Genomic DNA, 57,671 nt, shown 5'->3' with positions numbered 1-57,671 from the left:
TCAGTCAATCCGTCAAAGATCAATGCTTACACGCCGCTACGAAGATATCTCATGCTTTACAAGTGAAAGGCTTAATCAATATTCAATTTATTGTAAGTGATGATCATGTGTATGTACTTGAAGTAAATCCAAGAGCAAGTCGTACGATCCCATTTTTAAGTAAAATTACCGGTGTAACCATGGCGAATTTGGCGACAAAATGTATTCTCGGTGAAAGACTATCTGATTTGGGTTACCAAACAGGCATTTTGCCAGAAACGGACCAAGTAGCTGTGAAAGTACCTGTCTTTTCCTTTGAGAAACTGCGTAGTGTAGATACTACCTTAGGCCCTGAAATGAAATCAACCGGTGAAGCAATCGGCTATGATAAAACATTGGAAAAGGCATTATATAAGGGATTGATTGCTTCTGGAATTAAACTACCGCAACAAGGTAGTGTGTTATTAACCGTAGCAGATAAAGATAAAGACGAAATGCTTGATATTGCTCAGCGCTTTTATCAATTAGGCTATCAACTGTATGCAACTGAAGGAACTGCAGAATATATCCACCAGGCACAGATACCAGTGACGAAAGTTGGGAAGATCGGTTCTGAACAGCCAAATGTCCTTTCTGTTATTAAAAATGGTGAAGTACAATATGTCATCAATACATTAACATCAGGAAAACAACCACGTTCCGATGGATTTCGGATGCGTAGAGAATCTGTTGAACATGGTATTGCTTGTTTAACCAATTTAGATACAGCAAATGCAATCTTGCACATTATAGATTCCATGACATTTCAAGCAAAACCAATTGAACGAACAAAGGCGCAGAGCGCCCGTTCAGCAACATAGCGACTGGAACGAAGCAACTAAAGTTTTAGGAACCATGCTCCTGCAACAGGAGTATGCCGACGTCGGGCGGCAAGCCCGTTTTTAGTCGGCCTTCCTCTTAACCACGAACCAATGATAACTTATCGTAGGGCGATTCGTGAAGTCGCTTTGTTGCTGGGCGCTTGCGCCAGACGTGGCTATTCCGTTTATTCTCACATCCCAAAGCAACAAATTTTATACGTTTCTATCTTTCAAAAAAGGCGGTGATCTAATGCAGCAAGAATTAAGGATCATATCAAAACAAAAAATTGCCCGTGATACAGTCGAAATGGTACTCGAAAATAAAAGTATTAGTCAGGTAACAGTTCCTGGACAATTTTTACATATACATGTCCAAGGGCATATGCTGAGACGACCGATTTCGATTGCGAATGTCGATGCTTCTAACTATACGGTAACCATTATATTTAAAATTCTCGGAGAAGGAACTAGAAAACTATCGACGTATGACGTTGGCAATAAAATTGATGTGCTAGGACCAAACGGAAATGGATTTCCACTTGATAATACTACACAGGCATCGACTTTACTTGTAGGGGGAGGCATTGGAGTGCCTCCACTCTACTACCTAGCAAAAAAATTAACCGAGCAAGGTACAGTCGTAACAACTATTCTAGGATTTCAATCCAAGGAACATATATTTTATGAGGAGAAATTTCGTGAGCTTGGAAACACAATCGTCGTAACGAATGATGGTTCATATGGCGAAAAAGGATTTGTAACCAATGTACCTGATGAGGTGCTTCCAACCATTGATCGGTATTATTCCTGTGGACCACTTCCAATGTTAAAGGCAGTAAAAGAACGGTGGATAACAGTACCAGGTTATTTATCCTTAGAAGAACGGATGGGCTGTGGTATAGGTGCTTGTTTTGCGTGCGCCGTTCCTACAGATGATCGTGGTGGATACAAAAAAATATGTCAGGATGGTCCTGTCTTTACAGCAGAGGAGGTGTATTTAGGATGAATATAGCGGTAGAACTACCTGGGTTAGCATTAAAAAATCCAATTATGCCAGCTTCGGGCTGCTTCGGATTTGGCAGGGAGTACAGCAAATTTTATGACCTTCATGTACTAGGAGCAGTAATTATGAAAGCAGCGACGCTACAAGCTCGGTTTGGAAACCCTACTCCTCGTGTGGCGGAAACAAGTGCGGGCATGCTCAATGCCATTGGTTTACAAAATCCAGGTGTGGAAAAAATAATTAAGACAGAGGTACCGTTTCTAGCTTCATTTTCAGTTCCAGTTATTGCTAATATTGCTGGAAGCACAATTGAAGAATATCGGCAGGTCGCAAAAGCGTTTGAGCAAACAAATCAAGTCGCTGCACTAGAATTAAATATATCATGCCCGAATGTAAAAGAAGGTGGTATACAATTTGGCACTCATCCGCAAATGGCTCAAAAGGTAACTGAGGCTGTAAAAGAAGCTACGAATCTCCCTGTCTATGTTAAGTTATCGCCAAATGTTTCAGATATTGTTGAGATGGCAAAAGCAGTGGAGAAAGCAGGCGCGGATGGTTTGTCTATGATCAATACGTTAACAGGTATGCAAATTCATCTTGCTTCAAGAAAGCCGGTAATCGCGAATCGAACAGGAGGTCTATCTGGTCCAGCTATTAAACCGATAGCTATCCGAATGATATATGAAGTAAAACAACATGTCTCGATTCCAATTATTGGAATGGGGGGCGTTATGCAAGCAGAGGATGTACTCGAGTTCTTGTTAGCAGGAGCAAGTGCGGTTGCTGTCGGTACAGCTAATTTTCAAAATCCATACGTGTGTAAAGAAATTATTGAGCAATTACCATATACATTAAAGCAGTACGGGTTTAATTCTGTTAAAGAGGCAATTGGAAAGGGGATTGTTTAATGGGAGCACCAATTTATCTCGCTTTGGATTTCCCTGATTGGAACACAACGAATCAGTTTTTAGGGAAGCATAATCTAACTGGTATTCCAGTGAAGATTGGAATGGAGTTATTTTACAGGGAAGGTCCTGCATTGATAGAAAAGCTAAAAAAAAATGACCACTCCATCTTTCTAGATTTAAAACTACATGATATTCCTACAACCGTAAAACATGCGATGAGAAATTTAGCGCAATTAGAAGTAGATATGGTCAATGTACATGCATTAGGTGGAGGTGCGATGATTCAAGCGGCAAAACAAGGCTTAATGGAAGGGAATGTTCATCATCATACTAAATTGCTGGCGGTTACAATTTTAACGTCTATGGATCAAGCAAATATGAGACGGGATTTAAGATTACCAGGTTCATTAGCTAGTAATGTCATTCATTTAGCCAAGGTTGCGCATCAAAATGGGGCCGATGGGGTAGTGTGTTCGGTTTATGAAGCGAATGCTGTGAAAGATGCATGTGGCTCCTCATTCCTAACGGTCACACCTGGTATTCGATTGGCAAATGCGCAAGGAGACGATCAAAAACGAATTGCTACCCCGGAATATGCGAAACAACATGGATCTAGTGTAATTGTTGTAGGCAGAACGGTGACCCAAGCTGCTTCTCCAAAAGAAGCGTACGAACAAATTAAAGGAGAGTGGGAAAATGGCAACGACTGAAGATATTATTCGTGATTTACTACAAATTAAAGCAGTACAGCTAAAAACGAAAGGATATTTTATATGGACATCGGGAATTCAATCTCCCATCTACTGTGATAATCGTTTAACGATATCACACCCAAATGTACGTCAAAAAATAACCCAAGCATTTATACATCATATAAAAGAACAGCAACTAGAAGTTGACTGTATTGCGGGCTGTGCTACCGCAGGTATACCGCATGCGGCTTGGTTAGCAGATGCACTTAGTTTGCCAATGGTTTATGTTCGTTCCAAACCAAAAGCGCATGGTAAAGAGAACCAAATCGAGGGAGAAGTGAAACAAGGTCAAAAGGTCATCGTGATTGAGGACCTCATTTCGACAGGAGGCTCAGCGATTGAATCAGCTCAAGCTTTGCAAGAAGCTGGGGTGGAAGTATTAGGAGTCCTTGCCATCTTTACATACGGACTTCGTAAAGCAGAGAATGCTTTTCGTGAAGCAGGATTCCAGTATGCTGCCATTACTGGATTTGATAGTTTAATTCAAGTGTTAGAAACAGATGGAAAGATGAACCAAATAGATAGTAAGCAGCTATTGGCATGGAGAGACGAGCTTTAAAAAGGAATAACCAAGTATTTTATGTGCTTTTATAACAGAACTTTCCTTACCATCCTTTTTACATATGCTTCATAGGCGGTTAAGCCTCTGTTAGTAGCTCCTAATCTAATTGATTTGTTTAAAGCGGTATGTACAGATTGGGGCATCTTCATTTCAAAAGTTTGTTTCGCATATAAGGTACTGTAAGGCTCCCAGTAGAATAATCTTTACTGCAATAAGTCTAAGCGGGAAATAACAGCACCTAAATGCCCTATTACGTAAGCGGTCTTTAGGTCTTACTATTACGGTACTAACAGTCAGTAGGGGATGAATGAAAATCACTACTGCATGAAGGTTCACTTTATTATTAAATATTTAACAGATGCTTTTGTCTTTGATGAGACAAAAGCAGTTTTGTAGATGCTGTTTATTATTCATGCTCCACTAAAGCCATCCACTCATCGATAGAAAACTGCTGCGGTTTTTCAGCTTTTTTTTCAATTTGATAATAGGCGGTTAATTCTTCATTTGCCTGTAACAGAAAGCCAGCTACGCGATTTTTTTCAGCTTCGGTATCTAAGGTACGGTCTAACCACTCGACTACAGATAATATTTTTTTGTTCACTTGTTGCTGGCGTATGACTAACCCATATTCTTGTAGCAGACGTTGCCACTCGATGATTGATAGGTAGTTGATATGACTTTCATCGCGTATTTTCTCTACTTGGTTCATAAATGCTTCGTACGTTTTTATATTTGGGACGACGTTGTCGATAAATAGAAATTTCCCGTCAGGCTTCAATACTCGTTTCACTTCACGGATAAACTGCTCGGGTTGTGGGAAATGATGGGCAGCGATCCGGCATGTTACAAGGTCAAAGGAATCATCTAAAAACGGCAACTGTTCAGCATCTGCAAGGATATATACAAGATTAGTAAATGCTTGTAAATGGTGCTTTGTATTTGCAAGCATTTCTTTCGTTAAATCTGTTGCGTATACGGTACGTACATAAGGAGAAAGCTGTCTAGCAACGTGCCCTCCCCCAGTAGCTATATCCAATGTGACCATAGTTTTAGAGGGCTGTAGCCATTTTTCGATGATATGTGACTCTATGCCCTTAGCGTGCGTGCTGCTTGTCAAGTAGTTTTGCGGGTTTTTAGCAAACGTCTTTTTAACTAATTCTTTTTCCAACATAATGTTTCCTCCTGTAAGGGTTTATTTTCATTTTTGTAGAGATGAGACAAAACCTTGCTTTCGTTCCATTCATGACTTTTATTTAGCTTGCGGTTTAATCCTATACCATGTTATGTTATAAGTAAAATAGCAAATTACAATAACAAATGATAACTAATTCTTATCAATTATAGTTTTAACGCATTTTCTGTAAATCAAGAACAAGTGGAAATATAAGTAAGAGGATGTGAGTGGAATGAAAATAGACGATTATAAGTTACTACTAAAATTACAGGAGGTTGGGACAATTAGGGGCGCTGCAAAAGCGGTCTTAATATCGCAACCTGCTGTGACACAGCGGTTAAAATATATGGAAGAGTATTTTGGACATGGTGTATTTATTCGGACCCCGAAAAAACTCATCCCCACGCCTGAAGGGGAAATCATCTTAACGCATGCTGCTAGCGTAATAGAAAGAGAAAAAGAGCTAAAAAACCAATTAGCTATATCTAGTGATGAAGTGCAAGGAACGTTATCCATTGCTTGTTCTTCGTTAATTTCTCAACGCTTCCTACCAGCCCTCTTAGGAAACTTTACCGCAAAGTTTCCTAAGATTGCTATTGATCTAGTAACAGGAATTAGTGAGGATATAAAACGAAACCATAAAGATTACCACGTTTGTATCATTCGTGGGGAAAAGCTGAAAGAAACAACATGCATTCGTTTATTTGATGATCCATTGTATATTTTTGATACAGAGGAATTTCCAGCTAATTCAATCAAAGAGCGACCGCTCATTGCTTTTAGTTCTGATGACAGTATGCATGAACTAGTAGATAATTGGTTGTATGTACATCAGCATAAAATTAAACCTATCAAAACAATGACTGTTGATCAAATTGAGACGTGTAAACAACTGATGAAACAAGGTTTAGGCATGGCCGTTCTACCTAAAAGTGTTTCTGGCGCTATGCAGGAAGAATACCCAAATTTACCGCTGCGATTAAACGGAAAGGCTGTATCAAGACAAACTTGGGTTTGCTTTCAGGAAGGCGTTCGTGCACTGCCACAGGTCGATCATTTTATCAATGAATTGGTGGCGTTTTTAGCAACGCAATAATAGTGAGGTTTAAAAGCGAAACCAAGAAGGAATATTACTAATATGAGTTCAAAAAGTTTGGTTTGTTGCTATGTTTAACAGGGAAAACCGATTTGAGACTTGTCGATAGAAAAGACAGGCAACTTCAGTCAGACCATCAAACTACTTTTTGAGCAATTGAATAGCATTAGAAGGAGAGATGAACGATGGCAAACGTTATTTTCACATCAAAGGCTACAGCGAAAAATGGACGTGATGGGCATGTGAAATCAGAAGATGGCTTGATTGATGTAAAGCTTGTAAACCCTGCAACGAATAAGGAGGATAAAGGATCTAATCCCGAACAGCTTTTTGCAGCAGCCTATGCATCCTGCTTCGATGGAGCATTAAATTTAGTGGCTTCGAAAAATAAAAAAGAAATTGATTCGTTAACGACAGCTGCTGTAAGCTTCCTCAATGACCCTGAAGACAATGGCTTTAAAATTAGTGTAGAGCTTTTGGTAAAAATAAAGGGCGTTGACCAAAATGAAGCCGAGGATTTGGTTAAAAAAGCTCATCAAGTATGTCCTTATTCAAAGGCGACTAGAGGAAATGTTGAGGTGCAATTAAAGCCCCAAGCCGTATAATTAAAAGTACTGAAAAAGGTGTTCTTTACAAGAGTATGATTTTATCTGATGAAACATAGCGAAGAATTTGCTTAACCCTTCACTGTGTGAGTAGCATTTAAGTTTTTATCGTTTTTCAGTGGCCTTTAAAAGGTGTGGAGTGGATTGCTAGTATCCTATAGTGAAAAGGTTCAGTCCAAGTAAGATACTAATGCGTATCTTGCTTGGACTTTAATTTTTTAATCAATTGATCACTCGGGGTAACAAAAACCGTCTTTTGTTTGTCATACGTTACAAAACCAGGTTTAGCACCGTTTGGTTTTTTAACGTGACGGATTTTTGTGTAATCTACCGGTACAGAAGAAGACTGGCGTGATTTACTAAAATAGGCTGCTAATTGAGCTGCTTCTAATAGAGTATCTTCGGATGGTTCTTTCGAACGGATGACGACGTGTGATCCAGGAATATCTTTTGCGTGGAGCCAAATATCATCACGGGCAGCCAATTTCATCGTTACATATTCATTCTGTTTATTGTTTTTCCCCACCAACAATATCGTTCCATCAGAAGCAGTGTATTGTTCTAGCACAGGATTCGACGGTTTCGGTTTCTTTTTCTTAGTTGCTTTTTGTCTTTTCAAATAACCCTCTTCCCGAAGTTCTTCGCGAATCTCTTCAATATCCTGTGTACTTGCCGTATCGATTTGCTGCAACAACCGTTCCAAGTATTCCATTTCTTGCTTCGTTTTTTGAATTTCTTCTGTTACTTTTTGCTCCGATGTTTTTAATTTCTGATATGTTTTAAAATAAGCCTGCGCATTCTCACTGGGTGTTTTCAGCGGATCTAAATCAATTGTTATTTCACTTTGTTCTGGATCATAATAGTCCGTTACGGTTACTTGCTTGTCACCAGCTAATACTAAATGTAAATGCGCTGTTAGCAATTCACCGGCTTTCCGATAATGCTCTTTTTGTTGCGCTTTTTGCATGGTTTGCTCATGCTTTTTTAACTTCCGTTTATTTTTATCCCGTTCGTTTTTTAAAAAACGATATAAATCTTTTGCTTGCTGCTTCACCTGATCTCTTTCAGCTTTCCCAGCAAAAAATTGATCAATCATGTCATTCACAGAAGGAAATGAATATTTCTCTCCGTGTAAATGTGTCAGTTGGAGTACATGAAAATCTTCTCTTTTATTTTTATAAATCGTCGGAGTGAATTTTTTTTCCAGTAATTGCTTTTGTAATTCCGCAAATACATGCATGTATTTTTCAGGAGCACCTAGATTAGCGCGATAAACAATTTCCTTCGCAACTACAGGCGAAAAGCCTGTAACATGGTTTACAATTTGTGCGTCCAATTTCCCTGTATTAAAGTCTAGTTTTTTAATGAGATGTTCAGGATTAGTTGCTAAAGGATCCAATTTATCTTGTTTAGGTGGGAGTTGGTAAGCCTGTCCAGGTAAGATGGTACGGTGGCGATTTTGCCAGCTGGAAACATGCTTTAAACTATCGATAATATAACCTTGCTCGCTATCCACAAGTAGCAGATTACTATGTCTGCCCATAATCTCCATGATTAATTTTTTCTCTGTCACGTCCCCAATTTCATTTCTCGATTGAATCGTAAACTCTACCACACGTTCCATGCCTTTTTGCTCTATCTTCTTAATGACCGCCCCAGATAAATATTTGCGTAATACCATACAAAACATTGGTGGTTCTTTCGGATTTTGAAACGTTTCGTTTGTCAGGTGTATACGGGAATAGGTTGGATGAATCGAAAATAATAAAACCACATTCTTTCCGTGATTGCGAATCGTAAACAGTACTTCCGTTTCCGTTGGTTGATAAATCTTATTTAGTTTACCAGATGTTAATTCTGTTTTTAGTTCTTCTGTTACTGCATATGTTACTATACCGTCAAATGGCATCTCCATCACCTCATTGGCAATTATAGCATTTTTGTGTACAAGTCTGCATACATATCTTAAAGAGGTTGCTTAAAAGAGTGGTGAAAATGATACTTTCATTTTTATAGTTACATAATGTAGACTCTTTTTCGTACATGAGTTTTTAACAAGGTTGTGGCACAAAATTCTTTCTTAAAAATAACGCGGATCTTCCATTAATTAGGATTTTTCAAACATCCCCTTAGGGTGTTACTATCGTAATGGCGTGACTTAAAGGCAGCTTATGAAAAACATTTAGGTGCTGCTATATTCCACTGAGACTTGTTGTTAGTACATTTTTTCAACTCCTGAAGTGGAAAACTTCCAGCACTTTGTATGCGTGATAAGGGAAAGAAGGGAAAGGTTCTATTTGTCAGAATTATTAATTGTAATAAAGAAGGGTAGTTTTAAGACCTAAAACCGCTTAGAAAATCAAACAATAAACAAAGGTAAATCGTTATAAGGAGAGAATGTGGAGGAATGCACTATGAAATGGTATCAACTTGAAGTGGAAGATGTAGAGAGGCAGTTGCACGTTACGACCAATCGCGGATTGTCAGACAAGCAAGTTGAAAAAAGACGTAAGCAATATGGGGAAAATGCTTTACAGGCGCAAAAAAAAGCATCTAAGTGGTTGATTTTTCTAAAACAATTTCAAGATTTTATGGTGCTCGTTCTTTTAGCAGCTACCTTAGTTGCTGGTCTTTTAGGAGAGTATATAGATGCAATCGCAATTATGGTTATTGTAATCGTAAATGGGTGTATTGGCTTTTTTCAAGAGCAAAAAGCAGAAAAATCACTCGATAAGCTCAAAGAGCTATCTGCTCCAATGGCCTATGTACTACGTAATAAGAAATGGGAAAGAATTCCATCCAGGCAAGTGGTTGTTGGAGATATTGTCCGGATTTCAAGTGGTGACCGTATTCCAGCAGATATTCGAATTGTCCGTGCGGATAGTTTGGAAACAGAAGAATCGGCGTTAACCGGAGAATCGCTACCAGTTGCAAAACATGCACAAGCCATTCAGCGTGCTACACTCGATGCTCAGGATCAAGTCAATATGGGATTTATGGGAACATTGGTAACGCGGGGAACTGGAATGGGGATCGTTGTGGGTACTGGTATGCAAACGGTGATGGGGCAAATCGCTTCCTTGATGGCAAATACAAAAAAAGTGATGACGCCACTAGAACGCAAACTTGCTGAATTAGGCAAAATTTTAATTGTCATCGCCTTACTTTTAACGGCGCTTGTTGTTGTATTAGGTGTCGTACAAGGCCAACCTGTCTATACGATGTTTTTAGCAGGTGTATCACTTGCAGTTGCTGCTATTCCTGAAGGATTACCAGCTATTGTGACTGTTGCTTTATCTCTTGGTGTACAGCGGATGATAAGAAAGAAAGCAATTGTCCGCAAATTGTCAGCAGTCGAAACGTTAGGTTGTGCTTCCGTCATTTGTTCCGACAAGACAGGCACGATGACTGAAAATAAGATGACTGTAAAAGAATTGCTCATTAATGGAAACCAGCTTTACGTCACTGGTGATGGATATGAATTACAAGGGAATTTTTTTCTCCATGATCAAAAGGTAGAAAACAGCTATCCGCATTTAAGAACGATGCTTTTATATGGCTTGCTTTGTAATCACTCCTCGCTCGTTAAAAAGAAAGGGAAATATGTGATTGACGGTAACCCGACGGACGGAGCATTGCTAATTGCTGCAAGGAAGTTTGAACTTAGTGATGAAGAGAAAGAAGCATATAGAATTATCAAGGAATTTCCATTTGATTCAGATCGCAAACGGATGAGTGTTATTGTTGAAGATAAAGAGCAGCGCCGATTTTTAATTACGAAAGGTGCTCCAGATATATTATTACCTCGATCGACATATGTGTTAGAAGAGGATGGAAGACAGCTTTTAAAAGCAAAAAATCAAGCAGCCATCGAACAAAAAATCAATCAGATGGCAGCAAAGGCGTTACGAACACTAGCAATTGCGGTTAAACCACTAAATAAGGATGATCATCTAGAATCGTCTGTCTTGGAAAAAGATCTCACTTTTATCGGGGTTTATGGCATGATGGATCCACCGCGGAAGGAAGTGAAAAAAGCCGTTCAAGAATGTCGAAATGCTGGCATAAAAACAGTGATGATCACAGGGGATCATGCTAAGACAGCAAGGGCGATTGCACTAGATTTAGAGCTGATGCCTGAAGATGGTAATGTATTGGAAGGGTATCAAATGAATAGAATGTCCCAACAGGAATTGGAAGCTGTCATCGAGGATGTTTATGTTTTCGCACGCGTTACGCCGGAACACAAACTAAGAATCGTTCATGCTTTTCAAGAAAAGGGACATGTTGTAGCGATGACTGGAGATGGAGTAAATGATGCGCCAGCAATAAAAGCCAGTAATATTGGTATCAGTATGGGACAAAGTGGAACGGACGTAACCAAAGAAGCATCATCGCTTATATTGATGGACGATAATTTTGCGACAATAAAAGCAGCTATTGAAGAAGGGAGAAACATTTACGAGAATATCCGAAAATTTATTCGCTACTTGTTAGCTTCAAATGTTGGAGAAATTCTAGTTATGTTGTTTGCCATGCTGCTTTCATTACCATTGCCGCTTGTACCAGTGCAAATTTTATGGGTTAATCTTGTCACGGACGGTTTACCTGCTATGGCGTTAGGTATGGATAAAGCAGAGGGAGATGTAATGAAAAAGCGACCGAGGAGTATGCATGAGGGAGTCTTTGCTCGTGGACTTGGCTATAAAATCATTAGTAGAGGAATCGTAATAGGAATTGTCACTTTAATCGGGTTTATTATCACGTACCAAAATAACCCTGAACACTTGGTATATGCTCAAACTGTTGCTTTTACAACTTTAGTAATGGCACAGTTAATTCACGTATTTGATTGTCGGAGTGAACATTCTATATTTGCTAGAAACCCATTTGAAAATATTTATCTTGTTTTAGCTGTTCTCTCTTCTCTCCTATTGTTATTAGTTGTCATTTATTGGCAGCCATTGCAGCCGATTTTCCATACTGTATCGCTAAGTTTGCGAGACTGGATGTTAGTTTTGGCATTAAGTGCTATACCTACTGTTTTATTTGGCTTTACTAAAAAGTAATGGTTGGTTCAAAAGAGCGTGCCTTCTGATTAGAGGACACGCTCTTTTTGATGTGAGAAAGGCGGGGAAAGGACCGAAGAGACTTGTTGTTGATAAGCGAAAAGTGACGTGGATTTAAAATTCGGACCCCATTACACTAACAATTTAGCGAGTCTCCGTAAGTAGGAAAGAAGTTCCCTTTTTAAGCGTGAGAAGGCAAAGTCTAACGGTAAGGGGAGATGAATTTCGGGTGCTCTGTAGTTCATAATGGTAGGTTACAGAAAATTCTGGGCGCCTTTGGTGATTTATGAAGAACAATTATGAAATGCCCCCAACGAGGAACAGAGAAATTACTTAACATAGAAAATTGCTTTTTAGGGTTCTTATGTATGAATGAACATTTTTAAATTAAGTCGACATTAACCAAAATTTCATGGTGAGAGGAACACATGTAATTACCTGCTAGGCTCGTCCCTTTTGAACAATGTTTCATTTTAAAGTACGATAGTAATTCGTATCTCTTTTCAATAAAATGGAATACAGCGTATAATACATATAGATGGAGTGATTATATGGTAATAAGTATGACAGGCTATGGAAGCGCAAAGGTGACCACAAACCAGTTGCTTTTGACGGTTGAGGTTAAAACAGTAAATCACCGTTATCTTGACATTAGTATGAAACTACCAAACCAATTCGGATTCCTAGAAGAGAAGCTAAAAAAGATGTTGCAAAGTTACTTTCAAAGGGGGAGAGTGGAACTATATATTCAACTTCACGGTGAAGCGCTCATGCAAAAAACAGTTGAAACAAACTGGGACTTAGTAGAACAATATATGACTCAATTACAAGAAATGAAGGAACGTTATCAGCTTGCTGGTGAATTGCCAATAACGATTATCACTGGCTTCCCCGATGTGTTTTCTGTATCCGAGATAGAAAACGAATTAACAGATGCATGGACTACCAAATTGAAGGATGCTGTAAATGATGCTTGTCAACAAGCATTAGAGATGAGAAAACAGGAAGGTACATCCCTATCAAAGGATTTGCAAGTTCGTATACATAAATTGCAGCAATGTGTAGAGAAAATAAGTGCACGACAGGCTATCGCGTTGATCACATATCGTGAACGAATTCAACGCCGAGTTGCAGACCATTTTAATGAAGAACCATTAAAGGATCCAGCAAGATTATATCAGGAAATTGTTTTATTAGCCGAAAAAGGCGATATTACAGAAGAGATAACTCGCATGAACAGTCATCTAGCGCAGATGAAACAAACATTGTTGTTAAGTGGAACGATTGGACGAAAATTAGAATTTATCGCGCAGGAATTACTTCGCGAAGCAAATACAATTGGTTCCAAATCCGTAGATACGATTACAAGCGAGTATACAATCAATATCAAAAGCGAAATTGAAAAAATAAAAGAACAAGTGCAAAACGTGGAATAATAGTTGTGTTTTCGCCCCCTTTTTACGTATAATGTCAATAAAGGTTGTAAACATGTCCGTCAAATTGCAGTGAGGAATGCTCAAAGATATCATTGACTATAGCATCTACAAGTATAAGAAAATTTAAAAGCGCAGGAACGAAACTACTTGCATCTTGATCCAATATTTGGGAATACTACTAAATTAGGAACGATTTCTATACTGGAATTATTTATATATACTATTTGCTTCCAAAATGACCATGTGAATGGTCACCTAATCGTAATAGGAATTGAATTCCATTTATTGGTAATCTTTTCAGCTTTATCTAGCATGTAATGTGCCTGAAGTCTGCTGTTGCAAAGTTCTTGAGTTGATATAAAAGGGGCTAAGTGCGGGAATAGCCTTAATTGTTTGACTCGTTTGTGAAGCTCACAGAATCCTTGCGTGCTGCTAAATTCCGTAAGACAATGGGAGAAGCTCCTCAGCATTGAATTTCATTTGATCTCCTAGTACTAAAAGAACATAAACTAGTATTACAGAAATTTATTAAAATGCGTTTCAATTGTAGTTCATTTTATCGGAAAAGACTTTGTATAACGACCGCAGTTCGGTACTAGTCTCAGGGGAATACCTTTGCAGACGACATCAGCCAACATAAATCAATCAGGTGTTTTGTAGTATCATTCACTGCACTTCTTTATATACGCTAAAACAGAAGGTAGAAGTGTTACGAAGCTATAGAGGTGGATTAAATCTAGAGAGATAGAAGAATTATACGGAGGGTTTATATTGAGTTTACGTTTAATTAATATTGGCTTTGGGAATGTTGTTTCAGCAAATCGTGTAATTTCAATTGTTTCACCTGAATCAGCTCCAATCAAACGAATTATTACTGTTGCTCGGGAGAACAACAAGTTAGTAGATGCCACTTACGGCAGACGAACAAGAGCAGTTATTATTACGGACAGTGATCATGTAGTGTTGTCTGCAGTTCAGCCTGAAACAGTAGGCCAACGCGTATTAAGTCACGAAGAAATAACGGACGATAATTAGGAGGAAATAATTTGATCGAAGAAAAAGGCATTCTTTTTATTCTTTCGGGGCCTTCCGGGGTTGGAAAAGGAACTGTGCGTAAAGCACTGTTCAATCAAGATACTGATTTGAAGTATTCCATCTCGATGACAACCCGCGAAAAACGCCCTGGAGAACAAGAAGGAGTGGATTATTTTTACAAATCCAAGGAAGCTTTTGAAGCACTAATTCAAGAAAATCAACTGTTAGAATATGCGAAATATGTCAACAATTATTATGGTACACCGCGAGAGTATGTTGAAGAAATGCTTGAATTAGGTCACGATGTATTTCTGGAAATTGAAGTACAAGGTGCTTTACAAGTTAGAGAAAACTTTCCTGAGGGCGTGTTTATCTTTTTGTTCCCACCTAGTTTAGAAGAACTAAAAAACAGGATTATTCACCGTGGAACAGAATCGCAAGAGCTCGTTTTAAACAGACTAAAAGAGGCTAGAAAAGAAATCGAAATGATGGACGCATACGATTATGTCGTTGTAAACGATGATGTTAATCTAGCTGTGAAAAAGATTCAAGCTATTATTCAAAGTGAGCACTTAAAACGTGAGCGTATTGCGAAACAATATAAACAGTTATTGGAGGATGAATTATAATGCTAGACCCATCGATTGATTCACTGCTAGGTAAAATCAACTCAAAATATACACTTGTTACGTTGGCTGCTAGACGGGCTAGACAAATCAGTGTAACGAAGGAAGTATTAATTGATAATCCAAAGTCCCATCAATATGTTGGCATGGCGCTGGAAGAAATTCAGGCAGGAAAGCTGTTTCTTGAAGAAGAGATAGGAAATAGCCCATCCTAAAGGCTCTGTTATCTTAAAGAAGCGTAATCCGGTTATCATACTGAAAATGGATTCCCTCGCGAATTTAGTTGCGAGGGATTTTCTGCATATGTCAGGTAAAGAACGTTATTTATTCCAATAAAAATGCAGGAAGTTTTTTATCCTGCATGTAAGCGCCGTAAGCCTTTCTTCCACATCAAGTCATATGAGTTATAAAAAGAGTCTAAATCGCCAAAAAGAATAAACGCCTGGATATGTTCGAGGAACCTTTAGGTTATACCGTATAACATTTAACATTCAACAGGAGATGAAAGAAAATCTCCCGAACGGCAGATTTACTTATCTTGCTTATAAGGTGCTGTAAGACTCTTACTTTAGAAGTTGGGTAAATTGTGTTACAACGAGGCTAAATGGGAAATAACAGCACTTAAACACCCTTTTCGTAAGCAGCCTTTAGGTACGAACATCAGTAGGGGATAAATAAAAACCCCACTCATTGAAGATACACTTTATCAAGCGTATTGCCTGGAATGGATGGTTTATCTGCTGCTCTAAAAAGGAAAACTGTGTTAGTACTTTGAAAATAGTCGAAATGAATTCTTAAATAGGATTTATAAATGTGTGATGAGTGATATTTTCCACTCTGTGTACATCAAAGAAAGGAGAGAGTATCCGTGGTTCATTCCAAAAATATAGTGTTAGGTGTATCTGGAGGTATAGCGGCTTACAAGGCTTGTAGTCTTGCTAGTAAGTTGACGCAAAAAGGAGCAAATGTAAAAGTGGTTATGACAGATAATGCTACGAACTTTGTTGCACCTTTAACATTTCAAGCTCTAACCCGTAACCCTGTATTTACCGATACATTTGATGAAAAAGATCCTGCAAAAATTGCTCATATTGATGTAGCTGATTGGGCGGATATGGTTATCCTTGCACCAGCTACTGCTAATATTATTGGTAAACTTGCTAATGGAATTGCTGATGATATGTTATCAACCATATTACTTGCTACACAAGCTACGGTATACATTGCACCTGCTATGAATGTGCATATGTACGCACATCCTGCTGTTATAAAAAACATGCAAACATTAGTTAATTGGGGCTATCATTTTATTGAACCCGGTGCCGGTTATTTAGCTTGTGGTTATGTAGGCAAAGGCCGGTTAGAAGAACCAGCAACGATCATCGAAACAATAGAAGCACACCAACAACAAAAAGAAAACTTATTTTTAACAGGAAAGCACGTACTCGTTTCTGCTGGTCCTACGCAGGAAAAAATAGATCCGGTCCGTTATTTTACCAATCGGTCTTCTGGGAAAATGGGATTTGCACTAGCGGAAGTCGCTGCTAATGCAGGAGCTACTGTCACATTAGTTGCCGGACCAACCCAAGTGCAAATACAGCATGCGCAGATAACGAAAATTGATGTTACGACGGCAGAGGAAATGTATGAATCCATGCTAGAGCACTTTGGTGCAAGTGATATTGTCATTAAAGCTGCTGCTGTAGCTGATTATCGTCCTGCCGTTACTTATGAACAAAAGATGAAAAAACAAGCTGGTCCTTTACAAATTCAAATGGAACGAACAAAAGATATATTACAAGCTTTAGGTGAGCGAAAAGCCCAGCAATTTCTCGTGGGATTTGCTGCTGAAACAGAGACACCGATGGAGAATGGACGTAAAAAGATGGAAAGAAAGAACCTCGATGCTATTGTAATTAATGATATTTCTGCTGAGGGTGCAGGGTTTGCAGGGGATACCAATGCTGTAACTTATCTGAATAAACGAGGGAAGACAGAAACGCTTGGTTTAAACACCAAACAAGAGATTGCCAGACAAATTCTCAAACTCATTTATGAGGATGTGGAGGCTCAACGATCGTGAATATAGCAAAAGTAATTGTCGATGTTCCTGCCAACTCCATCGACCAAACGTTTGACTATCTTATCCCAGAAAAGTTTTCAAATATTGTCGTTGCTGGTGCTCGTGTTATTGTACCATTTGGCCCGAGAAAAGTGATGGGGTTTGTTGTAGAAAAGACAACAGCATCCGAATTTTCCAAGTTAAAGCCACTTCACGATGTGCTTGATTTCCAACCTGTATTGACAAAAGAACTATTGGAAATTGGAAAATGGCTTGCACGTGAAACGATTAGCTTACAAATCACAACCTTTCAGGCCATGTTACCACAAGTATTAAAAGCAACTTATAAGAAGGAAATTGTACGTCTCTCAGAAGCGCGCCTGTCTAAGGAACTCGAATTATTGTTTGCAGGTAGAGATGTGGTTCCATATGAAGATTTCCTCACTTCAGGAATTCGCTATATTCGACTATCGGAAGCAGTACAAGCTGGGGACGTAGCCATTGAATATGTAGTTCAATCGCGTATTACGAAAAAATATCAGACGATCATTCAACCAGCTAAAGAATTACATGAGCTAGAAGAAGCAATGTTGGATTTATCCAAACGAGCAAAAAAGCAAAAGCAGCTTCTCCAGTTCTTTTTACAACATCCGCAACAAGTGGAGAAGCAAGCGTTGCTAAAGCAACTAAAAACAAGCGATAACACGTTGAGAGAGCTTGAAAAAAAAGGATTGCTGGAAAGCTTCCAACAAGAGGTTTACCGTGATCCTTATGCACATAGTGACTTTCCGAAAACAGAAGCTTTGAATTTAACAGGACAACAATCCAGAGCAATCAAGCCAATGAAAGAAACAATTGAAAATGAAAGGCATGCTGTTTTTTTGCTGCATGGTATTACTGGAAGCGGAAAAACGGAAATATATTTACAAGTCATTCAAGCGGTTATTGAAAAAGGCGCCGAGGCAATTGTCCTCGTGCCAGAAATATCGTTAACACCGCAAATGGTTAAGCGATTTAAAGGAAGATTTGGTTCTAATGTAGCTGTCATGCACAGTGCTTTGTCCGCTGGTGAAAAATATGATGAATGGCGACGTATACAGCGTAAAGAGGTACAAGTGGTTGTGGGGGCAAGATCTGCTATTTTTGCCCCATTCGAAAATTTAGGAGTTATTATTATTGATGAAGAACACGAATCAACCTATAAGCAAGAAGATCAGCCACGTTATCATGCAAGAGATGTAGCTATTCAACGTGGGCAACACCACCAGTGTCCTGTGATTTTAGGTAGTGCAACTCCCATGCTGGAATCGTATGCTAGAGCAAGTAAGGGAGTCTATCAATTAACAACATTGGATAAGCGAACGAACGATAAAGAACTGCCACCAGTAGAAGTTGTGGATATGCGTAAGGAGTTACATGCTGGAAATCGGACGATGTTTTCTAGAACATTAAAAGCGGAAATAGAAGCGTGTTTACAAAAGAGAGAACAAATCGTACTATTATTGAATCGTAGGGGATATTCTACGTTTGTTATGTGTCGAGATTGTGGCCATGTCAAAGAGTGCCCGCATTGCGATATTGCATTGACGTTTCATAAAAATAGTCATGTATTAAAATGTCATTACTGCTCATACGAAGAACCAATGCCCATACATTGCCCAGAGTGCGGCAGCGATACCATTCGTTATTTTGGGACAGGCACACAAAGAGTTGAGGAAGCATTGGTAAAGTTGATACCTGAGGCTCGGGTTATTCGAATGGATGTAGATACGACAAGAAGAAAAGGGTCGCATGAGAAGCTATTGCACCAATTTGCAACGAAGCAAGCCGATATTTTACTAGGAACACAGATGATAGCAAAAGGTCTTGATTTTGAAAATGTTACTTTGGTAGGCGTGCTAACAGCAGATTCGATGCTACACTTACCAGATTTTCGTTCAGCAGAAAAAACGTTTCAAATATTGACGCAGGTGAGTGGACGGGCTGGTCGACATGAACTAAATGGAAAAGTAGTCGTACAAACATATACTCCTGATCATTATAGTATTCAGTTGGCTAGTACGTATGATTACACAAGCTTTTATCAAAAGGAAATGCTAATGCGTAAAACATTCCATTACCCACCTTATTTCTTTTTAGCATTAATTACCGTTACACATACAAACCAAGTTAAGGCGATTCAATCCACACAACAAATGGTACAAATGCTATCCAAAGTCGTCCATAAACAAACTATCTTATTAGGACCAACGCCGTCGCCCATTCCGCGTATAAAGAATAGATATCGTTATCAATGCATGATAAAATACAGAAATGAGCCGCATCTACAAGATGAACTTCGGAAGATAATGGAGCATTTTTCAGAGCAGATTCGCAAAGATGGTTTGCTTATTTCGATTGATATGCAACCTTACCATTTAATGTAATTATAGAAAGTAGGTAGTAAGATGAAACGAATTGTATTTATGGGTACGCCAGATTTTGCTGTCCCGATTTTAAAAACATTAGTAGCTTCCCCTTATGACGTTGTACTTGTTGTTACTCAACCAGATCGGCCAAAAGGGAGAAAGCGAGTGGTTACTCCGCCACCAGTCAAACAGGAAGCCATAAAGCACGATATCCCTGTGTTTCAACCTGAAAAGCTAAAGGATGACTATGAAGCGATACTGGCATATGAGCCCGATTTAATCGTAACCGCCGCTTACGGCCAACTGCTACCTAACCAATTATTAACTGCACCCCCGTATGGATGTATCAATATACATGCTTCACTTCTGCCAGAATTACGAGGTGGTGCACCGATACATTATGCCATTATGCAAGGCAAAACGGAAACGGGCGTTACGATTATGTATATGGTGGAAAAGTTAGATGCAGGAGCTATGCTGACGCATCAAAAAGTAATGATTGAGGAAAATGATCATGTAGGTAGCTTACACGACAAGTTGGCTGAAGCGGGTTCACAGTTATTAGAAGAAACCCTACCTAAGCTTTTTGCTAATGAATTGCAGCCAATCGAACAAGAACACGATCAAGCTAGCTTCGCTCATAATATTAAGCGGGAGCAAGAAGAAATTGATTGGAATCAACCGAGTGGGGTGGTGTATAACCATGTGCGGGGATTACACCCTTGGCCGGTCGCTTATACAATATTTCAAGGGAAACCGATGAAAATATGGTGGGGGGAACCAATAGATAAAGTTTATGATGGAAAAGCTGGAGAAGTGGTTGATAAACCAGGTAACAGCTCTTTCATTATTGCCTGTGGCGATAAAAAAGGCTTTCGGGTAACTGAAATACAACCAGCGGGGAAAAAACGAATGACGGTAAAGGACTATTTGCAAGGGAATCCAAATCAAATCCAAATTGGACAAATAATGGGTGAGTAAACAGTATGAACAAGCAAACAGTACGAAGCAAAGTGTTAAATACATTAATACGTATTGAAAAGGATCAAGGGTATAGTCATCTGCTCGTCAATCAGGAACTGCAGGCTGGAGGCATTCGTTCCAAAGATGAAGGTTTGTTTACGGAAATCGTGTATGGTACAATACAGCAGCAATTAACGTTGGATTACTATTTAAAACCATTTTTAAAGGGGAAAACAAAACTCGATTTATGGGTTAGAGTTTTGTTGCGAATGTCCATTTATCAGATGGTATATTTAGACCGTATCCCAGACCATGCGATTATCCATGAAGCGGTGGAAATTGCCAAATCTCGTGGGCATAAAGGGATTGCCTCATTTATAAATGGTATTTTACGTGCTATACAACGAAAAGGAGTTCCTCCTATATCTGAGATAAGCGATGACGTAGCAAGAATATCCATTGCAACAAGCCACCCGCAATGGTTAGTGGAACGCTGGATGAAACAATATGGGAAAGAGACAACCGAAGCGATATGCCTTGCAAATACGAAGCACAAACCTTTATCTGTTCGCATCCACCCTTTAAAAATAAGCAGGAAAGATGCAATCAGACAGATGGAGGAGAGTGGTTTTAAAGTACGCCCCTCCTTTTTCTCGCCCCAGGGAATTGTTATTGAAAAGGGAAATGTGTTGAAGAGCAAATGGTTTAAAGAAGGAATGGTGACAGTTCAGGATCAATCTTCCATGTTAGTAGCTGAAATAATGCAATTAAAACCTGGCATGTATGTGCTTGATGCTTGCAGTGCACCCGGTGGGAAAGCAACACATATAGCGGAAAAAATGGAGAACCAAGGACGGATTGATGCATACGATCTTCATGCTAAAAAAGTGAAACTTATCCAATCAAAGGCTGACGAACTTGATTTATCGATTATTCACCCAGCAACAAGTGATGCTCGTAAGTTGCGTGAAAAATACCAAGACGCTACTTTTGATCGAATTTTAATTGACGCCCCTTGCTCTGGGTTAGGAGTTATTAGAGGGAAACCAGAAATAAAATATCACAAACGAGAACAGGATATCGAACGCTTAGCGTCTATACAACAGGAGATACTCGAAACAGTTGCCCCATTATTAAAACAAGAAGGTCGATTAGTATACAGTACATGTACGGTTGATCAACAAGAAAATGAACAAGTTATTCGTGCCTTCTGTGAAAAACATCCTTCCTTTGAAGTTGACCAAACATTTTTTACTGCTTTGCCTAAGCCATTGCATGATACTGAGGGAATAAGTAAGGAAGGTTTGCAAATCTTTCCGCAGACTTTTCAAACAGATGGGTTCTTTTTAACACGACTAAAGTTAAAAAATGGATAGAACTACTTCTTTTCTTGCACATATTGTGTAATACTGTAACTGATAAATAACCGCGAAACGGGTGAATGATTTTTCATGGTCAGTAACACGGTTTTAAACTCAAAGGATAAAGGAGTGAAACAATGAAGGCTCATTTTCTAACAGATCGTGGGCAAGTTCGCAGTCATAATGAGGACTCTGGTGGCGTGTTTTATAATTTGGGAGGCCAAGTTTTAGCTATTATTGCTGATGGAATGGGTGGGCATCAGGCTGGTGATGTAGCCAGTCAAATGGCTACTAGGCTGCTTCAGGAGAAGTGGGAGCAAACGGAGCAGGTCTCCTCGCCTGATGTTGCTGAAACATGGGTGCAAGCTGCTGTGCTTGAAGCGAACACAGCCATCTTTCAGTATGCCCATGAACATGAAGCATGTTACGGAATGGGAACAACGATCGTTATTGCTATCATCCTTGATGAAACATTGACAATTGCCCATATCGGTGATAGTCGGGCATATATGATCACAGATGAGACGATGAAACAAATAACGGAAGATCATTCTTTCGTAAATGCCCTTATTCAATCAGGACAAATCTCTAAAGAAGAAGCGACTTACCATCCGCGAAAAAATGTTGTCTTAAAAGCTTTAGGTACAGAAGAAACCGTAAGTTGTGATGTTCGTACTTTAAGTCTTGAGCAGAATGATTTGTTGTTACTATGTACAGACGGTTTGACCGACAAAATGTCAGATGAAGAAATTTATACAATGGTTTGTTCAGATAGTGATCTTTACCAAGCTGGGAAAAAAATGGTCCAATTAGCAAATGAGCGCGGCGGTGAGGATAATATTTCGCTTGTATTAATACAACATGACAAACCTGAAGAGAGAGCAGGTGAACCATTGTGATGAAAGGGCATCTGATTAATGACCGCTATCTGATTAAGGAAACTATTGGCGGTGGTGGGATGGCAAATGTGTATTTAGCCAGAGATACGATCTTAGAAAGAGATGTAGCCCTTAAAAGTTTACGTTTAGAGTACGCAAATGACCAGGAATTTATTGCACGTTTTGATCGTGAAGCACACGCCGCTACCAGTTTAAATCATCCAAATATCGTTAACATTTATGATGTAGGTGAAGAGGATCATTTACTTTATATGATCATGGAATATGTAAAAGGCATGACTTTAAAAGAATACATACAGAACAAAGGCCCCCTTGACGTTGCGGAAGCATTAGAAATCATGCAGCAAATCACGGGAGCGATTGCACATGCCCATGCGAACGATATCGTACACCGTGATATAAAACCACAAAATATTCTTGTAGATACAAATGGGCAAGCTAAGGTAACGGACTTTGGTATTGCTGTCGCTTTAAGCGCAACGTCGTTAACACAAACGAATTCAATCCTAGGATCTGTTCACTATTTGTCCCCAGAGCAAGCAAGGGGAGGGATGGCTACAAAAAAATCAGATATTTACTCTCTTGGTATTGTTTTATATGAGTTATTAACTGGGCAGCTTCCTTTTTCTGGTCAATCTGCTGTATCCATTGCTTTAAAACATTTACAAAATAATACTCCTTCTGTACGAGAATTCAATTCAAATATCCCACAAAGCGTGGAAAATATCGTCTTAAAGGCAACAGCTAAAGACCCATTTCATCGTTATGAAACGGTTGACGAAATGCAAAATGCATTAGAAACTGCACTTGATCCAAGTAAACAAAATGAAGCGGTATTTATGGTCCCAGCGGAAGATGGAGATGAAACAAAAGCAATCCCAATCATTACGGATGGAGCAAACATTTCTGCTAATGATGAAACAATTGTTCATACTTCCAGTACGACCAAATCTTTTAAAGCCCCAGAAAGAAAAAAGGATGAACAACCATCTGTTAAAAAAGCAAAAAAACAACGCCCGAAAAAGAACAAAGGCAAAAAGAAAAAAAGAATCATCATTTTAGGTCTGCTGCTCCTACTTATAGCTGGGTTTCTTGGAGTATTCTTTTTTACCGACTTATTTCAGCCAAAAGATGTTACTGTTCCTGATGTTACAAAGATGAGAGATAGCGAAGCGATAACGAAGCTAGAAAAAATGAACCTAGTAGTCAAGCAGGAAGAGGTTTTTTCTGATGATGTGGAAGAAGGCTATGTAGTGGAAACAAATCCGAATGCTGGCAGTACGGTTAAAGAAGGGGCTACGATTAAATTAAAGGTTAGTAAAGGGAAAGAGACTGCTACTTTTGGTGACTATGTAGGAAAAGATTTTTCGCAAGTCGAACGCCTATTAAAAGAAGATGGATATGAAGTCTTAGATCCATATGAAGTAAATTCAGATAAGCCTATTGGAGAAATTATTGAACAGATTCAGCCAAGTCCGGATACTGAAGTCGTCCCTAGTGAGACAAAAGTAATTTTTCGCGTCAGCAGTGGTCCAAAGACAGTTAATTTAAATAACTTAAAAGGTATGACAGAGTCTGAAGCTGAAGAATACTTAAATAGTAATGGTTTGAAGATGGACAAGACTACGGAGCATTCAGATACAACGCCTGAAGGAGAAGTCATTCGGCAAGATCCAGAATCAAATACAGAACTTCAAGAAGGTGCTACCGTAACTGTCGTTATATCTTCTGGACCAAAAGAAAAGCCTCCTGTAACACATGAAGTGGCTTATACGGTTCCGTATAAACCAAATAAGCAAGCAGATGAAGAAGAAGCGCTCCCAGAACAAACAGTAAAAGTATATATACAAGATATGAATAATGATTTATCTGAGGTTTATATGGAGGAAAAAATTACAGAAGATACCGAGGTCACTTTTTCACTTACTATTGCTCCTGACAGTGAGGCAGAATATATTATTAAACGTGATGAGGAAGTAATATCGAATAAGGTAGTAGCTTATGAGGATGGTGAATAGATGGCAAAAGGGAGAATTATTAAAGCATTAAGTGGCTTTTACTATGTTGCATCTAATGGAGAAATTTACCAATGTAAAGGAAGAGGAGTATTTCGTAAAAAAAACATTACTCCTCTAGTTGGGGATATGGTTACCTTTGACGTTAGTGGTGAAAAAGAAGGCTACATTTTGGAAATTCATGAAAGAGAAAACGAATTAGTTCGACCACCAATTGCAAATATTGATCAAGCAATCATTGTAACTTCTGCAGTGGAGCCTGCTTTTAATACGACACTGCTTGATCGTTTTCTCGTCTTAGTAGAATCCAAGTTGATCCAGCCGGTTATCTTTTTTACAAAAATGGACATAGCTGAACAGGATAGGGTTCGATTTGAAAGCTATCAACAAGACTATCAAAAAATTGGCTATGATGTAGAGTTATTATCAGTGAAGCATAGAGATCATTTATCCATATTAAAACGGTATTTAAAAGATAAAATTACCGTGATCGCTGGGCAATCAGGGGTAGGGAAAACCACACTGTTAAATGCTATTGATCCAACGCTTGCTTTAAAAACAGGAGAAATATCCACTAGTCTTGGGCGGGGAAGGCACACAACCAGACACGTAGAATTACTTCCTATGTTTGGAGGTCTTGTTGCGGATACACCTGGTTTTAGTTCTTTGGAATTTCAAGATCTCACTGTATCCGAACTTACCGATTGTTTTCCAGAAATAAAGCAACGAACAGCGAATTGTAAATTTCGTGGATGCACGCACATAAAAGAGCCTAAATGTGCTATTAAGCAAGCAGTAGAAAATGGAGAGATAGCTGATTACCGTTATGAACATTATGTACGTTTTTATGAAGAAATTAAACTGAGAAAGCCGAGGTATTAATATGACAAAATTAGCGCCATCAATTTTAGCAGCAGATTTTTCTCGTTTGGGAGAAGAAATTCAGGAAGTAGATCGCTATGGGGCAGACTATATTCACGTTGATGTAATGGATGGGCATTTTGTGCCAAATATCACTTTAGGACCTCCTATCGTTGAAGCGATTCGACCTACGACAAAGCTTCCTTTGGATGTACATCTTATGATCGAGAATCCGGATCACTATATAGCATCGTTTGCTCAGGCAGGAGCAGATATTATCACGGTTCATCAGGAAGTTTGTCCGCACCTACACCGTACGATACAGTCGATTAAGGAGCAGGAAATGAAAGCAGGAGTAGTTATTAACCCTGCTACCCCTGCAGAAACGTTACTCCCTATTTTACCGGATATCGATATGGTTTTAATCATGACGGTTAATCCAGGATTTGGAGGTCAATCGTTTATTGAAAGTACCTTAGGAAAAATAAAATTAGTAAATAAATGGCGTCAGGACTTCGGTTTTTCATTTGAAATTGAAGTCGATGGAGGGATTAACTCCAAAACAGCTAAATTATGTACAGATGCTGGTGCGGATGTTCTCGTGGCAGGAAGTGCTGTCTTTGCAAAAGAAGATCGGGAGCAGGCAATGAAAGACATCTTATATGCTGTAGAGGAGTCAAAATAAGTGACAACAGTAGCTATTATAGGAAATGCACCGGAAAACCACCCCGATTTGACAGCTTACCGTGAAGTTATCGATTATTGGATTGGAGCGGACCGTGGTGCATGGTTCTTAGTAAAGCATGATTTGCCCATCGAATATGCAGTTGGTGATTTTGATTCGACGAGTGAAGCTGAGAAAACGGTTATTCATGATACAGCAACAAATGTTCAAGTGTATCCTTCTGAAAAAGATGAGACCGATTTAGAGCTTGCTTTAAATAAAGCCTACGAGCTTCATCCGACGACGATCTACTTATTTGGTGTTACGGGTGGGCGCATAGATCACGAGCTCGTAAATGTACAGTTGCTTTACACGATTTTATCGAAAGGGATTCGGGGGATTATTATTGATCAATCGAATTATTTGGAATTAACTTTTCCTGGAGAGTATACAGTTGAATATGACGCCAATTATCCAACTATATCGTTTGTGCCTTTTTCCAAGCAGGTGTTAGGGATTACATTGACTGATTTTTATTATCCGTTATCAAACGCAAATATTTCATGGGGTTCTACATTATGTATTTCAAACAAGCTAAATAGAAATAGTGGTACTTTTTCGTACAAAGAAGGCATATTATTATTAATAAAGAGTCGTGATTAGATTTCTAGTTAGTTTTGTTTGCAAAAGAGGAGGGCGAACTCATGAAATTTTATACGATTAAGCTCCCAAAGTTTATAGGCGGATTTGTAAAGGTAATTATTGGTACATTCAAGAAAGAGAAATAACGTGCTAAAGGAAAATAATTGAAAACAGCTTTATTATGAAGCTTATATTAAAAGCTAAGCAGCGTTTATTTTCATTTTCATGAATCATTTTAAAAAGCGGCCATGAACTGATCATGGCTTGTTTTTTTATGGTATAGGAAACGATAAAATGAGGTGCTTGGAGATAATGAAGATAACCGAATAAGCCACATCCGGCGCATGATCCCACCAACTAGGCGACTTCACGAAACGCGATAAGTCATCATTGGTTGGAGCTAAGAGGAAGGCCGACTAAATACGGGCTTGCCGCTCAGGCGTCGGTATACCCCTGGTTTTAGTGGCATGATTCCTAAAACTTTAGTTGCTTCGTTCCAGTCGCTGCGTTGCTAAACGGGCGCTCTGCGCCTTTGTTCTTGCTCCACCTTTTCAAAAAGCGGAGTGTAACAGGGACATCTATCCATAAATACTTTTAAAGCCATTTCTCTTTCCATATAAATAAGCACCCTTATGATAAAAGGTGCTTATTTATAACTAATGTGCGAAGCTGTATATTATACGCGCTCCACTTTTCCTGATTTTAGGGCGCGTGCAGAAACATAAACTCTTTTAGGCTTACCATCTACCATAATGCGTACTCTTTGTACATTAGCTTTCCATTTGCGCTTGTTTGAATTTAAAGCGTGAGAGCGTTGGTTTCCAGTGCGAGTCTGGCGTCCAGTAATAACACATTTTCTGGCCATGCTATTCCTCCTATTACTTTCATTTCCTTGTCTTGAATCTCATACTAATATAATTTACCATAACTTTTATTCATTTGCAATTGTTGTTTTTACCTCGTATGTGTCAAGTTTTTCTCGACATCGTTAAAATACCAATAGTTCCAACACTCTATTTATGTACACTTTTACTGGTTTTTAGCGCAACGATTGTTTTATACATGCATAAGAGAAATGTAGCTAGGGACCGCTACGGAAAAACACTACGCTTTCCTTAGGCTTGCGCTCAGCCTCCTCGAAATAAGCAGTTCGCTTTTTTCCTGCGGGGTCATCCCACTGCGCTTTCACATAGGTGTTTTTCCTCCGCTAGCTTGGCAATATCAACTATAACACTCGCTAAACTTCCATTTAACGGGAGAGCTAATAACTACCGCGTTATCGTTTGCTAGCCTGCTATTTTCTATCACGTTCTACAAACCAAGAACCTGGCAGAAAATATAGTCAAGGTATGTTAAAAGCAAACTGGTCCAAACGTAAATGGAGCCGTTTTTTGCTCTTCAATCTATAGTGTCCATCCTTGTTCTTATTGCTTTTCTTTGATAACCTTGTTGACCTATGAGAACACTTCTCCCATTTGGATCGCAAATACTTCATACATAAAACAGTGAACACGTTCTTCCATATCGATTTAAATCACTTTTTATTAATTCGGAAAATATTGTTAAAATTAATCCATGAGAAGGCCTTTTTTAAAATGTACTTGCCCGTTAAGCATACATTTTAAGATAGAGTGCCTGCTCTTTTTTGACTAGAAATTAGTCCTAATATCCGCACCGAGAAATATTTTACACCTATTTTTATCCCTACATAAGGTATTTTAAGTCTTCGATTAGAAGATCTGTACTGCAACAAGTCTAAGTGGTGATAATAGCACCTAAATGCATTGTTTTATAAGCGGCCTTTAGGTCATACGATTACGGTACTAACAGTCAGTTGGGGATGGATGAAAACTCTAACTGATGGAAAATACACTTGATTAAGAATGGGGTGTCTATGCATGCTTAGTCACATTTCAGTTTCCTCTCACCAAGTGGCGATACTACCCCGGTCTTCGCTCTTTCATGCTTACCTACTCTCTAATAGGATAGGGGCCGATTTTCAATCGGAAAACGTTTAAAAATTCTATGTGTCATGCACTATGTTATCATTACACATGATAGATAAATGATCCGATATCTCCTCGGCTTAAAAGTATACTAGAAATCAAAAAAATGTAAATGCATATTTTGAAAAATGGAGTCGAAAAAGATAAAAGATAAATCAAGTATAAAGAAAAAATGCTTGACAGATGAGCGTAAATCGTACATTGTTAGAAGTGGTAATTTTTAATTGCATTCAATCTTTGACTTTTAAATTATAGCTGCATGTAGTAGAATGATTTTAGAATGTGAGCAGGTACTAAAAGGAGGATTCAAATGTCCATTGAACTGCATACAAACGATGGCCAGGTAACAATAACAAATGAAGTAATTGCAACGATTGCCGGAGGTGCTGCAGTAGAATGCTACGGTATTGTTGGAATGGCTTCCAAAAGTCAAATAAGAGACGGTATTGCAGAAATTTTACGTAAAGAAAATTTCTCAAAAGGCGTGATTGTTCGTCAAGAACAGCATCATCTGCATATCGATATGTACATTATTGTAAGCTATGGAACAAAAATATCAGAGATTGCTCATAATGTTCAATCTAAAGTTAAATATACGCTTAGCCAGTCACTAGGGTTGGACATAGACTCTGTTAATATTTTCATCCAAGGTGTTCGTGTGACGCAAGAATAAAACACAATTATGAAGCTTATGACTATATATGATCTGTCCGAGCGTCTGTTTTTCAACAGACGCTTCTGAGTTCTTGTTTATTAGAGGAGGAAATGAAAAAGTGAGTTTACAACAAATCGATGGCAAGAAGCTGGCACAAATGATTTTGTCTGGTGCTCATCATTTGTCCAATAATGCCAAAAAAATTGATGCTTTAAATGTTTTTCCTGTACCTGACGGTGATACGGGAACAAATATGAATCTGACCATTACTTCAGGGGCAAATGAAGTTAAAAATATTCATAGCAACAACGTATCAGAAGTTGCACAAGCATTTTCCAAAGGACTTTTGATGGGTGCAAGAGGAAATTCAGGTGTTATTTTGTCACAGATTTTTCGCGGATTTGCTAAAGGATTAGGAAAAAAAGAAGCGGTTACAGCGAAAGGCTTGGCACAAGCGTTTGAAAGTGCAGTGACAACGGCGTATAATGCAGTGATGAAGCCAGTTGAAGGAACGATTTTAACGGTTGCGAAAGATTCCGGAAATAAGGCAGTTGCTATTGCTGAAGAAGAAACAGATATTATTACGTTAATGGAAAAAATTGTAGCTGAAGCAAAAGCGTCTTTAAAGCGCACTCCAGACTTACTTCCGGTACTTAAAGAAGTAGGCGTAGTGGATTCTGGTGGACAAGGCTTAGTTACGATTTATGAAGGGTTTATGGCTGCTTTAAAAGGGGAAGAACTTCCTGAAGGTACTTCAGATATTAATATGGACGAAATGATTAATGCGGAACACCATAAAATTACCCAAGATTTTATGGATACTGCGGATATTGAATTTGGGTATTGCACAGAATTCATGGTGAAATTGGAAGAAGATAAATTAGCAGAACATCCCTTTGATGAGGACGCGTTTCGACAGGAATTAAGCAATCACGGTGACTCTTTATTGGTAGTTAGTGACGATGAGCTTGTAAAGGTTCATATCCATTCAGAATATCCAGGAGATTGCCTTACGATAGGGCAGCGCTATGGTAGCTTGATTAATATGAAAATAGAAAATATGCGTGAGCAGCATACAGCGATAGTTGGGAAGAAAGACAAACGAAATAAACCAAAAGAAAAAGCGGAATACGCCATTGTAACAGTGGCGATGGGAAAAGGTTTGAAACAGCTGCTGGAAAGTTTAGGAGCCTCAGTAGTTATAGAAGGCGGGCAAACGATGAACCCGAGCACTCAGGATATTACGAATGCCATTAAACAAGCTAATGCTAAAAAGGTGCTCTTATTGCCAAATAACAAAAACATTTTTATGGCAGCTGATCAAGCCGCTGAACTAGCAGAAGAAGATGTTCGTGTGGTACCAACAAAAACAATACCACAGGGCATCAGTGCTATGCTGTCTTTCCATCCAGATCATGATCTTGACACAAACCAAAAGGCTATGGATGAGGCTAGAAAGCAAGTAAAGACTGGTCAGATTACATATGCTGTTCGAGATACTCAAATTGATGGTATTTCCATTGAAAAGGATCATTTTATGGGGATTGAAGACGGGAAAATTGTAACTACAGATGCAGATAAAACGGTCACAGTTAAAAAATTATTGGAAAAAATGATAACAGAAGATGACGAGATCTTAACTATTTTACAAGGCGAAGATGTCACGGACGAAGAAATGCAAGAACTTGTAGGATATATTGAAGAAACATATGAAGATATGGAAGTGGAAGTTCATAACGGGAATCAACCGATCTATGCTTATATTTTTTCTGTCGAATAGCAATACCGATTAAGTTGTATCTATTCAAGCGAACTTTGTCTCATCCGTATCCCGAGATTTGTTTGGTTATGGTACTTGGAGAAGGTGCTGCTGGTTGTTATGGAGTGAAACACGATAAACAATAGACGAACAAGGGTTCCTTGCTGTTCATGCAAGGAACCCTTGTTCACATGTTTCTATTTACAGAAAACGAACTATTTTAGGAAAACGAATTTTTATACGTCAAAATGAAAAAGTCGCTCATTAAAGCGGAAAAGTTGCTTGCCCAAGTGAAATAGTCGTTTGTGAAGCCAAAAAATTGCTCCCGACTAAACAGCAAAGGACAAAGTTCACTACAACACATTCGCGGTACTATAACTTTATGAGTGTAATTAGAAGATCCAAAGCAGCTGCAGTGTGAAAGCAATAATAATGACTTGTTTATTTATGCTTTATGGTGATTCCATTTTTGCATATGTAGGAAGATCCTTAAGACAGAAATTTTAATCTACTCTAGAAAATAAAAATCGTATGAAATCAAAATCATCAAATTTGATTTCATACGATTTATTCATGATAAAAGTGTCTTAATGAGTATGATAGGATAAAAATGGTGTACTAACTTGAATGCTAAAGAATACGCCATTAAATTCCCATCATTTTTATAACAAAATCAAGCAAGAATAAACTTGAAATTACTAGCAGTGCTGGTGACAGCTCGTTCTTTTCGCCAATTGCCATTTTAACAATCGGATACGCAATAAAACCAAAAGCCATTCCATCTGCTATGCTGTAGGTGAATGGAATCATAACAACGATTAGAAAAGCCGGCAGTGACTCAGATAAATGATCAAGCGGCAATTGCTTTATATTTTGTACCATTAAAAAGCCAACAATAATTAAAATCGGGCTAATCGCTGTATTGGGTATCATGGTAATCCAAGGGATGAGCACAATGGTTGCTAAGAAAAGAAAGCTGGCTATGACTGCCGTTTTCCCTGTTCTTCCTTTAGAAGCAATAACCGCAGCATTTTCAGCAGCAGATACAGTTGGCGATGTGCCAAGGAATGCACAGGTTAATGTTGAAAAAGCTGTAACTTGATATGCTCTTTGGTATAGGTTTTCACGTTTAAGCATAGAGAGCTGCCCGTGCAATAATCCCATATTTTCGAAGATTAGAATCATCGCTAAGGGGAATACAGCTAACCAGAAAGTAATTTCACCCATTGCATTAAAAGAAGGGAAAAAGAGTATTTCGCTCCATTCTACATGCAATGATTGGTTTCCTGGTTGAATAATTCCGCCAATGGCAGCAATAATTGTTCCTAACACCATGGTGATTAAAAAGTTGGCTGGGATATTTTTCACAAACAGGAATATTGCTAAAAATAGTGTAATCAGACTAACAATAACTGTCGGTGAAGTAAAGTCGCCAATTGCTATAATTGTATTGCTTCCTTTGCTAACAAGTCCACTTTTTTCTAAACCAATTAAGATCAGAAATAAGCCCAATCCGACTGTAATAGCATGCTTTAACGAATCAGGGATTGCTTTTTTTAATAACACACCTAACTTCGTAAAAGCGGTAATTAAGAAAATAATCGCCGCAATCAAAACGACAGCTAGACCTTCCTGAAAGGTGAGCCCAGTTCCTTCGATAATGGAGTATGCAAATAATGCATTAATACCCATTCCTGGTATGACGATTAATGGGAGCTTACCGAATATTCCCATTAGCAATGTGCCGATAAAGCTAGCAAGAATGGTAGCTATCATACCACTTTCTAAAGTGATCCCAGCTTCATTAAGAATGGAACCATTAACAACTACAATATACATGGTTGTAAGGTAACCAATTATACCTGCGATCCATTCATTACGTAGTGAGGAACTGTTGGCACGTTTCAAGTTGTTTTTCTTATCAGGCATACAAACTCCTCAATGTATTTCCTGTCCCTCTCCCGCCCGATTATAACAAATATAATCCACAAGATGTAATTATATCGGTGATACAAGATAAAGTCAATTAATCATCCGCTTTCACAAATTCATTAACAGGAGAACTGTGTTTATTCTTTCAGATATACTTATTGAGATTTAATTACTTCAACAAATTAATCAAATGCACAGCTTCATTTGTTTTAATTCACTATCTAAAACAGCAACTTTAGCGAAATGTACTCATTTTAAAGAACCGCCGGATCAGAAGGTGGAAATGAATCTATCTATTAGATTATCTCTCTTAATGATTCACTACCATTTTTTTGTTATAATCAATCAGAGAAGGTAAGAGTTACGTTATTAAAAATAAAGGTGGGTGCTACATTGAAATATAATTCCGTTTTTGACATTATTGGTCCAGTAATGATTGGTCCATCAAGTTCACATACAGCTGGGGCAGCAAGAATTGGCAAAGCAGCACACAGTTTATTTGGTAAAGTGCCGACTTGGGCAAAAATTCATCTCTATGAATCGTTTGCTAAGACATATAAAGGACATGGAACAGATTTTGCCTTAATAGGTGGTTTGCTCGGGTTTGATACAGATGATCAACGGATGAAAGACGCTTTGAAAATAGCTGCTGACCGCAACATGCAAATTGAATTCATTGAAGATAGTGCAGCTGTCAGTCATCCAAACACAGCACGGCTAATGATAGGAAACGATGAAGAATCATTAGAATTGGTCGGCATATCCATTGGTGGCGGTAAAGTAGAAATAACTGAATTAAATGGCTTTGAATTGCGTTTGTCTGGAAACCATCCTGCGATATTAATTATGCACAATGACCGGTTTGGCGCGATTGCCTCGGTGACGTCTGTATTGGCGAAGCACGAAATCAATATTGGTCATATGGAAGTGAATCGAAAAGATGTAGGTAAAGAAGCACTCATGGTTATAGAAGTTGACCAAAACGTGGAAGATGATATATTACGAGAGCTGGAGAAGGCGAATCATATTATACAGATTGCTAAGATCGTCAGCTAAACATAGAAGAAAGGGGTGAACATGTATGTTTCGGACTGTCCAGGAATTGGTGGAATCTGCTGAACAACAAAAAATCTCCATTTCAGAAGTGATGATCCTCCAGGAGATGGAAGTAAAAGGAAAAACGCGTCAACAGTTGTTTCAGGAAATGGAGCAAAACTTACAGGTGATGGAAAAAGCCATTGGAGATGCGTTGAAAGGTGTCGAATCCGTTACCGGTTTAACCGGAGGAGATGCAGTCCTTATTCAAAACTATATGCAGGAGAAAACCCCGCTTTCAGGACATTTGCTATTAGATGCTGTCAGTAAAGCGATGGGGACAAATGAAGTTAATGCGGCGATGGGCACGATTTGCGCTACTCCAACTGCCGGGAGTGCAGGTTGTGTACCTGGCACACTATTCGCTGTTAAAAATCAGCTCAAGCCAACCCGTGAACAAATGCTTCGATATTTATTTACGGCGGGAGCATTTGGGTTTGTCGTAGCGAATAATGCGTTTATCTCAGGGGCTGCTGGCGGATGCCAAGCTGAAGTGGGGTCAGCAGGAGCAATGGCCTCTGCTGCTATTGTAGAAATGGCTGGCGGAACACCACAACAATCAGCTGAAGCATTTGCAATGACACTAAAAAATATGCTCGGGCTCGTATGTGATCCTGTGGCTGGTCTTGTGGAAGTTCCTTGCGTAAAGCGAAATGCTGGAGGTGCTTCGTTAGCTATCGTTTCTGCGGATATGGCACTCGCCGGTGTAACTAGTAGAATCCCATGCGACGAAGTAATCGGTGCGATGTATCGAATTGGTAAACAGATGCCTTCCAGCTTGCGAGAGACAGGAGAGGGAGGTTTAGCGGATACACCAACCGGCCGATGGCTAAAAGATAAATTGCTAGGATTATCAAGCTAAGAAAGAGTGATGTTACATGTTATCCGATCCTGTTACTCATGTGAAAGGTGTCGGGGAAAAAATGGGCGAGGATTTTGCTCAGATCGGCATCCATACAGTGGAAGAGTTACTGAATTATTTTCCGTATCGTTACGATGTGTTTGAAATAAAACCTCTTAGTGAGCTCATACATGATGATAAAGTTACAATTGAGGGAAGGGTAATACATGATCCTTCTCTCACTTTTTATGGAAAGCAAAAATCGCGTTTAACATTCACGCTAGAGGTAGAACAAGTTGCTGTAAAAGCAGTTATTTTTAATAGAGCATTTGCTAAAAAGCATATTCATAGTGGAGATACTGTGACTCTAGTAGGAAAATGGGACGCACACCGACTGCAAATTACGGTGAGTACTTATAAAAAAGGCCCTGCTCCCCAGCAAGATGAAATGCAGCCTGTTTATCCAGCTAAAGGGGAACTGTCACCAACAAAATTAAAGAAAGCCATCCAGCAGGCATTGGCTAGCTATGCAGCCGCTATTGATGAAATACTGCCAGCGCCTTTTTTAACAGCATACAAATTACCAAGTCGTAAAGAAGCATATCAGACTATGCATATGCCTAAAAGCCGGATTGCATTGAAGCATGCGCGGAGAAGGTTTATTTATGAAGAGTTCTTAGTATTTCAATTAAAGATGCAATTGTTGCGAAAATGGAAACGTGAAGCAACCGCTGGTAACGCCCAGGAATACGATCACCAACGTGTGAAGGAATTTATGGATAGTTTCCCATTTACATTAACGGATGCACAGCAATCTGCACTTCATCAGATTTTAGTAGATATGACATCTCCTTATCGGATGAATCGTTTATTACAGGGCGATGTTGGTTCCGGTAAAACAGCTGTAGCAGCCATTTGCTTGTATGCTTCTGTTACAGCTGGAAAGCAAAGTGCTTTAATGGTTCCAACCGAAATATTAGCAGAACAACATTACCAATCGCTAACTGAATTGTTTGGAGATAGGGCTTCCATCACCTTGCTTACTGGTTCTGTTAAAGGGAAAAAACGGAGAGAACGACTGGAACAAATTTCTACTCATCAACTTGATATTGTTGTCGGGACACATGCATTGATTCAAGACGATGTGCAATTTGCCGATCTGGGATTTGTTATTGTTGATGAGCAACACCGATTTGGGGTAGAGCAAAGGCGGGTTTTAAGAGAAAAAGGTTTGTATCCAGACGTTTTGTTTATGACAGCTACGCCAATTCCCCGAACTTTGGCAATTACTGCATTTGGAGATATGGATGTCTCTGTTATTGATCAGATGCCAGTAGGTAGAAAAGAAATCGAAACGTATTGGGTTAAAGAATCGATGCTGGATCGCGTATTGCAGTTTGTCGGTAAGCATATTGCTTCTGGTGAGCAAGCGTATGTCATTTGCCCACTTATAGAGGAATCAGACAAATTGGATATTCAAAGCGCAGTAGATGTATTTCATGAGCTACGGGCGTATTTTCCAGCGTCCATTCATATCGGTTTAATGCATGGAAGGCTATCGACTGAAGAAAAGGATACCGTCATGAAACAATTCGCCAATAATGAAATTCACTTGCTTGTTTCGACCACAGTTGTGGAAGTGGGCGTAAACGTTCCTAATGCAACTATTATGATGATTTATGATGCAGAGCGATTTGGTTTATCTCAATTGCATCAATTACGTGGCAGAGTAGGCAGGGGGGACAAACAGAGCTATTGTATTTTAATTTCCGATCCCAAAGGAGAGACTGGGAAAGAGCGCATGCGCATTATGGCAGAAACGACGGATGGCTTTGCTTTATCGGAGCAGGATCTGCAATTGCGTGGACCAGGCGATTTTTTTGGTAAAAAACAAAGTGGACTGCCAGAATTTAAAGTAGCTGACATGGTTCATGATTATCGTGCTTTAGAAACGGCCAGGAAAGATGCACAGGAAATTATTGATAATGATTTATTGGAAACTAAAGAATATCAGGCACTTCTCCAATATGTAGAAAATAATTTCCAAGCCGATGAAAAATTGGATTAATAAATGTTTGCATAAAAAGGCGTGGTATTATATATTACTATTAGGAGCAAGTCATAATTAGACATGTGAAATCTATGTCCAAAAAAGAATATTGCGTTAGAGCTCCATTACGATTACAGAAATCTTGAAAAAAAGCTGCACACTGCTGCAAATGTTTCTTTGTTCTGTAAAGTATGCTGCTTTTGTATGCATTGGAGTTACGGCGGACCGTAGTAACGGACTTTAACAGAAGCATTTGTCCTATTGGTTAGATGGAGGGCAGTGTATGAGAAGCTCAGCTATAAAGATACTTTCTCTGAACCTGCATCATGCAAGAGTAGGCATTCTTTACGTCCATCTAGCACTGAAACTAGCAAATGAAAAAATTTCACGTAATGGTACTAAGCTTTTTTGAACAACTTTTTAAAAGATTCTATATGGATGGTGCAGTCATGAAACGACCAAAGGCTGAACGTCAGCGCTTATTAAAAGAGACTATTGAGCAAACGCCGTTTATAACAGATGAAGAATTAGCCAAGCAGTTTGATGTAAGTATTCAAACCATTCGCCTCGACCGGATGGAATTGTCCATTCCTGAGTTGCGCCAACGTATTAAGTCAGTTGCAACAGAGCAGTGGAACGAAATGGTTAAAGCATTGCCACTTGAAGAAGTGATCGGCGAAGTAATTGATTTAGAATTAGATGAACGGGCTATTTCGATACTAGATATTCGTCAGGAGCATGTGTTTTCTCGTAATAAAATTGCTCGAGGGCATCATTTATTTGCCCAGGCGAACTCATTGGCTGTTGCGGTACTAAATGATGAGTTGGCTTTAACAGCTAAATCAGATCTGAAATTCACAAGGCAAGTAAAAGAAGGCGAACGTGTCATAGCAAAAGCTGTGGTAAAAGGGAAAGAAAAGGGATTGACGCTTGTCCATGTGAACAGTTTTGTAGAAAATGAATTAGTATTTACAGGTGTTTTCCATATGTATCAATCGAATCAGCACAAAGGAGCAGACTAAATGAGAATAGCTATTGATGCGATGGGGGGCGATCATGCACCGGAGTCGGTAGTACTTGGTGCCATGAAAGCTGTCTCTGAAATAAAAGATCTACACATTACGTTAGTCGGCGATGAATCAGAAATAAAAAAATATGCAAGCGATCATAAGCGAGTTCGTATTTTACATACAACGGAAATAATTACAGCAGAGGACGAGCCTGTCCGGGCAGTCAGAAGAAAAAAACAATCATCATTAGTCTTAACGGCGAATGAAGTGAAGCAAGGAAAAGCAGATGCTTGTATTTCTGCCGGAAATACTGGAGCTTTGATGAGTGCAGGCTTGTTCGTAATTGGGAGAATTAAAGGCATTGAACGCCCTGCTTTAAGCCCGACGCTGCCTACGCTGGATGGACAAGGGTTTTTATTTTTGGATGTTGGTGCCAATGTAGATGCAAGACCAAACCATTTGCTGCAATATGCTATTATGGGTTCTATTTACGCAAGTAGAGTCCGCTCTATAGAACTCCCTAAAGTAGGTTTATTAAATGTTGGCACAGAGGACGGAAAGGGATCTGAATTAACAAAGAAGACTTTTCAGTTACTTCAAGAAGCTCCGCTTCATTTTGTGGGCAATGTCGAAGCGAGAGACTTGTTAAATCGGGTTGCAGATGTTGTTGTTACCGATGGTTTTACAGGAAATATCGCCCTTAAAACTATTGAAGGAACAGCTAGCTCCATTTTTTCCATGTTAAAGCAGACATTTACCGCATCCACTAAAAGTAAATTAGCGGCTGGTATGTTAAAGAAGGATTTAAAAGCATTGAAAACAAAGTTAGATTATTCGGAATATGGCGGCGCGGGTTTATTTGGCCTGCAAGCTCCAGTTATTAAGGCACATGGTTCTTCAGATCAACGAGCGATAACCAACGCAATTAAGCAAGCACGCTATATGGTAGAAAACCAAATTACAGAAACAATCCAATCAACCATTGAGTCGATACCTATAGCGAAGGGGGAAAAACAATGAAAAAAGTTGCGTTTATGTTTCCAGGTCAAGGGTCTCAAGAAGTAGGCATGGGAAGGGAAATGTATAACACCTACCCTGAGGTAAAACAATTATTCCATGAAGCAGATGAACTGTTACAAACAAATTTAAGTCAAATTATATTTAATGGGCCTAAAGAACAGTTAACTGCAACCGAATATGCCCAACCGGCACTGTTATTAATAAGTACCGCTATACACACTCAACTTTTAAAGCACGAGGTGCAGCCAATCATGACGGTTGGTCATAGCCTTGGAGAATATAGTGCTCTCGTTGCTTCTGGGGCGATTTCGTTTGATGAAGCACTCCCATTGGTAGCTGCTCGTGGAAAATTAATGGAAGAAGCATTTCCAAAAGGGAAAGGAACGATGGCCGCTGTTCTCGGCTTAGATGAGCAAGCTGTTCAAGCTTCATTAGCAGAAGTGAAGGAAGAAGTAGTGGACATGGCGAATTTGAACTGCCCAGGTCAAATCGTTATTTCCGGTTCTGTAAAAGGTGTCGAGCAAGCTGCTGAAATATTGAAAGCGAATGGAGCGAAACGTGTTTTACCTTTAAACGTTAGTGGACCATTTCATTCCCGGTTAATGCAAGCAGCCAATGAATCTTTTGCTGCGTATTTAAACCAAGTAACCATTAACGATGCTGCGATTCCAGTCTATGCGAATGTTTCTGCCCAACCAGTAAGGGAGCATAATGAGATAAAGGATTTACTAGTGAAACAGCTTTATTCCCCTGTTCGTTTTGAAGAATCAATTCGAAACATGATGCAGCATGATGTGGATGCTTTTGTAGAATTAGGAAATGGAAAAGTTTTAAGCGGACTAGTTAGAAAAATTGATCGAAAAACGAAAACTTTTGCCGTACAAGATGTTGACTCACTAAATGAATTTATTTCTTGGTTTAAGGGGGAGGGCTAATGTTAACTGGAAAAAATGCACTGGTTACAGGAGCTTCTAGAGGTATAGGACGTGCCATTGCACTCGAATTAGCGAAGCAAGGTGCAAATGTGGCGGTCAATTACGCGGGAAGTGAAGCGAAAGCAGAGGCTGTTGTGAATGAGATTCAACAGCTTGGCAGACAAGCTGTTAAAATCCAAGCGGATGTAGCAGATGAAGCAGATGTCAAAACGATGATAAAGGAAGTAGTTTCACAATTTGGCACATTGGATATTCTTGTGAATAATGCTGGAATAACGAGGGATAATTTACTCATGAGAATGAAGGAAGCGGAATTTGATGAAGTGATTAATACAAACTTGAAAGGTGTATTTATCTGTACCAAAGCAGTTACGAGACAGATGATGAAACAGCGCTCCGGGAAAATCGTTAATGTTGCTTCGATTGTCGGAGTTAGTGGTAATCCTGGACAAGCCAACTATGTAGCTGCAAAAGCAGGTGTGATTGGTTTAACAAAGACAACTGCAAAAGAATTGGCTTCTAGAAATATACATGTTAATGCAGTAGCTCCAGGTTTCATTTCTACGGATATGACGGATGCATTATCGGAAGAACAACATAAAGATATGTTAACAATGATCCCGTTGCAAAGGCTTGGAGCACCAGAGGATGTAGCAAAAGTCGTTCGTTTTTTAGCTAGTGGTGATGCGGATTATATTACTGGGCAAACGATCCATATTGATGGCGGAATGGTAATGTAGCATCTGTTTTGTACGATATTTTACTTGAAAGGGGGTGACTGGATATGGCAGATGTATTTGATCGTGTAAAAGCAATTATTGTGGACCGTCTTGATGTCGACGAATCAAAAGTAACGATGGAAGCTTCTTTTAAAGAAGACTTAGAAGCCGATTCATTAGATGTTGTCGAACTTGTTATGGAACTTGAGGACGAATTTGACATGGAAATTGCTGATGAAGAAGCGGAAAAAATTAATACAGTAGGTGATGCTGTTAACTACATAAATAATTTACAAGGTTAACAGTATAGCGGATGAAAGTCTCGTCATAACGAGGCTTTCTGTATATTAGATCAATAAAACTGAGGTGCCGTTCATGAATGTTGTCCAAATAGAAAAACAATTAGGTCTTCATTTTCGTAATCCCTCGCTGATCATGCAAGCATTTACTCATTCATCTTATGTGAATGAGCATCGTGATAAAGTTATTTCGGATAATGAAAGGCTGGAATTTTTAGGAGATGCTGTATTAGAGTTAGGTGTCTCTCAATATTTATTTCGAACAAATAAACAAATGCCAGAAGGAGAAATGACGAAATTACGAGCAGCTATCGTTTGTGAACCTTCGCTAGCCAGTTTCGCACGTGGCTTACACTTTGGGACGTATATTTTATTAGGTAAAGGTGAAGAACAGACAGGAGGGCGTGACCGAGATGCTCTTTTGGCAGATGTGTTTGAAGCGTTTTTAGGCGCGCTTTACTTAGATCAGGGATTTGATACAACCATACAATTCCTGGAAGAACACGTGTTTCCGAAAATAACAAATGGTGCTTTTTCGCATGCGATGGATTATAAAAGTCAATTACAAGAATTAATTCAACAAATAAAGCATCGTTCAGTGGAGTATAAAATTGTCGAGGAACGAGGACCATCTCACGATAAGGAATTTGTAGCAAAAGCTTTTATTCAGGGGGAAGTGTACGGTTCGGGAATAGGCAGAACAAAGAAGGAAGCAGAACAACGAGCGGCAAAAGCTGCTTTAGATAAATATAAACACTAGCAAAAGGCTGTACCATTTTTACAGCCTTTTGCTATTTTTTCCTAGATCATTTATGGTAATACATCAGATATAACTGCATCTGGTACATGCTCGGGGCGAAGTTATTCTTTCTGTAGTACTGACAAGTGCTTAATAAGACGACTTCGCTTTCATACTTATTTACGAATGGTTCTCAATTCTTCAATGAATGCTTGCGTTTCTAGCATACTGAGATGTCCTTTTCGTTTTATCATATCGTACAACGATTTTAGTTCATCATATTTATTCAAATCATAATCCTCCGCATTCATAATGGTACGGTTTACAACCGACAGATGATCTGCAATTCTATCTAGTAATATTTTTAAGTTTTCTTGTGAGGGGTAATCTAAATTCATTACTTGCCAGCTCCTTTATTTTGCATGTCACGTTCTAAACTTCTTTTACCATTACATTTATGATAAAATAAATGCGGTAAAATGCCAACCGTTTTTTATTGTATAAGAAACTATAAATGAGGTGCTTGAAGATAACGAAATAACCGAATCGTCACGTCTCGGCGCATGAGTCCAGCAACTAGGCAACTTCACGAATCTCCCGTCATTGGTTCGTATCCTTACCATGATTCCTTTATCTCCGTTGTTACGTTGCTATACGGGAGCCTCGCGCTTTTGTTCACGCGGTTGTTCTGAAATCTGTTCCATGACGTGATGGTTCAGTTATTTTGAACTCGGTCAACTAATTTGGTTTCTTGCTTTAACATGAGAAATACTTTTAGTTCGAGCCACTATGAATAGTATAAGAAAAAGTGTTAAAGTACAAAGGCTGAGGCGTAACGAAAACAGTCAACTCTGAAGACAGATGATGTGCTGGTTTAGCAGCTAAACGGTAAAAAGCCATCTGTGCGACCCGATAGCGGGTTGCAAGAGAACACTCAATAGCTATCAAATGTGTGCGAAGTTTATATCCAGAGAGGGGTATATGTACTATCCTCCATTTCTAGATCGTTTAGATTTACGTTTGTCTCAGCTTCAAAAATTTATTAGTAGTATAGAGTATGATAGTATACATATTCTTTCATTAATTAGGAGAAATGTCGGATGTATTTGAAAAGATTAGAAAGCGTAGGCTTTAAATCGTTTGCTAAACGAATAAACGTTGATTTCGTTCCAGGGGTAACCGCGGTTGTAGGACCAAATGGAAGTGGTAAAAGTAATATAACAGACGCTATCCGTTGGGTGCTTGGTGAACAATCAGCGAAATCGCTGCGCGGCTCTAAAATGGAAGATATCATTTTTCAAGGGAGTGATACGCGTAAGCCGTTAAATGTTGCTGAAGTAACATTAGTTCTTGATAATCATGATCAACTTCTACCGTTAGATTATGATGAGGTAAGTGTAACGAGACGTGTCTATCGTTCCGGAGATAGTGAGTACTATATTAATAACCAGTCCTGTCGGTTAAAAGATATTGTCCATTTATTTATGGATTCTGGACTAGGCAGGGAAGCTTTTTCGATTATTAGTCAAGGGAAAGTAGAAGAAATACTAAGCTCTAAGGCCGAAGAAAGAAGAACCATATTTGAAGAAGCTGCAGGTGTTTTAAAATATAAACAACGAAAGAAAAAGGCAGAATATAAGCTTGCTGAAACACAAGAAAATTTAAATCGCGTGGAAGATATTATTCATGAAATTGAACAACAAATCCAACCATTGCAAGAACAAGCAGAAATAGCACGTCAATATCAGGTGTTCAAAGATCAATTAAAGGAAACAGAGATTGCCTACTTGCTAGCAGAGATTGAACGTCTTCATACAGAGTGGCAATCGTTATTAAAAGAAATAGATCAGTTGAAAGATAAACAGCAAATCGTCCAACATAAGATGGATCAAAAAGAAAAGGAGCAAGACAAGGAACGTTACACACTAGAACAAATGGATCAACAATTCGAGCAATTGCAAGCAGATTTATTAACGGTAACGCAAACGTTAGAGAAATATGAGGGAAAAAAGCAGTTGTTTCTGGAGCGTTCCAAGCACTTTTCTGAAAACAAGGCGAAGCTAGATTCCCAAAAGAATCAAACCTCTGTACGAATAGGGCAGTTACATGATGTATTTGTGCAAGAAAAGAAACATTTGGCGGATTTGCAAACAGCAAAAAAAGCAACGGAACAATCTGTTAAACAGTTACAAAGTAAGCTATGTTTAGGGGATGCGGATCTAGCTGAAAAGATAGAAGATCGGAAATCAGATTATATTGAGTGCTTAAACCAGCAAGCTGCTAAACGTAATGAAAAACAAACAGTGGAAGAACGCCTACAGCAGGTTGCTGCTATAACAGAGAAGCAATCGGAAAAATTTGCTGGACTGATTCATGATAGAGAAGAATTACAAGAAAAAGTGAAGCGGCTCACACCTGATGTTGAACTGCAAAAGCAAACATGCACCCAAAAAGAACAAAATATTCAATCCATCAAGCAATCATTAGAACGAGAGCGTCATGCTTTTCAAGAAGCTCAAACCAAATTGTATCAAGGATATCAGTATATAGAAAAAATCAAATCGAAAAAAGAAATGCTAGAGGAAATGAAAGAAGATTTTCAAGGTTTTTTTCAAGGGGTTAAAGCGGTTTTAAAAGCGAGAGAAGAAAAGAAGCTTTCTGATATCTACGGTGCGATTATTGAATTAATAGATGTGCCCAAATCATATATTACCGCCATGGAGACAGTACTCGGGGGGCAAGCACAGCATATTGTTGTAAAAGATGAGCGTTCTGCGAGGCAATCTATTTCCTGGTTGAAACAAACCAATAACGGCAGAGCAACGTTTTTGCCACTCTCTTCTATCCAAGAACGGTTTGTTCCAGATGATATAAAAAGAAAACTAATTGGCCATGCTGGTTATGTCGGAATTGCGGCTGAACTTATTCAGATAGATGCCGTTTACCGTAAAGCTATTAGCCATTTAATGGGTCATGTCGTCATTGCCAAAACACTAAAAGATGCCAATGAGCTTGCAGCTTTGTCTTTCAGACGTTACCGTATCGTTACATTGGAAGGCGATGTAGTTAACCCTGGTGGATCTATGTCTGGGGGCGCAAAGAAAAAAACGAATCAATCTCTATTTACACGTGAAAAAGAACTTGAAGAAATGACTGCAAAATTACAAGCTTTTGACACAAAAATATTGGAATTCGAAAAAAATGTCCAGCGTCAAAAACGACAAATTCAAGTTTTAGAAGAGCAGTTAAAAACAGAAGAAACAACGTTGCAAGCCGAACAAAAGCAGCTACAACAAATGCAGACCAATTTTCGTGAACTGGAAATGAAGCTACATGCTTTAAATGATCAATTACACATTTATGATCAAGATAAGCGGCAGCATATAGAGGATCGCGACGACCTAGCCAACCGTAAGCAACTTCTTGAGAAAGAGCTAATTCAGTTTAATCGGCAAGCGAAAGAAATTGAACAAGAAATTCAGGATTTAAATAAACAGCAAACGGAACTGAAAAACAATAAAGAAAAACTGCAGGAAGAATTACACCAAAAGCAAGTTTTATTGGCAGAGCAAGATGAACGGGTAAGAAATCAGCGTGAAAAAACGAAGCAAGTACAAGAACAATTCACAGAACTTCAACATGAATATGACCAATATGTAGAAGAATGGAAAAACTTAGAGGAATTTCAAGCAGCAAACGAATCAGAGGAAGAAATAGATGATACGATTAGGAAGCAATCCAGAGCGAAGCAAGAAATAACTGCTTCTCTTGAAAAAATACGTACAGAACGTACTACTCGCTCCAAACAGATTCAAGATAAAGAACAGGAGCTAAAGCTGATTCACAAGCAGTTAGATGAACTTAGACGAACTTTAAATCAAAAGGAAGTTCAGTCCAATCGAATCGATGTAGAGCTTGAGAATTTACTAAACCATTTGCAGAGTGAGTACTTGATGACATATGAAAAGGCTCAGCAAATGTACGAAAAAGCAAAAGATAAACGAGCTGCTAAAGCTTCCGTTACACAATTGAAACAGCAAATCGAACAATTAGGAACGGTAAATTTAGGAGCTATTGATGAATATGAGCGTATTAATGAGCGATATAGCTTCTTAAAAGAACAACAAACAGATCTTGTTGAAGCAAAGCAAACCCTTTACCAAGTAATCAGTGAAATGGATGAAGAAATGAAAAACCGTTTTGGTGAAACATTTTCGCAAATTAAAGAAGCATTTGCCGATGTTTTTCAGCAATTGTTTGGTGGGGGGCACGCGGAACTAAAATTGACCGATCCGAAAAACCTGCTTGATACAGGGGTGGATATTATTGCACAGCCACCAGGGAAAAAACTGCAACATCTCGGATTGTTATCAGGCGGAGAAAGGGCATTAACAGCGATTGCATTGTTGTTTGCGATTTTACGTGTTCGCCCAGTTCCGTTTTGTGTATTGGATGAAGTGGAAGCTGCGTTGGATGAAGCCAATGTAGCAAGGTTTGCCAAATATGTGAAATTGTTTAGTGAAAAGACGCAGTTTATCGTTATTACTCACCGTAAAGGTACAATGGAAGAAGCAGATGTGTTATACGGGGTAACGATGCAGGAGTCAGGTGTGTCACGGTTAGTATCCGTTCGCTTAGAAGATACAGACCAATTAGTGGAACAATAAGGAGGAATGCATAATGGGGTTTATGGATAAGTTAAAAAACAAGTTTCAAAGAAATGAAGAGCATGTGGAAGATGTATCAGAAAAGTATAAAGAAGGAATGAAAAAGAGCCGACAAACATTTTCCAGTAAGATTAACGATTTACTCGCTAGATATCGAAAAGTGGATGAAGACTTCTTTGAAGAATTGGAAGAGGTGCTAATTTCTGCTGATACTGGAGTAGCTACTGTTATGGACTTGATTGACGAATTAAAAATGGAAGTAAAGCGACAAAACATTAAAGACACGACAGAAATGAAAGATGTCATTTCTGAAAAGCTGGTAGAAATTTATTATGGTGATAATGAACAGGAAATAGAAAGTCTTTCTCTTCAGGAAGGTGAGCTTTCTATTATCTTAGTTGTTGGAGTAAACGGGGTAGGGAAAACAACCTCAATTGGTAAACTAGCTCATCAGCTTAAGCAGGAAGGAAAGAAGGTTATGCTTGCTGCTGGGGATACCTTTCGCGCTGGAGCCATTGAACAATTAGAAGTTTGGGGCGAGCGAACAGGAGTTGACGTCGTGAAACAAAATTCCGGAAGTGATCCAGCAGCTGTTATATTTGACGGGATCAAATCAGCCAAATCGAAGCAAGCCGATGTTCTGATTTGTGATACCGCTGGCAGGCTGCAAAACAAAGTGAATTTAATGAACGAACTAGCAAAAGTAAAGCGTGTAATCGAACGAGAAGTTCCTCATGCACCGCATGAAGTTTTACTTGTGTTGGATGCGACAACAGGACAAAATGCGTTAAGTCAAGCTAAAATATTTGCTGAGGCAACAAATGTAACGGGAATCGTATTAACCAAACTAGATGGAACGGCTAAAGGTGGAATTGTTTTAGCTATCCGAAATGAGTTGCAAATACCGGTTAAGTTTGTCGGTTTAGGAGAAGGTGTTCATGATTTACGCCCATTTGATGCACATGCATTTGTCTATGGTTTATTTGCTGATTTACTGGACAAAGAATAAAGGAAGTTTACTTGACACATATATTTCATTTCGTTATTCTTACTTTGTAGTCAGTAAAGTAAGTTTATCATTGTGAGAAACGCCATTTCTAACGACGTAAGCGAGACGCACGAAATACGTTTATCTAATAAATTAACGATAAGAGGTGTACAAGATGCTGGAAAAAACGACAAGAATGAATTATCTATTTGATTTTTATCAGGCATTACTTACACCTAAACAGCGAAATTATATGGAAATGTACTATTTGGAGGATTATTCGCTTGGAGAGATCTCTGAAGTATTTGATGTATCAAGGCAAGCTGTGTATGATAATATAAAGCGAACGGAACAAATGCTGGAAACGTATGAGCAAAAGCTTAGCTTATATAATAAATTTCAGCAGCGCTTTGAGCTGTTAAAGCAGCTAGAAGAAATAACTTCTGGCAACAAAGATGTGCAACAGCTCGTGATTAAATTAAAAGAATTGGATTAGGGGGACACCTTCTATGGCATTTGAAGGATTAGCTGACCGCCTGCAAAGTACGATAAAAAAAATAACTGGTAAGGGTAAGGTATCTGAGCAAGACGTAAAAGAAATGACGCGAGAAGTCCGTTTGGCCTTGCTAGAAGCTGATGTGAACTATAAAGTGGTTAAAGACCTTATCAAAAATATTAAAGAACGTGCTGTTGGTCAAGAAGTAATGGAAAGTTTAACTCCAGGACAACAGGTTATTAAAGTCGTCAAAGAAGAGCTAACGGCCCTAATGGGCGGTGAACAAAGTAAAATTGCTGTAGCTGATCGCGGTCCTACTGTAATTATGATGGTAGGCTTACAAGGAGCAGGGAAAACAACCACCTCTGGAAAGCTAGCAAACTTATTGCGCAAAAAACACAATCGTAACCCTCTACTTGTTGCCTGTGATGTTTACCGTCCGGCAGCAATTCAACAGCTGGAAACATTGGGGCGTCAGCTTGATATGGCTGTGTTTTCCATGGGGACAGAGGCAAATCCGGTTGAGATTGCCAAAAATGCGTTAGAAAAGGCAAAAGAAGACCATCATGATTATGTCATTATTGATACTGCTGGGCGTTTACATGTAGATAACGAACTGATGGGAGAATTACAACAAATTAAAGCAGAAGTTCAACCTCATGAAATTTATCTTGTTGTTGACTCCATGACTGGACAGGACGCAGTAAATGTTGCGGAAAGCTTCAATGAGCAGCTTGATATAACAGGCGTCATTTTAACGAAGCTGGATGGGGATACACGTGGTGGTGCAGCTCTTTCGATTAAAGCTGTAACTGATAAGCCAATCAAGTTCGCTGGAATGGGAGAGAAGCTTGATGAATTAGAAGCATTTCACCCTGACCGGATGGCTTCAAGGATTTTAGGCATGGGCGATGTACTATCTTTAATTGAAAAGGCACAAACCAATGTAGATGAAAAGCAAGCCAAAGAATTGGAAGAGAAAATGCGCACGATGTCATTTACTTTGGACGATTTTTTGGAGCAAATGGGACAGGTGAAAAAAATGGGTCCATTAGAAGATTTAATGGCCATGATCCCTGGGGCAAACAAAATGAAGGGGCTAAAAAACGCCCAATTTGATGAAAAGCAGCTTTCGCATGTGGAAGCAATCATAAAGTCTATGACCAAGCAAGAACGTCAAGATCCAAGCATCATGAATGCGGGCAGAAAAAAACGAGTAGCTAAAGGTTCAGGTACGAATGTGTCACAAGTAAACAGATTACTAAAGCAATTTGAAGAAATGAAGAAAATGATGAAGCAAATGACCAATATGCAAAAAGGCAAGAAAGGTAAAAAAGGAAAAGGCATGAAACTCCCATTTATGTAATAACGAGGAACTCCTTTGCCAAATGAAATGCCTTTAGCGTATAACGCTTTTTAGGAGATGATATGTATTTCGAGCTACTTTAGCACCATTTAATGGTTCTTTCTAACAATGGAATAACTCATGAAATACAATATTTTCTTTCTGTAATGGAAAAACACTTTACAGACTTTGTTTTTTCTGCTAGAATTTAAAAATGTGTTAAGTTTTTAAAGATGGAGGTGCAAGAAAATGGCAGTAAAGATTCGTTTAAAGCGTATGGGATCAAAGAGAAACCCTTTCTACCGTATTGTTGTCGCTGATTCACGTGCGCCACGTGATGGTCGTTCTATTGAACAAATCGGAACATATAACCCTGTAGTTAATCCAGTTGAAGTTAAAATAGATGAAGATAAAGCACTTGACTGGATGTCTAAAGGTGCAAAGCCTAGTGATACAGTTCGCAATCTATTCTCTAAACAAGGCATCATGAAGAAGTTCCACGAGCAAAAAAATCAAGTTGCAAAGTAGAGTGATAACATGAAAGCTCTTATTGAAACGATTGTTACATCACTTGTAGATCATCCTGAAGATGTTGTGATTAAAGAAACAGAGGAAGCAACGAAAATTGTTTATCATCTTTCTGTTCATCCTGAAGATGTCGGTAAGGTGATCGGTAAAAACGGGCGGATTGCCAAAGCAATTCGGACGGTTGTTTATGCAGCAAAGACAAATAGTAATAAACGTGTGTATTTAGATATTATGTAAAGGGAAAGGGAGAAAATAAACCCTTTCCCTTTTTACAAGATAAGAAAGTATAAAATGAGTTGCTTAGGGATAACGAAATAACCGAATCGTCACGTCCTGCGCACGAACCCAGCAACGATGCGACTTCGCGAAATCTTCCTACCTTAAGTCAACATCGGTTCGAGGTTAAGAGGAAGTCCGAGTAAAAACGGGCTTGCCGCTTAGGCGTCGGCATACTCCTGTTGCAGGAGCATGATTCCTAAAACTTTAGTTGATTCGCTCCAGTCGCTACGTTCCTAAACGGGCGCTTTGCGCCTTTGTTCAAACGTAAATGCTGCATAGAAGTAAACGAACGTTTCTTCAGATTCGTTAATACGTATTCGGAGTTCAAGGAAGAAAATAAAGAATACGTCAAGCCATTTTCAATATGTTTAGTCCCAACTAAAAAAGCTATGTTCTGTTTTAGACGTTTTGAGAGTGAGGCGATCAATATGCAAATTATCAAAAAGGTACAAATAAAACAGGTGTTAACGGAGAATAGTAAGGAAAAAATCAAAGCCAATTTTCATGATCATAAAATGCGACTTGAACAAGAGTGTCAACAGTTGTTGTTTGAGCAACGCAAATTGCAAAATAAATCCGGTTATTCAAAGCAGGAAATCGAGCATCGATTCCAACAAGAATTAAATAATCGAAAAGAAAAGATCAAACTTGCTGAGTTTAAAATAGAGCAATTGGATATGCTTGAAATCGGTAGTGAAATTGTTGAAAGGGAAGTTGAAGCTCTTGTTGAGGTTACAGAAGGATCGCAATGGAATGAAATAATGAAAGAACAGGCAATCATTGTAAAGGATAATATCGTGATACGAATTGATGAATAGCAGGTGAGATAATGACAGAGCAAATGTTTACGATAGGAAAAATAGTCAATACTCATGGGATAAAAGGGGAGGTAAAAGTGTTACGGATAACCGATTTTGACGATCGGTTTGAGGTTGGTAATGATGTCTACCTTATAAAACATGGACAAAAGCCTATTAAGATGACCATTTCCAGTCATCGAGTGCATAAGGGTTTCGATTTGCTACAATTTGAGGGCTATCAAAACATCAATGATATAATCGCTTTCAAAGGCTGCGAGCTAAAGATTCTCCACTCACAACAGACGCAATTAGCAGAACATGAATTTTATTATCATGAAATAATCGGGTGTACAATGGTTACACAGGCGGGAGAAGAAATAGGTACCATTACAGAGATTTTGTCGCCTGGAGCGAATGATGTTTGGGTAGTCGAGCGAAAAAATGGAAAAAACGCACTTATTCCGTATATTGAAGATGTAGTGATGGATGTGGATGTAGAAGCGAAGAAAGTGACCATTTCCCTAATGGAAGGGTTGTTGGACTAATGCACATCGATGTATTAACGCTCTTTCCAGAAATGTTTTCTGGGGTAATGGGATCCTCGATTTTAAAGAAAGCACAAGATAAAAATAAATTCACCTATGATCTCGTGAATTTTCGTGACTTTTCCAAAAATAAGCATCAGAAGGTGGATGACTACCCATATGGTGGGGGAGCAGGAATGGTATTAGCACCACAACCGATATTTGATGCCGTTGAAGCAGTAAAAAGTAAACGTCCTAGCCAACCGCGGATAATTTTAATGTGCCCGCAAGGAGAGACATATACACAAAAAAAAGCACAAGAATTAGCAGAAGAGGATCATCTTATCCTTATTTGTGGACATTATGAAGGTTTTGATGAACGTATACGTTCGCATGTGGTGACCGATGAAATATCGATAGGTGACTATGTTTTAACAGGTGGTGAACTAGGAGCAATGGTAGTGATGGATAGCGTTATTCGGTTGCTGCCAAATGTGCTTGGAAATGAGGAATCTGCACCTCAGGATTCTTTCTCCACTGGTCTATTAGAGCACCCACATTACACACGACCTGCTAACTTTCGAGGGATGGAAGTTCCTAAAGTTTTACTATCTGGCGACCACGCAAAAATAGAGGCGTGGAGAAAAAGACAAGCCCTTAAGCGAACGTATGAAAGGCGAAAAGACTTATTGCTTGAGAAGAATCTATCAGCAGATTTACAGGGTATGTTAAATGAGTTACAAAACGAAAAGAAGTAGTTGCAGTCTGTTCGTGTATATGGTATATTTATACTTGTGTTTAAAGTGACGTACTTTAGACTTAATCAACGATGTTCCGCTGTCATCTAGGAGATAAGAGCATTGGTTTGGAAGGAGTGAACCAGGATGCAAAAATTAATTGAAGATATTACAAAAGATCAATTACGTACGGATCATCCTGAATTTCGCGCTGGGGACACAGTGAAAGTACACGTGAAAGTTGTGGAAGGTTCCCGCGAACGTATTCAGGTATTCGAAGGTGTTGTCATTAAACGTCAAAATGGTGGAATCAGTGAAACATTTACAGTAAGAAAATTATCTTATGGCATCGGTGTGGAACGTACATTCCCTTTGCATTCTCCACGGATTGATAAAATTGAAGTTACACGTCGTGGTATTGTACGTCGTGCGAAGCTTTATTATTTACGCAACCTTCGTGGAAAAGCAGCTCGTATTAAAGAACGCCGTTAATCGAATACATGACAGAGCATGTTAGGGAAAGGAGCTTGGCAATATGCACAAGCTCCTTTTTTAAATGTTGAGAAAATATAATATTTTGACGACTATATTTGGAGGCTGTTTGAAAAAGGGAAATGGTGATATAGCAATGTATGGAAGATGAAACATTTTAATGAGCAAATTTGTTAAATTGGGAGGGCGAGCAATTGACAGAGCAAGCAAAAAAAAAGAAATCTAACAAAGCGTGGCTGGATTGGTTAAAAGCAATTTTGATTGCTTTTAGTTTGGCTTTTATCGTTCGAACGTTTCTGTTTGCTCCCGTTGTTGTGGAGGGACCATCAATGTTGCCTACACTACATAATGGAGACCAATTGATCGTTAATAAATTTATCTATGACATAAAAAAACCGGAGCGCTTTGACATTGTTGTTTTTCACGCTTCTACAGAAAAAGATTTTATCAAACGTATTATCGGCTTACCTGGGGAGCATGTTGAAGTAAAGGATAATATATTGTACATTAATGGAGAAGAAGTAGAACAAAATTATTTAAAAGCTAAACAAGGAATTCAGACAGAATTACCCATATACACTAATGATTTCATATTAGAAGACCTACCAGGAAACTACCAAAAGATTCCCAAAAATTATGTGCTTGTTTTGGGTGATAATCGAGAAAACTCAACGGATAGTCGTGTATTGGGTTTGGTGTCAATGGATCAAATTGTAGGTAAAACGAGTTTGCTCTATTGGCCAATTGAACGTATGCAATTAATAAGAAAGTAGGGTTTTGATTATGACGATCCAATGGTTTCCGGGGCATATGGCGAAAGCAAAGCGGGAAGTAGAGGAAAAGCTTAAGCTTGTTGACTTTGTTATCGAGTTGGTAGATGCTCGCGCGCCTCTATCCTCCCAAAATCCCATGTTGCAGCAAGTTATCCAACAAAAGCCAAAAATGATTGTAATGATGAAAAAAGATTTAGCTGATCAACAAGTAACCGAACAATGGGTTGATTATTTTCAGCGGCAGAATATCTCAGCTATTGCCATTAATGTAAATGAGCGTAATGATATTCAAGCTGTTATACAATTAGCGAAAGAACAGACTAGAAAAAAAATGGAAAAATTAAAAGCGAAAGGAATTCAACCTCGCGCAGCTCGTGCGGTTATTGTTGGAATCCCAAATGTTGGTAAATCCACCCTTATCAATCGTTTCGCAAATAAAAAAATCGCTAAAACAGGTAATAAGCCGGGTGTCACAAAACAGCAACAGTGGATTAAAGTGAAAAAGGATTTTGAATTACTGGATACTCCTGGGATATTATGGCCGAAGTTTGAAGATGAAGAAGTGGGCTATCGATTAGCGGCTATTGGAACAATTAAAGATCAATTACTTTCGATGCAGGACGTTGTTGCATTTGCTATTCGCTATATGCAAATTCATTATCCGGAAAATTTGGAGAAACGTTACCACATTGGTAACGAGCTGCAAGATATGTGGGATATTTTTGTTTATATAGGTAAACAACGTGGGGCATTGCAAAGTGGAGGCAAGGTCGATTTTTCAAAAGTCTCCGAAATCGTTATTCAAGATTTACGTTCAGGTAAACTTGGTAAAATATCTTTGGAAGCACCAGAAACAGAAGTATTTTAAATAAAGGAATAAAAATAGCAAAACAGGGGACATGCATCTTCGGATGGGTGTCTTGTTATTTGGAGATTTATTTTTTTAGCTGTATATCTCTCTTGGAATTTATGATATGAATAATTTGGTCGATAAAAGAAGAGGAAGGGTAAAAATGCACAAGGAGTCTATAAGTGAACTAAACAAATTGTTTCAGGCGGGTCAATTTGATGAAGAGCTGCTCGCAAGCTTACGGTCTGATGAGCGAAAAGGGGTTCAGCAATTAATAGCAAAATATGAAAAACAACAGTTGAAATTACAAGCATTCCAGCAACGTCACGCTGAGATGACTATCTATGAACAATCCTGCTATAAAAAAGGAATGACATATATCGCTGGTGTTGACGAAGCAGGAAGAGGACCTCTTGCTGGTCCTGTTGTAGCTGCGGCAGTTATTTTACCTTCTGACTTTCTATTGCTAGGATTAGATGATTCTAAACGATTAACGGAAGTCAAACGAAATGATTTTTTTCATTACATAAAAGAGCACGCTATAAGTTATGGGATTTCAATGGTTGAAAGTGAAATAATAGATCAAATGAATATATTGGAAGCTACAAAATACGCCATGCAAGAAGCAATTGGTAAGCTAGAACCTGTTCCAGAGCATATATTGATTGATGCGGTCGAATTGGAGCAACTAGCATTATCAACGGAAGCAATTACGAAAGGAGATGCAAAAAGCATTTCCATTGCAGCGGCAAGTGTATTAGCAAAAGTGACAAGAGATCAATATATGAAACAATTACATAGGCAATATCCCATGTATGAATTTGCTTCCAATATGGGATATGGTACAGAACAGCATTTAAAAAAATTGCAGGAATACGGAGTTTGCCCACAGCATCGCCGTTCATTTGCACCTGTAAAACAAATGATTTACTAATGAGGGGGGGAGTAGTTTTGCGTATTCAACAGTTAAAAGAGATTTTGCAGCTGAAAAAAACCGTATTTCCCCAACTGCAACAACTAAAAAAGGGTCAAATAATTCAAGGGAAAATCCTAAAAATATACCCACAAGATAAAGCGCAAATACAATTAGGAGGTTTAAAACTGATAGCCCAGCTGCAAGCTCCTTTAACAGCTGGGCTGCATTATCATTTTCAAATCATGCAGGCAGATGAGATATTTAAGTTAAAAGTGTTAGGCAACCAAATGCATGAAAATGCAGCCGCTGGGGCTAAACACTTGTTAAATCAGCTTTCTTTTAAGGAATCACCGCATCAAGTTGCTTTTATTCAACAATTGATGGAAGAACAAGTGCCTTTTAAAAGGCAGCAGCTCCAACAAGCTTTTCAGTTTATGTCAGCGCATAAAAATAAACTAGATCTTATTCCGATTATAAAAGAGATGGTCATACATGAATTACCCATAAATGAACAGACATTTCAAGCTCTACATGTACAAAAAAACAATCAACTTGCTGCCCAACTACAAAAACTTTCCCATATGTTAGCCCAACATATGGAGAATACACCGTTACAACAGCAATTAAGCGACCTGCTAGAGCCATCTGCAGAAAACGTGGCTAAAAGTCAACAACACATATATCAACTGCTTATTGGAAAAAACAAACAGCTGTTGCCTCTTATTCAAGCGTTGGGAGGGAACCATGATATTACGTCTTTGCCAACATTAAAAATACTAGAGCATTTTATACACCATCATCAGGAAACGATGCAGCATGCCAATCAAATTTTGAAAAAATGGGAAAGTAAACTGCTATTAGCAGCTGCCAATCAGTTTACGCTTTCTGAAGCTGAGGTATCACAATTAAAACAGGATACGATAGCGACCTTCCCAACTCTGATATCAGATAAAAATGATCAGGCAATTGATTTTGGTCGTTTGTTAGTCCAACTTCGATCTTTGCAAAAGCCACAAACATATCAGCAATTAGAACGCTTTATTACTTTATCACAAACATATGTATTGGCAGAGCCCAAAAAGCAATGGCTTGAATTAGTGAGACAACATTTGCAATTTTCCGGTATTTCGCATGAATACAAATTAGCTAAGGATGAGACGCCTCCTGTAACGTTAAAAAGTCAGTTAATTCTTGCTTTACAGCAAACAGACGGTGCTTTAAAAGAACGAATACAGCAAGTACTCCATCATTTAAATGGCGTACAAATATCGTCTGTGCAGGATTCACAGAATGGATTCTTGCAAGCTTATTTACAAATTCCAGCTATAAAGCTAGGATTACCTAATGATATGGAATTAAAGTTTGAAGGGAAAAAATTGCGTACGGGCAAATTAGATCCAGACCATTGTCGGATTGTGTTCTATTTAGAATTAACAAACATGAAAGAAACCGTGGTGGATATGCACGTCCAAAATCGAAACGTTAGTATTACCGTTTTCAATGATCATAAAGCATTACGAAGTTTATCAATGAAATTACAACCTTTATTGAGAAAAGGGTTAAGAGAAATGAATTATCATTTATCGTCTATTTCTTTTATAACCTTACATGAAGAAGAAAAGAAGAAAAGCATAACGAGTTCTAATGCACAGGTTTATCAGGGGGTTGATTTTCGAATATGAATCAAAATCAAAGGAAAGCAGCAGCCTTACGTTATCATGAAGCCCATCATACTGCTCCTGTAGTTACCGCTTCAGGAAAAGGGAAACTTGCAGATGATATTATCGAAACAGCAAAAGAAAACAATATTCCTATTTTAGAAGATGCCTCTCTAGTGGAGTTGTTAGCGCAATTAAACATTAATGAAACCATTCCAGAAGAGCTATATGAGGCAGTTGCAGAAGTATTTGCGTTTATATATCGTACGGATCAGCAATTCTAAAATAAGTTCGGGTAGTATGATAAACAAACCTATAACCATTTACACTGGTTCAATTGAATAGTAGCACTGTGGCTAACATCGTTGTTTGTTTCCACTTACTTGAACGAAGAAAGTTAATTCGCACAGGATACGTTGTAATATTCTGGTGCTGTTTTTTATAAGATACAAAAATGAGGTGCTTGGAGATAACGAAATAACCGATTAGGCACGTCCAGCTCGATCGTCAGAACCGAGGCGACTTTAGAAAATGCGCCCTACAATAAGTTATCATCGGTTAGTCATTTAGAGGAAGGT

Annotated in this window: 53 protein-coding genes (1 of these 53 running past the window's edge); 48 read left to right on the top strand and 5 right to left on the bottom strand. The window is 38.7% G+C overall.

What is annotated here, in order from left to right; translation table 11 throughout:
• From carB to pyrE, 5 genes are all read left to right on the top strand, one after another.
• On the top strand, nucleotides 1-839 hold the final stretch of the coding sequence (gene carB, locus D1839_RS03125) for a carbamoyl-phosphate synthase large subunit (RefSeq protein ID WP_120378430.1). Its footprint begins 2,374 nt before the window's first position; 839 of the gene's 3,213 nt are visible here — the last part of the coding sequence; the start codon falls outside the window, past its left edge; the stop codon is at nucleotides 837-839.
• A 250-nt stretch (nucleotides 840-1,089) separates the two neighbouring features.
• Entirely contained in the window at nucleotides 1,090-1,845 is a 756-nt protein-coding gene (locus D1839_RS03120) for a dihydroorotate dehydrogenase electron transfer subunit (RefSeq protein WP_120378429.1), read from the top strand.
• Nucleotides 1,842-2,750 carry a dihydroorotate dehydrogenase gene (locus D1839_RS03115; RefSeq protein WP_120378428.1) on the top strand — a complete coding sequence of 303 codons (909 nt, stop codon included), beginning with the start codon at nucleotides 1,842-1,844 and terminating at the stop codon, nucleotides 2,748-2,750. The genes D1839_RS03120 and D1839_RS03115 overlap by 4 nt, the downstream gene beginning before the upstream one ends.
• Complete coding sequence (gene pyrF, locus D1839_RS03110; RefSeq protein WP_120378427.1) at nucleotides 2,750-3,460, top strand: orotidine-5'-phosphate decarboxylase; 711 nt, start codon at nucleotides 2,750-2,752, stop codon at nucleotides 3,458-3,460. The genes D1839_RS03115 and pyrF overlap by 1 nt, the downstream gene beginning before the upstream one ends.
• The gene (gene pyrE / locus D1839_RS03105) at nucleotides 3,447-4,061 is read left to right on the top strand and encodes an orotate phosphoribosyltransferase (protein WP_120378426.1); all 615 of its coding nucleotides are present in this window, start codon (nucleotides 3,447-3,449) and stop codon (nucleotides 4,059-4,061) included. The genes pyrF and pyrE overlap by 14 nt, the downstream gene beginning before the upstream one ends.
• 409 nt (nucleotides 4,062-4,470) lie before the next feature.
• Here the strand turns inward: pyrE and D1839_RS03100 are convergent, their stop codons facing one another.
• Entirely contained in the window at nucleotides 4,471-5,235 is a 765-nt protein-coding gene (locus tag D1839_RS03100; RefSeq protein ID WP_199689923.1) for a class I SAM-dependent methyltransferase, read from the bottom strand.
• A 235-nt stretch (nucleotides 5,236-5,470) separates the two neighbouring features.
• Here D1839_RS03100 and D1839_RS03095 point away from each other — a divergent pair, with 235 nt between their 5' ends.
• Nucleotides 5,471-6,334 carry a LysR family transcriptional regulator gene (locus D1839_RS03095; protein ID WP_120378425.1) on the top strand — a complete coding sequence of 288 codons (864 nt, stop codon included), beginning with the start codon at nucleotides 5,471-5,473 and terminating at the stop codon, nucleotides 6,332-6,334.
• Nucleotides 6,335-6,519: 185 nt separating this feature from the next.
• The gene (locus D1839_RS03090) at nucleotides 6,520-6,939 is read left to right on the top strand and encodes an organic hydroperoxide resistance protein (RefSeq protein WP_120378424.1); all 420 of its coding nucleotides are present in this window, start codon (nucleotides 6,520-6,522) and stop codon (nucleotides 6,937-6,939) included.
• A 187-nt stretch (nucleotides 6,940-7,126) separates the two neighbouring features.
• Here the strand turns inward: D1839_RS03090 and D1839_RS03085 are convergent, their stop codons facing one another.
• A complete protein-coding gene (locus D1839_RS03085) occupies nucleotides 7,127-8,848 on the bottom strand; it encodes an Rqc2 family fibronectin-binding protein (protein ID WP_120378423.1) in 1,722 nt (573 codons plus the stop codon).
• Nucleotides 8,849-9,353: 505 nt separating this feature from the next.
• Between D1839_RS03085 and D1839_RS03080 the strand changes: the two genes are divergently transcribed.
• The 15 genes from D1839_RS03080 (at nucleotide 9,354) to spoVM (ending at nucleotide 27,126) form a co-directional block, all read left to right on the top strand.
• A complete protein-coding gene (locus D1839_RS03080; protein ID WP_120378422.1) occupies nucleotides 9,354-12,008 on the top strand; it encodes a calcium-translocating P-type ATPase, SERCA-type in 2,655 nt (884 codons plus the stop codon).
• A 551-nt stretch (nucleotides 12,009-12,559) separates the two neighbouring features.
• Nucleotides 12,560-13,444 (top strand): YicC/YloC family endoribonuclease, encoded by an 885-nt coding sequence (locus tag D1839_RS03075; RefSeq protein ID WP_120378421.1) that lies wholly within the window; start codon nucleotides 12,560-12,562, stop codon nucleotides 13,442-13,444.
• A 771-nt stretch (nucleotides 13,445-14,215) separates the two neighbouring features.
• Complete coding sequence (gene remA, locus D1839_RS03070; RefSeq protein ID WP_073005196.1) at nucleotides 14,216-14,479, top strand: extracellular matrix/biofilm regulator RemA; 264 nt, start codon at nucleotides 14,216-14,218, stop codon at nucleotides 14,477-14,479.
• Between the two features lie 11 nt (nucleotides 14,480-14,490).
• Complete coding sequence (gene gmk, locus D1839_RS03065) at nucleotides 14,491-15,108, top strand: guanylate kinase (RefSeq protein ID WP_120378420.1); 618 nt, start codon at nucleotides 14,491-14,493, stop codon at nucleotides 15,106-15,108.
• Nucleotides 15,108-15,320, top strand: coding sequence for a DNA-directed RNA polymerase subunit omega (gene rpoZ / locus D1839_RS03060; protein WP_199689922.1), 213 nt, complete (start codon nucleotides 15,108-15,110; stop codon nucleotides 15,318-15,320). Before gmk ends, rpoZ begins: the two co-directional genes overlap by 1 nt.
• Nucleotides 15,321-15,973: 653 nt before the next feature.
• Nucleotides 15,974-17,188, top strand: coding sequence for a bifunctional phosphopantothenoylcysteine decarboxylase/phosphopantothenate--cysteine ligase CoaBC (gene coaBC / locus D1839_RS03055; RefSeq protein WP_120378418.1), 1,215 nt, complete (start codon nucleotides 15,974-15,976; stop codon nucleotides 17,186-17,188).
• A complete protein-coding gene (priA, locus tag D1839_RS03050) occupies nucleotides 17,185-19,593 on the top strand; it encodes a primosomal protein N' (protein ID WP_120378417.1) in 2,409 nt (802 codons plus the stop codon). Before coaBC ends, priA begins: the two co-directional genes overlap by 4 nt.
• 21 nt (nucleotides 19,594-19,614) lie before the next feature.
• Nucleotides 19,615-20,556: a methionyl-tRNA formyltransferase gene (fmt, locus tag D1839_RS03045; protein ID WP_120378416.1), complete on the top strand. Its 942-nt coding sequence runs from the start codon at nucleotides 19,615-19,617 to the stop codon at nucleotides 20,554-20,556.
• A gap of 5 nt (nucleotides 20,557-20,561) precedes the next feature.
• The gene (rsmB, locus tag D1839_RS03040) at nucleotides 20,562-21,914 is read left to right on the top strand and encodes a 16S rRNA (cytosine(967)-C(5))-methyltransferase RsmB (RefSeq protein ID WP_120378415.1); all 1,353 of its coding nucleotides are present in this window, start codon (nucleotides 20,562-20,564) and stop codon (nucleotides 21,912-21,914) included.
• Nucleotides 21,915-22,036: 122 nt separating this feature from the next.
• A complete protein-coding gene (locus D1839_RS03035) occupies nucleotides 22,037-22,798 on the top strand; it encodes a Stp1/IreP family PP2C-type Ser/Thr phosphatase (RefSeq protein ID WP_120378414.1) in 762 nt (253 codons plus the stop codon).
• The gene (gene pknB / locus D1839_RS03030; RefSeq protein ID WP_199689921.1) at nucleotides 22,798-24,816 is read left to right on the top strand and encodes a Stk1 family PASTA domain-containing Ser/Thr kinase; all 2,019 of its coding nucleotides are present in this window, start codon (nucleotides 22,798-22,800) and stop codon (nucleotides 24,814-24,816) included. The genes D1839_RS03035 and pknB overlap by 1 nt, the downstream gene beginning before the upstream one ends.
• The gene (gene rsgA, locus D1839_RS03025; RefSeq protein WP_120378412.1) at nucleotides 24,817-25,695 is read left to right on the top strand and encodes a ribosome small subunit-dependent GTPase A; all 879 of its coding nucleotides are present in this window, start codon (nucleotides 24,817-24,819) and stop codon (nucleotides 25,693-25,695) included. It abuts the gene before it with no gap.
• Nucleotide 25,696: 1 nt separating this feature from the next.
• Entirely contained in the window at nucleotides 25,697-26,359 is a 663-nt protein-coding gene (gene rpe / locus D1839_RS03020; protein ID WP_120378411.1) for a ribulose-phosphate 3-epimerase, read from the top strand.
• On the top strand, nucleotides 26,360-27,001 hold the full coding sequence (locus tag D1839_RS03015; RefSeq protein WP_120378410.1) for a thiamine diphosphokinase: 642 nt from the start codon (nucleotides 26,360-26,362) through the stop codon (nucleotides 26,999-27,001).
• A 41-nt stretch (nucleotides 27,002-27,042) separates the two neighbouring features.
• Nucleotides 27,043-27,126 carry a stage V sporulation protein SpoVM gene (gene spoVM / locus D1839_RS03010; RefSeq protein WP_077300290.1) on the top strand — a complete coding sequence of 28 codons (84 nt, stop codon included), beginning with the start codon at nucleotides 27,043-27,045 and terminating at the stop codon, nucleotides 27,124-27,126.
• A gap of 530 nt (nucleotides 27,127-27,656) precedes the next feature.
• On the opposite strand, the gene rpmB is transcribed toward spoVM, so the two are convergent.
• Entirely contained in the window at nucleotides 27,657-27,845 is a 189-nt protein-coding gene (gene rpmB / locus D1839_RS03005) for a 50S ribosomal protein L28 (protein ID WP_120378409.1), read from the bottom strand.
• Nucleotides 27,846-29,296: 1,451 nt separating this feature from the next.
• Here rpmB and D1839_RS03000 point away from each other — a divergent pair.
• Both D1839_RS03000 and D1839_RS02995 read left to right on the top strand, forming a co-directional pair.
• Entirely contained in the window at nucleotides 29,297-29,659 is a 363-nt protein-coding gene (locus D1839_RS03000; protein WP_050352697.1) for an Asp23/Gls24 family envelope stress response protein, read from the top strand.
• 100 nt (nucleotides 29,660-29,759) lie between these two features.
• Nucleotides 29,760-31,421 (top strand): DAK2 domain-containing protein, encoded by a 1,662-nt coding sequence (locus D1839_RS02995; protein WP_120378408.1) that lies wholly within the window; start codon nucleotides 29,760-29,762, stop codon nucleotides 31,419-31,421.
• A gap of 624 nt (nucleotides 31,422-32,045) precedes the next feature.
• Here the strand turns inward: D1839_RS02995 and D1839_RS02990 are convergent.
• Nucleotides 32,046-33,329 carry an NCS2 family permease gene (locus D1839_RS02990; RefSeq protein WP_120378407.1) on the bottom strand — a complete coding sequence of 428 codons (1,284 nt, stop codon included), beginning with the start codon at nucleotides 33,327-33,329 and terminating at the stop codon, nucleotides 32,046-32,048.
• 396 nt (nucleotides 33,330-33,725) lie between these two features.
• On the opposite strand from D1839_RS02990, the gene sdaAB reads away from it, so the two are divergent.
• From sdaAB to rnc, 9 genes are all read left to right on the top strand, one after another.
• A complete protein-coding gene (gene sdaAB / locus D1839_RS02985) occupies nucleotides 33,726-34,388 on the top strand; it encodes an L-serine ammonia-lyase, iron-sulfur-dependent subunit beta (protein WP_120378406.1) in 663 nt (220 codons plus the stop codon).
• Nucleotides 34,389-34,413: 25 nt separating this feature from the next.
• A complete protein-coding gene (gene sdaAA, locus D1839_RS02980) occupies nucleotides 34,414-35,289 on the top strand; it encodes an L-serine ammonia-lyase, iron-sulfur-dependent, subunit alpha (RefSeq protein ID WP_120378405.1) in 876 nt (291 codons plus the stop codon).
• 16 nt (nucleotides 35,290-35,305) lie between these two features.
• A complete protein-coding gene (recG, locus tag D1839_RS02975; protein WP_120378404.1) occupies nucleotides 35,306-37,336 on the top strand; it encodes an ATP-dependent DNA helicase RecG in 2,031 nt (676 codons plus the stop codon).
• A 431-nt stretch (nucleotides 37,337-37,767) separates the two neighbouring features.
• Nucleotides 37,768-38,340 carry a transcription factor FapR gene (gene fapR, locus D1839_RS02970; protein WP_120378403.1) on the top strand — a complete coding sequence of 191 codons (573 nt, stop codon included), beginning with the start codon at nucleotides 37,768-37,770 and terminating at the stop codon, nucleotides 38,338-38,340.
• Nucleotides 38,341-39,348, top strand: coding sequence for a phosphate acyltransferase PlsX (plsX, locus tag D1839_RS02965; RefSeq protein ID WP_120378402.1), 1,008 nt, complete (start codon nucleotides 38,341-38,343; stop codon nucleotides 39,346-39,348). It abuts the gene before it with no gap.
• Nucleotides 39,345-40,283, top strand: coding sequence for an ACP S-malonyltransferase (gene fabD, locus D1839_RS02960; RefSeq protein WP_120378401.1), 939 nt, complete (start codon nucleotides 39,345-39,347; stop codon nucleotides 40,281-40,283). Before plsX ends, fabD begins: the two co-directional genes overlap by 4 nt.
• Entirely contained in the window at nucleotides 40,283-41,023 is a 741-nt protein-coding gene (fabG, locus tag D1839_RS02955) for a 3-oxoacyl-[acyl-carrier-protein] reductase (protein WP_120378400.1), read from the top strand. Before fabD ends, fabG begins: the two co-directional genes overlap by 1 nt.
• Before the next feature lie 44 nt (nucleotides 41,024-41,067).
• The gene (gene acpP / locus D1839_RS02950; RefSeq protein ID WP_050352707.1) at nucleotides 41,068-41,304 is read left to right on the top strand and encodes an acyl carrier protein; all 237 of its coding nucleotides are present in this window, start codon (nucleotides 41,068-41,070) and stop codon (nucleotides 41,302-41,304) included.
• Nucleotides 41,305-41,377: 73 nt separating this feature from the next.
• The gene (rnc, locus tag D1839_RS02945; RefSeq protein WP_120378399.1) at nucleotides 41,378-42,061 is read left to right on the top strand and encodes a ribonuclease III; all 684 of its coding nucleotides are present in this window, start codon (nucleotides 41,378-41,380) and stop codon (nucleotides 42,059-42,061) included.
• Between the two features lie 155 nt (nucleotides 42,062-42,216).
• Here the strand turns inward: rnc and D1839_RS02940 are convergent, their stop codons facing one another.
• The gene (locus D1839_RS02940; RefSeq protein ID WP_120378398.1) at nucleotides 42,217-42,438 is read right to left on the bottom strand and encodes a DUF1128 domain-containing protein; all 222 of its coding nucleotides are present in this window, start codon (nucleotides 42,436-42,438) and stop codon (nucleotides 42,217-42,219) included.
• Nucleotides 42,439-43,140: 702 nt separating this feature from the next.
• Between D1839_RS02940 and smc the strand changes: the two genes are divergently transcribed.
• The 15 genes from smc (at nucleotide 43,141) to D1839_RS02865 (ending at nucleotide 57,377) form a co-directional block, all read left to right on the top strand.
• A complete protein-coding gene (gene smc, locus D1839_RS02935; RefSeq protein ID WP_120378397.1) occupies nucleotides 43,141-46,707 on the top strand; it encodes a chromosome segregation protein SMC in 3,567 nt (1,188 codons plus the stop codon).
• Between the two features lie 22 nt (nucleotides 46,708-46,729).
• On the top strand, nucleotides 46,730-47,716 hold the full coding sequence (gene ftsY, locus D1839_RS02930) for a signal recognition particle-docking protein FtsY (RefSeq protein ID WP_286164712.1): 987 nt from the start codon (nucleotides 46,730-46,732) through the stop codon (nucleotides 47,714-47,716).
• Nucleotides 47,717-47,870: 154 nt separating this feature from the next.
• Nucleotides 47,871-48,191, top strand: a complete 321-nt coding sequence (locus tag D1839_RS02925; RefSeq protein ID WP_120378395.1) for a putative DNA-binding protein — start codon at nucleotides 47,871-47,873, stop codon at nucleotides 48,189-48,191.
• Between the two features lie 13 nt (nucleotides 48,192-48,204).
• Nucleotides 48,205-49,557 carry a signal recognition particle protein gene (gene ffh / locus D1839_RS02920; RefSeq protein WP_120378394.1) on the top strand — a complete coding sequence of 451 codons (1,353 nt, stop codon included), beginning with the start codon at nucleotides 48,205-48,207 and terminating at the stop codon, nucleotides 49,555-49,557.
• Between the two features lie 228 nt (nucleotides 49,558-49,785).
• The gene (gene rpsP / locus D1839_RS02915; RefSeq protein ID WP_050352714.1) at nucleotides 49,786-50,064 is read left to right on the top strand and encodes a 30S ribosomal protein S16; all 279 of its coding nucleotides are present in this window, start codon (nucleotides 49,786-49,788) and stop codon (nucleotides 50,062-50,064) included.
• A gap of 9 nt (nucleotides 50,065-50,073) precedes the next feature.
• Nucleotides 50,074-50,301, top strand: coding sequence for a KH domain-containing protein (locus tag D1839_RS02910; protein ID WP_120378393.1), 228 nt, complete (start codon nucleotides 50,074-50,076; stop codon nucleotides 50,299-50,301).
• 470 nt (nucleotides 50,302-50,771) lie between these two features.
• Complete coding sequence (locus D1839_RS02905) at nucleotides 50,772-51,161, top strand: YlqD family protein (RefSeq protein WP_120378392.1); 390 nt, start codon at nucleotides 50,772-50,774, stop codon at nucleotides 51,159-51,161.
• 11 nt (nucleotides 51,162-51,172) lie between these two features.
• On the top strand, nucleotides 51,173-51,688 hold the full coding sequence (gene rimM / locus D1839_RS02900) for a ribosome maturation factor RimM (RefSeq protein ID WP_120378391.1): 516 nt from the start codon (nucleotides 51,173-51,175) through the stop codon (nucleotides 51,686-51,688).
• The gene (gene trmD, locus D1839_RS02895) at nucleotides 51,688-52,425 is read left to right on the top strand and encodes a tRNA (guanosine(37)-N1)-methyltransferase TrmD (protein WP_120378390.1); all 738 of its coding nucleotides are present in this window, start codon (nucleotides 51,688-51,690) and stop codon (nucleotides 52,423-52,425) included. Before rimM ends, trmD begins: the two co-directional genes overlap by 1 nt.
• A 126-nt stretch (nucleotides 52,426-52,551) precedes the next feature.
• Entirely contained in the window at nucleotides 52,552-52,896 is a 345-nt protein-coding gene (gene rplS, locus D1839_RS02890) for a 50S ribosomal protein L19 (protein WP_120378389.1), read from the top strand.
• A gap of 194 nt (nucleotides 52,897-53,090) precedes the next feature.
• A complete protein-coding gene (gene lepB / locus D1839_RS02885) occupies nucleotides 53,091-53,669 on the top strand; it encodes a signal peptidase I (protein WP_120378388.1) in 579 nt (192 codons plus the stop codon).
• Nucleotides 53,670-53,679: 10 nt separating this feature from the next.
• Nucleotides 53,680-54,537: a ribosome biogenesis GTPase YlqF gene (gene ylqF, locus D1839_RS02880; RefSeq protein ID WP_120378387.1), complete on the top strand. Its 858-nt coding sequence runs from the start codon at nucleotides 53,680-53,682 to the stop codon at nucleotides 54,535-54,537.
• A gap of 145 nt (nucleotides 54,538-54,682) precedes the next feature.
• Nucleotides 54,683-55,453: a ribonuclease HII gene (locus tag D1839_RS02875; RefSeq protein ID WP_120378386.1), complete on the top strand. Its 771-nt coding sequence runs from the start codon at nucleotides 54,683-54,685 to the stop codon at nucleotides 55,451-55,453.
• A 17-nt stretch (nucleotides 55,454-55,470) separates the two neighbouring features.
• Nucleotides 55,471-57,117: a hypothetical protein gene (locus tag D1839_RS02870; protein WP_120378385.1), complete on the top strand. Its 1,647-nt coding sequence runs from the start codon at nucleotides 55,471-55,473 to the stop codon at nucleotides 57,115-57,117.
• A complete protein-coding gene (locus D1839_RS02865) occupies nucleotides 57,114-57,377 on the top strand; it encodes an EscU/YscU/HrcU family type III secretion system export apparatus switch protein (RefSeq protein WP_120378384.1) in 264 nt (87 codons plus the stop codon). Before D1839_RS02870 ends, D1839_RS02865 begins: the two co-directional genes overlap by 4 nt.
• The last annotated feature ends 294 nt before the right edge of the window (nucleotides 57,378-57,671 follow it).

It is taken from the genome of Roseburia sp. 1XD42-34 (assembly GCF_009917385.1).
Lineage (GTDB): Bacteria > Bacillota > Bacilli > Bacillales > Amphibacillaceae > Virgibacillus.
This window is presented reverse-complemented; position numbering and strand designations above follow the sequence as displayed.

Bases quoted from the DNA above. Each gene is read 5' to 3' on its own strand.
- D1839_RS02910 (WP_120378393.1), top strand. From the start codon at position 50,074: ATGAAAGCTCTTATTGAAACGATTGTTACATCACTTGTAGATCATCCT.
- sdaAA (WP_120378405.1), top strand. From the start codon at position 34,414: ATGTTTCGGACTGTCCAGGAATTGGTGGAATCTGCTGAACAACAAAAA.
- D1839_RS02990 (WP_120378407.1), bottom strand. From the start codon at position 33,329: ATGCCTGATAAGAAAAACAACTTGAAACGTGCCAACAGTTCCTCACTA.
- spoVM (WP_077300290.1), top strand. From the start codon at position 27,043: ATGAAATTTTATACGATTAAGCTCCCAAAGTTTATAGGCGGATTTGTA.
- rpmB (WP_120378409.1), bottom strand. From the start codon at position 27,845: ATGGCCAGAAAATGTGTTATTACTGGACGCCAGACTCGCACTGGAAAC.
- rsmB (WP_120378415.1), top strand. From the start codon at position 20,562: ATGAACAAGCAAACAGTACGAAGCAAAGTGTTAAATACATTAATACGT.
- ffh (WP_120378394.1), top strand. From the start codon at position 48,205: ATGGCATTTGAAGGATTAGCTGACCGCCTGCAAAGTACGATAAAAAAA.
- pyrE (WP_120378426.1), top strand. From the start codon at position 3,447: ATGGCAACGACTGAAGATATTATTCGTGATTTACTACAAATTAAAGCA.
- D1839_RS03095 (WP_120378425.1), top strand. From the start codon at position 5,471: ATGAAAATAGACGATTATAAGTTACTACTAAAATTACAGGAGGTTGGG.
- smc (WP_120378397.1), top strand. From the start codon at position 43,141: ATGTATTTGAAAAGATTAGAAAGCGTAGGCTTTAAATCGTTTGCTAAA.
- rpoZ (WP_199689922.1), top strand. From the start codon at position 15,108: ATGCTAGACCCATCGATTGATTCACTGCTAGGTAAAATCAACTCAAAA.
- ylqF (WP_120378387.1), top strand. From the start codon at position 53,680: ATGACGATCCAATGGTTTCCGGGGCATATGGCGAAAGCAAAGCGGGAA.
- trmD (WP_120378390.1), top strand. From the start codon at position 51,688: ATGCACATCGATGTATTAACGCTCTTTCCAGAAATGTTTTCTGGGGTA.
- rpsP (WP_050352714.1), top strand. From the start codon at position 49,786: ATGGCAGTAAAGATTCGTTTAAAGCGTATGGGATCAAAGAGAAACCCT.
- fabG (WP_120378400.1), top strand. From the start codon at position 40,283: ATGTTAACTGGAAAAAATGCACTGGTTACAGGAGCTTCTAGAGGTATA.
- D1839_RS03035 (WP_120378414.1), top strand. From the start codon at position 22,037: ATGAAGGCTCATTTTCTAACAGATCGTGGGCAAGTTCGCAGTCATAAT.
- D1839_RS02875 (WP_120378386.1), top strand. From the start codon at position 54,683: ATGCACAAGGAGTCTATAAGTGAACTAAACAAATTGTTTCAGGCGGGT.
- D1839_RS03120 (WP_120378429.1), top strand. From the start codon at position 1,090: ATGCAGCAAGAATTAAGGATCATATCAAAACAAAAAATTGCCCGTGAT.
- D1839_RS02905 (WP_120378392.1), top strand. From the start codon at position 50,772: ATGCAAATTATCAAAAAGGTACAAATAAAACAGGTGTTAACGGAGAAT.
- rpe (WP_120378411.1), top strand. From the start codon at position 25,697: ATGACAAAATTAGCGCCATCAATTTTAGCAGCAGATTTTTCTCGTTTG.
- plsX (WP_120378402.1), top strand. From the start codon at position 38,341: ATGAGAATAGCTATTGATGCGATGGGGGGCGATCATGCACCGGAGTCG.
- D1839_RS03080 (WP_120378422.1), top strand. From the start codon at position 9,354: ATGAAATGGTATCAACTTGAAGTGGAAGATGTAGAGAGGCAGTTGCAC.
- D1839_RS03100 (WP_199689923.1), bottom strand. From the start codon at position 5,235: ATGTTGGAAAAAGAATTAGTTAAAAAGACGTTTGCTAAAAACCCGCAA.
- fabD (WP_120378401.1), top strand. From the start codon at position 39,345: ATGAAAAAAGTTGCGTTTATGTTTCCAGGTCAAGGGTCTCAAGAAGTA.
- D1839_RS02940 (WP_120378398.1), bottom strand. From the start codon at position 42,438: ATGAATTTAGATTACCCCTCACAAGAAAACTTAAAAATATTACTAGAT.
- D1839_RS02925 (WP_120378395.1), top strand. From the start codon at position 47,871: ATGCTGGAAAAAACGACAAGAATGAATTATCTATTTGATTTTTATCAG.
- rsgA (WP_120378412.1), top strand. From the start codon at position 24,817: ATGGCAAAAGGGAGAATTATTAAAGCATTAAGTGGCTTTTACTATGTT.
- ftsY (WP_286164712.1), top strand. From the start codon at position 46,730: ATGGATAAGTTAAAAAACAAGTTTCAAAGAAATGAAGAGCATGTGGAA.
- rplS (WP_120378389.1), top strand. From the start codon at position 52,552: ATGCAAAAATTAATTGAAGATATTACAAAAGATCAATTACGTACGGAT.
- recG (WP_120378404.1), top strand. From the start codon at position 35,306: ATGTTATCCGATCCTGTTACTCATGTGAAAGGTGTCGGGGAAAAAATG.
- fmt (WP_120378416.1), top strand. From the start codon at position 19,615: ATGAAACGAATTGTATTTATGGGTACGCCAGATTTTGCTGTCCCGATT.
- D1839_RS03085 (WP_120378423.1), bottom strand. From the start codon at position 8,848: ATGCCATTTGACGGTATAGTAACATATGCAGTAACAGAAGAACTAAAA.
- pknB (WP_199689921.1), top strand. From the start codon at position 22,798: ATGAAAGGGCATCTGATTAATGACCGCTATCTGATTAAGGAAACTATT.
- pyrF (WP_120378427.1), top strand. From the start codon at position 2,750: ATGGGAGCACCAATTTATCTCGCTTTGGATTTCCCTGATTGGAACACA.
- D1839_RS03075 (WP_120378421.1), top strand. From the start codon at position 12,560: ATGGTAATAAGTATGACAGGCTATGGAAGCGCAAAGGTGACCACAAAC.
- fapR (WP_120378403.1), top strand. From the start codon at position 37,768: ATGAAACGACCAAAGGCTGAACGTCAGCGCTTATTAAAAGAGACTATT.
- acpP (WP_050352707.1), top strand. From the start codon at position 41,068: ATGGCAGATGTATTTGATCGTGTAAAAGCAATTATTGTGGACCGTCTT.
- D1839_RS02865 (WP_120378384.1), top strand. From the start codon at position 57,114: ATGAATCAAAATCAAAGGAAAGCAGCAGCCTTACGTTATCATGAAGCC.
- rnc (WP_120378399.1), top strand. From the start codon at position 41,378: ATGAATGTTGTCCAAATAGAAAAACAATTAGGTCTTCATTTTCGTAAT.
- D1839_RS03000 (WP_050352697.1), top strand. From the start codon at position 29,297: ATGTCCATTGAACTGCATACAAACGATGGCCAGGTAACAATAACAAAT.
- rimM (WP_120378391.1), top strand. From the start codon at position 51,173: ATGACAGAGCAAATGTTTACGATAGGAAAAATAGTCAATACTCATGGG.
- D1839_RS03115 (WP_120378428.1), top strand. From the start codon at position 1,842: ATGAATATAGCGGTAGAACTACCTGGGTTAGCATTAAAAAATCCAATT.
- D1839_RS03090 (WP_120378424.1), top strand. From the start codon at position 6,520: ATGGCAAACGTTATTTTCACATCAAAGGCTACAGCGAAAAATGGACGT.